The 57,241-nt window shown below is 69.8% G+C and carries 48 protein-coding genes, 1 tRNA gene, 3 pseudogenes and 1 riboswitch (1 of these 53 cut by a window edge); of the genes and pseudogenes, 25 read left to right on the top strand and 27 right to left on the bottom strand.

The genetic code is table 11. The features are described from left to right. A protein-coding gene (locus tag BLR46_RS15500; RefSeq protein ID WP_093247809.1) for an RHS repeat-associated core domain-containing protein crosses the window boundary here: on the top strand, positions 1–2,399 show its 3' portion. 433 nt of this gene lie to the left of the window's left edge; the window shows 2,399 of its 2,832 coding nt (coding positions 434–2,832); its start codon lies off the left edge, out of view; it ends in the stop codon at positions 2,397–2,399. Positions 2,400–2,826: 427 nt separating this feature from the next. On the opposite strand, the pseudogene BLR46_RS15335 reads toward BLR46_RS15500, so the two are convergent. Beyond that, positions 2,827–2,961 (bottom strand): annotated as a pseudogene (locus tag BLR46_RS15335) (helix-turn-helix domain-containing protein); the annotation flags it as partial. 31 nt (positions 2,962–2,992) lie between these two features. Here BLR46_RS15335 and BLR46_RS00250 point away from each other — a divergent pair. Further along, positions 2,993–3,955: pseudogene (locus tag BLR46_RS00250) on the top strand (IS30 family transposase); the annotation flags it as partial. Next, positions 3,891–4,253, top strand: a pseudogene (locus BLR46_RS00245) (integrase core domain-containing protein); the annotation flags it as partial. The pseudogenes BLR46_RS00250 and BLR46_RS00245, both read left to right, overlap by 65 nt. A gap of 385 nt (positions 4,254–4,638) precedes the next feature. On the opposite strand, the gene BLR46_RS00240 reads toward BLR46_RS00245, so the two are convergent. After that, on the bottom strand, positions 4,639–5,022 hold the full coding sequence (locus BLR46_RS00240; RefSeq protein WP_093247805.1) for a hypothetical protein: 384 nt from the start codon (positions 5,020–5,022) through the stop codon (positions 4,639–4,641). Positions 5,023–5,368: 346 nt separating this feature from the next. Between BLR46_RS00240 and BLR46_RS00235 the strand changes: the two genes are divergently transcribed. Continuing rightward, complete coding sequence (locus tag BLR46_RS00235; protein ID WP_093247803.1) at positions 5,369–6,916, top strand: FAD-dependent oxidoreductase; 1,548 nt, start codon at positions 5,369–5,371, stop codon at positions 6,914–6,916. 22 nt (positions 6,917–6,938) lie between these two features. Here BLR46_RS00235 and BLR46_RS00230 read toward each other — a convergent pair whose 3' ends face one another. After that, entirely contained in the window at positions 6,939–8,966 is a 2,028-nt protein-coding gene (locus tag BLR46_RS00230) for a spermine/spermidine synthase domain-containing protein (protein WP_093247801.1), read from the bottom strand. Between the two features lie 126 nt (positions 8,967–9,092). On the opposite strand from BLR46_RS00230, the gene BLR46_RS00225 reads away from it, so the two are divergent. The 4 genes from BLR46_RS00225 to BLR46_RS00210 all read left to right on the top strand — a co-directional run bounded on the left by BLR46_RS00225 (position 9,093) and on the right by BLR46_RS00210 (position 12,625). Continuing rightward, entirely contained in the window at positions 9,093–9,488 is a 396-nt protein-coding gene (locus tag BLR46_RS00225) for a hypothetical protein (protein ID WP_093247799.1), read from the top strand. A gap of 88 nt (positions 9,489–9,576) precedes the next feature. Further along, positions 9,577–10,029 (top strand): NanQ anomerase/TabA/YiaL family protein, encoded by a 453-nt coding sequence (locus BLR46_RS00220; protein ID WP_093247797.1) that lies wholly within the window; start codon positions 9,577–9,579, stop codon positions 10,027–10,029. A gap of 67 nt (positions 10,030–10,096) precedes the next feature. Beyond that, positions 10,097–11,617 carry a molybdopterin-dependent oxidoreductase gene (locus BLR46_RS00215; protein WP_093247795.1) on the top strand — a complete coding sequence of 507 codons (1,521 nt, stop codon included), beginning with the start codon at positions 10,097–10,099 and terminating at the stop codon, positions 11,615–11,617. Positions 11,618–11,692: 75 nt separating this feature from the next. Continuing rightward, a complete protein-coding gene (locus BLR46_RS00210) occupies positions 11,693–12,625 on the top strand; it encodes a serine/threonine-protein kinase (protein WP_093247793.1) in 933 nt (310 codons plus the stop codon). Here BLR46_RS00210 and BLR46_RS00205 read toward each other — a convergent pair. Further along, positions 12,622–12,894 carry a DUF2892 domain-containing protein gene (locus BLR46_RS00205; RefSeq protein ID WP_093247791.1) on the bottom strand — a complete coding sequence of 91 codons (273 nt, stop codon included), beginning with the start codon at positions 12,892–12,894 and terminating at the stop codon, positions 12,622–12,624. The genes BLR46_RS00210 and BLR46_RS00205 overlap by 4 nt on opposite strands. 366 nt (positions 12,895–13,260) lie before the next feature. Between BLR46_RS00205 and BLR46_RS00200 the strand changes: the two genes are divergently transcribed. The 4 genes from BLR46_RS00200 to BLR46_RS00185 all read left to right on the top strand — a co-directional run bounded on the left by BLR46_RS00200 (position 13,261) and on the right by BLR46_RS00185 (position 18,001). Then, positions 13,261–15,117, top strand: coding sequence for an ABC transporter transmembrane domain-containing protein (locus BLR46_RS00200; protein WP_093247789.1), 1,857 nt, complete (start codon positions 13,261–13,263; stop codon positions 15,115–15,117). After that, the gene (locus tag BLR46_RS00195) at positions 15,110–17,041 is read left to right on the top strand and encodes an ABC transporter ATP-binding protein (protein WP_093247787.1); all 1,932 of its coding nucleotides are present in this window, start codon (positions 15,110–15,112) and stop codon (positions 17,039–17,041) included. Before BLR46_RS00200 ends, BLR46_RS00195 begins: the two co-directional genes overlap by 8 nt. A 74-nt stretch (positions 17,042–17,115) precedes the next feature. Continuing rightward, the gene (locus tag BLR46_RS00190) at positions 17,116–17,727 is read left to right on the top strand and encodes a hypothetical protein (protein ID WP_143008145.1); all 612 of its coding nucleotides are present in this window, start codon (positions 17,116–17,118) and stop codon (positions 17,725–17,727) included. After that, the gene (locus BLR46_RS00185) at positions 17,702–18,001 is read left to right on the top strand and encodes a DUF1905 domain-containing protein (RefSeq protein WP_093247785.1); all 300 of its coding nucleotides are present in this window, start codon (positions 17,702–17,704) and stop codon (positions 17,999–18,001) included. The genes BLR46_RS00190 and BLR46_RS00185 overlap by 26 nt, the downstream gene beginning before the upstream one ends. A 165-nt stretch (positions 18,002–18,166) precedes the next feature. Here BLR46_RS00185 and BLR46_RS00180 read toward each other — a convergent pair whose 3' ends face one another. The 8 genes from BLR46_RS00180 to BLR46_RS00145 form a co-directional block, all read right to left on the bottom strand. Next, a complete protein-coding gene (locus BLR46_RS00180; RefSeq protein ID WP_143008144.1) occupies positions 18,167–21,409 on the bottom strand; it encodes an alpha-L-fucosidase in 3,243 nt (1,080 codons plus the stop codon). Between the two features lie 323 nt (positions 21,410–21,732). Further along, a complete protein-coding gene (locus BLR46_RS00175; protein WP_093247782.1) occupies positions 21,733–22,068 on the bottom strand; it encodes a TraR/DksA family transcriptional regulator in 336 nt (111 codons plus the stop codon). Between the two features lie 22 nt (positions 22,069–22,090). Then, positions 22,091–23,011, bottom strand: coding sequence for a sugar kinase (locus tag BLR46_RS00170; RefSeq protein WP_093247780.1), 921 nt, complete (start codon positions 23,009–23,011; stop codon positions 22,091–22,093). Then, positions 23,008–23,628, bottom strand: a complete 621-nt coding sequence (locus tag BLR46_RS00165) for a bifunctional 4-hydroxy-2-oxoglutarate aldolase/2-dehydro-3-deoxy-phosphogluconate aldolase (RefSeq protein ID WP_093247777.1) — start codon at positions 23,626–23,628, stop codon at positions 23,008–23,010. The genes BLR46_RS00170 and BLR46_RS00165 overlap by 4 nt, the downstream gene beginning before the upstream one ends. After that, positions 23,622–24,764 carry a galactonate dehydratase gene (gene dgoD / locus BLR46_RS00160; RefSeq protein ID WP_245701414.1) on the bottom strand — a complete coding sequence of 381 codons (1,143 nt, stop codon included), beginning with the start codon at positions 24,762–24,764 and terminating at the stop codon, positions 23,622–23,624. The genes BLR46_RS00165 and dgoD overlap by 7 nt, the downstream gene beginning before the upstream one ends. Beyond that, positions 24,764–25,579, bottom strand: coding sequence for a carbohydrate ABC transporter permease (locus tag BLR46_RS00155; RefSeq protein WP_093247772.1), 816 nt, complete (start codon positions 25,577–25,579; stop codon positions 24,764–24,766). The genes dgoD and BLR46_RS00155 overlap by 1 nt, the downstream gene beginning before the upstream one ends. A 1-nt stretch (position 25,580) precedes the next feature. Beyond that, on the bottom strand, positions 25,581–26,516 hold the full coding sequence (locus BLR46_RS00150) for a carbohydrate ABC transporter permease (RefSeq protein ID WP_218118266.1): 936 nt from the start codon (positions 26,514–26,516) through the stop codon (positions 25,581–25,583). Positions 26,517–26,580: 64 nt separating this feature from the next. Further along, entirely contained in the window at positions 26,581–27,867 is a 1,287-nt protein-coding gene (locus tag BLR46_RS00145) for an ABC transporter substrate-binding protein (protein WP_093247767.1), read from the bottom strand. 154 nt (positions 27,868–28,021) lie between these two features. Here BLR46_RS00145 and BLR46_RS00140 point away from each other — a divergent pair, with 154 nt between their 5' ends. Then, positions 28,022–28,795 (top strand): FadR/GntR family transcriptional regulator, encoded by a 774-nt coding sequence (locus BLR46_RS00140; RefSeq protein ID WP_093247765.1) that lies wholly within the window; start codon positions 28,022–28,024, stop codon positions 28,793–28,795. On the opposite strand, the gene ribH is transcribed toward BLR46_RS00140, so the two are convergent. From ribH to ribD, 4 genes are read right to left on the bottom strand one after another with little or no spacing between them, the layout of a single operon-like run. Beyond that, a complete protein-coding gene (gene ribH / locus BLR46_RS00135) occupies positions 28,767–29,246 on the bottom strand; it encodes a 6,7-dimethyl-8-ribityllumazine synthase (protein WP_093247760.1) in 480 nt (159 codons plus the stop codon). The two genes, BLR46_RS00140 and ribH, sit on opposite strands and share 29 nt — an antisense overlap. 1 nt (position 29,247) lies before the next feature. Then, a complete protein-coding gene (ribB, locus tag BLR46_RS00130) occupies positions 29,248–30,468 on the bottom strand; it encodes a 3,4-dihydroxy-2-butanone-4-phosphate synthase (RefSeq protein ID WP_093247757.1) in 1,221 nt (406 codons plus the stop codon). After that, positions 30,465–31,070, bottom strand: coding sequence for a riboflavin synthase (locus tag BLR46_RS00125; RefSeq protein WP_093247753.1), 606 nt, complete (start codon positions 31,068–31,070; stop codon positions 30,465–30,467). The genes ribB and BLR46_RS00125 overlap by 4 nt, the downstream gene beginning before the upstream one ends. A gap of 2 nt (positions 31,071–31,072) precedes the next feature. Continuing rightward, positions 31,073–32,110 (bottom strand): bifunctional diaminohydroxyphosphoribosylaminopyrimidine deaminase/5-amino-6-(5-phosphoribosylamino)uracil reductase RibD, encoded by a 1,038-nt coding sequence (gene ribD, locus BLR46_RS00120; protein WP_093247751.1) that lies wholly within the window; start codon positions 32,108–32,110, stop codon positions 31,073–31,075. A 121-nt stretch (positions 32,111–32,231) separates the two neighbouring features. Beyond that, a riboswitch (FMN riboswitch) is annotated at positions 32,232–32,357 on the bottom strand. 135 nt (positions 32,358–32,492) lie between these two features. Here ribD and BLR46_RS00115 point away from each other — a divergent pair. The 4 genes from BLR46_RS00115 to BLR46_RS00100 are packed head-to-tail and all read left to right on the top strand — an operon-like array spanning position 32,493 to position 38,093. Continuing rightward, complete coding sequence (locus tag BLR46_RS00115) at positions 32,493–34,466, top strand: glucosaminidase domain-containing protein (RefSeq protein ID WP_176761590.1); 1,974 nt, start codon at positions 32,493–32,495, stop codon at positions 34,464–34,466. Positions 34,467–34,503: 37 nt separating this feature from the next. Further along, positions 34,504–35,958 carry a serine/threonine-protein kinase gene (locus BLR46_RS00110; protein ID WP_176761589.1) on the top strand — a complete coding sequence of 485 codons (1,455 nt, stop codon included), beginning with the start codon at positions 34,504–34,506 and terminating at the stop codon, positions 35,956–35,958. A gap of 46 nt (positions 35,959–36,004) precedes the next feature. Next, positions 36,005–37,585: a serine/threonine-protein kinase gene (locus tag BLR46_RS00105; protein ID WP_093247742.1), complete on the top strand. Its 1,581-nt coding sequence runs from the start codon at positions 36,005–36,007 to the stop codon at positions 37,583–37,585. A 25-nt stretch (positions 37,586–37,610) separates the two neighbouring features. Continuing rightward, positions 37,611–38,093 (top strand): carboxymuconolactone decarboxylase family protein, encoded by a 483-nt coding sequence (locus BLR46_RS00100; protein ID WP_176761588.1) that lies wholly within the window; start codon positions 37,611–37,613, stop codon positions 38,091–38,093. Between the two features lie 18 nt (positions 38,094–38,111). On the opposite strand, the gene BLR46_RS00095 is transcribed toward BLR46_RS00100, so the two are convergent. Continuing rightward, positions 38,112–38,342: a DUF6457 domain-containing protein gene (locus BLR46_RS00095; RefSeq protein WP_093247736.1), complete on the bottom strand. Its 231-nt coding sequence runs from the start codon at positions 38,340–38,342 to the stop codon at positions 38,112–38,114. 72 nt (positions 38,343–38,414) lie between these two features. Here BLR46_RS00095 and BLR46_RS00090 point away from each other — a divergent pair, with 72 nt between their 5' ends. Beyond that, the gene (locus BLR46_RS00090; protein ID WP_093247734.1) at positions 38,415–38,975 is read left to right on the top strand and encodes a hypothetical protein; all 561 of its coding nucleotides are present in this window, start codon (positions 38,415–38,417) and stop codon (positions 38,973–38,975) included. A 6-nt stretch (positions 38,976–38,981) separates the two neighbouring features. On the opposite strand, the gene BLR46_RS00085 is transcribed toward BLR46_RS00090, so the two are convergent. Both BLR46_RS00085 and BLR46_RS15330 read right to left on the bottom strand, forming a co-directional pair. Continuing rightward, complete coding sequence (locus BLR46_RS00085) at positions 38,982–40,340, bottom strand: MFS transporter (protein ID WP_245701410.1); 1,359 nt, start codon at positions 40,338–40,340, stop codon at positions 38,982–38,984. A gap of 124 nt (positions 40,341–40,464) precedes the next feature. After that, a complete protein-coding gene (locus BLR46_RS15330) occupies positions 40,465–41,154 on the bottom strand; it encodes a potassium channel family protein (protein ID WP_245701408.1) in 690 nt (229 codons plus the stop codon). A 368-nt stretch (positions 41,155–41,522) separates the two neighbouring features. Here BLR46_RS15330 and BLR46_RS00075 point away from each other — a divergent pair, with 368 nt between their 5' ends. Beyond that, positions 41,523–42,152 carry a beta/alpha barrel domain-containing protein gene (locus BLR46_RS00075; protein WP_093247730.1) on the top strand — a complete coding sequence of 210 codons (630 nt, stop codon included), beginning with the start codon at positions 41,523–41,525 and terminating at the stop codon, positions 42,150–42,152. Here BLR46_RS00075 and BLR46_RS00070 read toward each other — a convergent pair. Then, entirely contained in the window at positions 42,129–43,052 is a 924-nt protein-coding gene (locus BLR46_RS00070) for a hypothetical protein (protein WP_143008143.1), read from the bottom strand. The genes BLR46_RS00075 and BLR46_RS00070 overlap by 24 nt on opposite strands. A 418-nt stretch (positions 43,053–43,470) precedes the next feature. Between BLR46_RS00070 and BLR46_RS00065 the strand changes: the two genes are divergently transcribed. From BLR46_RS00065 to BLR46_RS00050, 4 genes are all read left to right on the top strand, one after another. Then, positions 43,471–44,454, top strand: a complete 984-nt coding sequence (locus tag BLR46_RS00065) for a VldE C-terminal domain-containing protein (RefSeq protein ID WP_093247722.1) — start codon at positions 43,471–43,473, stop codon at positions 44,452–44,454. A gap of 80 nt (positions 44,455–44,534) precedes the next feature. Then, positions 44,535–46,208 (top strand): glucose-6-phosphate isomerase, encoded by a 1,674-nt coding sequence (gene pgi, locus BLR46_RS00060; protein ID WP_093247718.1) that lies wholly within the window; start codon positions 44,535–44,537, stop codon positions 46,206–46,208. Further along, the gene (locus BLR46_RS00055) at positions 46,201–46,821 is read left to right on the top strand and encodes a SanA/YdcF family protein (protein WP_093247715.1); all 621 of its coding nucleotides are present in this window, start codon (positions 46,201–46,203) and stop codon (positions 46,819–46,821) included. Before pgi ends, BLR46_RS00055 begins: the two co-directional genes overlap by 8 nt. Positions 46,822–46,896: 75 nt before the next feature. Further along, positions 46,897–47,460 (top strand): NADPH-dependent FMN reductase, encoded by a 564-nt coding sequence (locus tag BLR46_RS00050; protein ID WP_093247711.1) that lies wholly within the window; start codon positions 46,897–46,899, stop codon positions 47,458–47,460. 98 nt (positions 47,461–47,558) lie between these two features. On the opposite strand, the gene BLR46_RS00045 is transcribed toward BLR46_RS00050, so the two are convergent. Further along, positions 47,559–48,896 carry a UDP-glucose dehydrogenase family protein gene (locus BLR46_RS00045; protein ID WP_093247706.1) on the bottom strand — a complete coding sequence of 446 codons (1,338 nt, stop codon included), beginning with the start codon at positions 48,894–48,896 and terminating at the stop codon, positions 47,559–47,561. Between the two features lie 116 nt (positions 48,897–49,012). On the opposite strand from BLR46_RS00045, the gene argS reads away from it, so the two are divergent. After that, the gene (gene argS, locus BLR46_RS00040) at positions 49,013–50,647 is read left to right on the top strand and encodes an arginine--tRNA ligase (protein WP_093249445.1); all 1,635 of its coding nucleotides are present in this window, start codon (positions 49,013–49,015) and stop codon (positions 50,645–50,647) included. Between the two features lies 1 nt (position 50,648). Here the strand turns inward: argS and ppgK are convergent, their stop codons facing one another. Genes ppgK through BLR46_RS00020 form a run of 4 tightly spaced genes read right to left on the bottom strand, consistent with a single transcriptional unit; the run spans position 50,649 to position 56,176 of the window. After that, positions 50,649–51,416 (bottom strand): polyphosphate--glucose phosphotransferase, encoded by a 768-nt coding sequence (gene ppgK / locus BLR46_RS00035; protein ID WP_093247704.1) that lies wholly within the window; start codon positions 51,414–51,416, stop codon positions 50,649–50,651. Positions 51,417–51,426: 10 nt separating this feature from the next. Beyond that, on the bottom strand, positions 51,427–52,866 hold the full coding sequence (locus tag BLR46_RS00030; protein WP_093247702.1) for a PH domain-containing protein: 1,440 nt from the start codon (positions 52,864–52,866) through the stop codon (positions 51,427–51,429). A 2-nt stretch (positions 52,867–52,868) separates the two neighbouring features. Beyond that, complete coding sequence (locus BLR46_RS00025; protein ID WP_093247700.1) at positions 52,869–53,399, bottom strand: PH domain-containing protein; 531 nt, start codon at positions 53,397–53,399, stop codon at positions 52,869–52,871. A gap of 41 nt (positions 53,400–53,440) precedes the next feature. After that, positions 53,441–56,176: an FAD-binding and (Fe-S)-binding domain-containing protein gene (locus BLR46_RS00020; RefSeq protein WP_143008142.1), complete on the bottom strand. Its 2,736-nt coding sequence runs from the start codon at positions 56,174–56,176 to the stop codon at positions 53,441–53,443. 132 nt (positions 56,177–56,308) lie between these two features. On the opposite strand from BLR46_RS00020, the gene BLR46_RS00015 reads away from it, so the two are divergent. Continuing rightward, a tRNA-Gly gene (locus BLR46_RS00015) sits at positions 56,309–56,382 on the top strand. 52 nt (positions 56,383–56,434) lie between these two features. Here the strand turns inward: BLR46_RS00015 and BLR46_RS00010 are convergent. Beyond that, positions 56,435–56,632, bottom strand: coding sequence for a hypothetical protein (locus BLR46_RS00010; RefSeq protein ID WP_093247695.1), 198 nt, complete (start codon positions 56,630–56,632; stop codon positions 56,435–56,437). Between the two features lie 369 nt (positions 56,633–57,001). Beyond that, positions 57,002–57,241, bottom strand: a 240-nt coding sequence (locus tag BLR46_RS14955) for a hypothetical protein (RefSeq protein WP_218118264.1), incomplete at its 5' end; no start/stop codon positions are given.

The raw sequence follows: 57,241 nt of genomic DNA, 5'->3' as shown, positions 1-57,241 counted from the left end.
CCGGTTACGACAAGCTCGACACCGCGGATCCGAAGTCAGGTTGGGAGTTGCGGCTGTCGACCTCCACCACGCTGGACATGAACGGCAACGGCGCCCCGGACGCGGCCGACATCCGGCGGGAGACGCGCTATGACGCGCGAGGCAGGGTCATCGAGCAGCGCCAACCCGGCGCCGGATCGGCCAGCCCGGGTACCCGCCGCACCGTCTACTGGTCCGCCGGCACCAACGCCGCCGATGCCGCCTGCGGCGGCCAGCCCACCTTCGCGGGCTTTGTGTGCAGCGAAGGCCCCGCCAGCCAACCAGCAGGCACCACTTTGCCGGTCACGCGGCACTCCGACTACGCCTGGCACGGCGCCGCCACCACCAGCCGCGACACCTCCGGCACCGTCATTCGAGAAACTAAGACCAACTTCGACGCCAAGGCCCGGCCCGTCACCGTCACCACCACCCTCACCGGGCTGGTCGGTAGCGATCCGGTGCCGACGGTGACGACCAGCTACGACGACACCACCGGCATGGTGATCGGCACGTCCTCGAGCGCGGGCAGCATCTCCATGACCTTCGACTCCTGGGGCAGGCAGCTCGCCTACGCCACCACCAGCGGCGGCGTCACCCACACCACCAGCAACACCTACAACGCGATCGGTGACCTCGTCACCGTCACCACACCGAAATCCACCACCAGCTACACCTACGACGGCACCGACGCCAACGGAGTCACCGAGTACCGGGGCCTGCTGACCAAGGTCGCGACCGTGATCGGTGGCCAAACCTGGACCGCGTCGGCCGCGTACGACGCCCAAGGCCAACTCGTACTCGAACAGCTCCCGGGGCAGATGCAGCGGCAGCACCTCTACGACCTCACCGGGGAACTCGTCTCGCAGTCCTACCACGGCCCCGTCGCGGGCGGCGGCATCGGACCCTGGCTCGGGTGGAGCATCGAAGCCAACGCCTCCGGACAGATCGTGCGGGAATGGAACCCTGAAGGCGGCGCCGCCACCACCGGCGAACTCGACGGGACCACCGCCGTCCGCGCCGACCTCACCTACGGCTACGACCCCGCCGGCCGACTCACCACCGTCACCGACCAACAACTCAGCGCTGAGGCGTCGTGCGCGCTGCGTACCTACGGCTTCGACGCGCGCGGGAACCGCACCCAGCAAGGCACCGCCACTGGCACCGCCTGTCCCACCAGCCCGGCCACCACGATCCGCCGGGCCTACGACGCCGCCGACCGCCCCACGACCGGCGGCAACGGACAAGGCAGCTACGCCTACGACCCGCTCGGCCGCCAGCTGACCATCCCCGCCGCCGATGCCCCCAACCCAGCTGCTGGGGACCTCACCTTGCGGTACTACGCCGACGACAGCGCGCACAGCATCACCCAAGCCGGCACCACCCTCAGCTACACCCTCGACACCGCCGGACGGCGCACCAAGCGAACCACCACCACGAGCGGGGGCACCACCGGGATCCTCACCAACCACTACACCGACGCTTCCGACAATCCCGGCTGGGTCACTAACCTCCACGGCGCCAATGCGGCCACGACTGTGTACGGCGATCTCATCGCTGGCGACCTCACCCTGGCCGCGGTCAGCGACGACACCGGCCAGAAATGGGCCGAACTCGCCCTCACCACCCCCCGCGGAGACGTCGCCGCCACCATCACCCTCCCCACCCCCACCAGCCCCGCCACCGGCCTCGACCACTACACCCGCTACACCGAATACGGCCAACCCACCACCCCACCACCCACCACACCCACCGGCACCGCCGGCAACGGCTACGGCTGGCTCGGCACCAAACAACGCACAGCCACCACGACCGGCATCCTCCTCATGGGCGCCCGCCTCTACAACCCCACCACCGGGACATTCACCAGCCTCGATCCCATCCACGGCGGCAACGACACCCCCTACACATACCCCAACGACCCCATCAACAAACAAGACACCACCGGCAAATGGTGGGACACCTTGAAAACCGGATTAGGCGTGGCGTCTCTTTTTGGATGCGGGGCCTGTGCAGCTGTTGCCCTCACAATGTCAGCTGTAGATATAGTGAGGGCCGCCAGCAAACGTGATTGGAAAAATGCGGCGTTGAGCGTCCTTGATTTTGTACCATTTGGCGTCGGCAGGATCGGCGCAACAGTGGTAAAGTCGTCGTTGAAGGCAAAGAAGGCTGCACACAGACCAGCTTTCCGAGCTATGTCAAAGGCAGAGCGGAGTAAGGCGCAGAGCCCAAGCCGGATGGCTAGCGATTGGCGCAAGCGAGGCGTAAGAGCTGCCCGTAAATGGGGGCGTCGTCTTGATTATGTCGTGACTGGAATCGGGATCGCCGCGTATTCGCATAAGCACTTGACCAGTAGCACGCTGCCGACTCAAAAGAAGCGCTAATGATTTCTGTTTGCTACTTTTTCGCGGTGTTCCTCATGAATGTCATAACGAAGGAATCGGCCCTCTCTATTGCTCAGCTGCGCACGGGTCTCGCGGACGACGACGCAGTGGAGGTGGCCGCCAATGGAGCGCGGATATGGATGGTACCCTCGGCCGTGGTAGCCCTCTTTGCGTCAGTACTCCCCCCCTCTTACTGGCTTCTATATGAGATATTGTACGCAATCTTGATATTGTCAGTTAGCGCGCTCGCATATTGCCATGCGAAGTGGGGCCTAGTGAAGTTCGGCAAGCTCCAGGGGGCGGTAACCTGGGCGGACGAATTGCTGGTGCTCCTGCTAGCGGCTGTGATCTGGATGGTTGCGCGACGTCTTTGGGGAGTTTCCGCCTGAAGATCGTGATACTAGGCCGTGGATCCCGTTGGGTGGCGGTTGCGGCGTAGCTCGCGGCTAATCGTCGAGGGTGATCGGCCGAGGGCATGGGCGATCGCGGTCGGTCCGAGGCCGCGGCTGGCGAGGTCGGCGATCTGTACTCGTTCTTCCTCGGACAGGAAAGGCGGTGAGATCGCCCGGACGGCGAGAGGTTCCAGTGGTGGCAAGACCGCAAAGATGGTCGCCACCCCACGGCTGCGTGACTACGTGGCTGACCGGCTCGCCGGTAAGGTCACCCGCGCCGATGGAACCGTCGTAGAGGGCCCCGGAACGCCGGCATGGAAGGGATTGAACAAGCCGCACCGGCAAGACAGGCGCTGGGCCACGGGATGGAGCCCCGAGCAGATCAGCAACCGTCTGAAGCTGGACTTCCCCGATGATGAGTCCATGCGCATCAGCCACGAGGCGATCTACCAGTCGTTGTTCATCGAGGGCCGCGGCGCGCTCAAGCGTGAACTCGTGGCCTGCCTGCGTACCGGTCGAGCGCTGCGCCAGCCCCGCGAGCGGTCCCGCAACAAACCCCACGGGCATGTCACCGCCGATGTCGTGATCAGCCAACGCCCCTCCGAGGCCGATGACCGGGCCATTCCCGGGCATTGGGAAGGTGACCTGATCATCGGGACGGGCCGCTCAGCGATCGGCACCCTGGTCGAACGCCACAGCCGCGCTACGATCCTGATCCACCTGCCCCGCCTCGACGGCTGGGGCGAAGCACCACCGGTCAAGAACGGGCCCGCCCTGGGGGGCTACGGAGCCGTCGCGATGAACACGGCCATCGCAACCTCGATCACCGCGCTGCCGCAACAGCTACGCAAGACGATCACCTGGGACCGCGGCAAGGAACTCTCCGCCCACGCCGCGTTCGCCCTCGAGACCGGCACCAAGGTGTTCTTCGCCGATCCTCACTCGCCCTGGCAGCGGCCCACCAACGAGAACACCAACGGGCTGCTGCGGCAGTACTTCCCCAAGGGCACCGACCTGTCACGCTGGAGTGCCACCGACCTCGAAGCCGTCGCCCACACCCTCAACAACCGGCCCCGCAAAGTCTTGGGCTGGATGACCCCGGCCGAGGTCTTCACCGAGCAGCTACGCTCGCTCCAACAGCCTGGTGTTGCAACGACCGGTTGAACCTGCCCAATTCCGATCCAGGAAGTTCCTCCGCGCGTTGGCTCGTCATGGCCTCGTCGGGTCGATGGGCAGGGTCGGTGCGGCCGGCGACAACGCGGCGATGGAGTCCTTCTTCAGCCTGTTGCAGAAGAACGTCCTCAACCGTCGTTCCTGGACCGCTCGCGAACAGTTGCGGATCGCGATCGTGACCTGGATCGAACGCACCTACCACCGCCGCCGCCGACGAGTCGGTCTCGGCCGCTTGACCCCCATCGAATACGAGACCATCATGAACCCACCAGCCGCGCAGGCTGCGTGACTAGGAACTGTCACCAATCCGTGCAGCAGACCCCACCCCACAGCAAGCATTATCAGCGGTGTCATGGGCGGAAATGTGGCCGCGACCACGCGGGCTGGGAGAAACACGCCCAAGACGATGAGGCCCACAACCCCGGGCCCCCACACCCCCGCCGCCGTCGCTGGGACCCATGCCTTCGTCACAGGCCGATGAGGTGCTTTCGACGCTCCGAGCCGTGGCCAGGGGGCACAACATGGGCAGAAAAGGGCATCGGCCCCCTTCAGCAAGTAGTCAGAGGTTATTCCAGAGTGGTTCAACTCCTCTCTCGCGCACAAATCGGAACCCCTGGCCGACCAGCAGAAATGCCGGTCAGCCAGGGGTTCGTGCTATATCGCTACGCGGTGGCTCAGGGGAGGGTGGTGTCTGTGCCCCTGTTGTAGTAGTCGCCGTAGTAGCTGCCCAAGGTGTCCCGGTATGTCGGGTCGTTGCGCGTTGTGTCGTCGAACTCCGGAGAGTTCTTGATCTGCTCCTTGGTGACCGAGACGTACACGCTCTCGTCGGCGTCGTCGATCCTGTCGATGACGCCCGCCGGGAGGATCACCTTCCGGCCGAAGATCCACGGGCCGGTGTCGACGACGATCTGGGCGCTGCCCACCTCGTCGTTGGCCTCGTCGACCTTGCCGATGTCGCCGTCCGTCGCGTGGACCTTGTAGCCCACCAGACCGGTTGCGGTTCGATCGCGGTTCACGGATTCGCGGTAGTTCCAGGGATCCCAGTTGGCCGTGCTCATATGTCTTGTCTCCTTCTGTAGCCGATGCTGCATCGGTTCGGTATGAACGGTTGTGGGCGGCGTGACGACGTCGCCTCGTGGACCCGCGGGCGGCTCGAGGCCGCGCATCCGACGTGTCTTGTGCTCGCTCCGATCGTGGCCGTTGATACTCCCTTCTGCCTCGGCACCCGGACCGGAGGGACAACCGTCAGCCTCTACGGCGGACAGACTTCCATCCTAAGTAGACGTGGCTCACCGCGGCCCCGGCATCGGCCCCGCGGTCGGGGAACGAGGTTTCGCTCCGCGGTTGGAGCGGATCGCCTACCGTTGATGCACCCGCACGAAGGCGTGAAGGAAGGGGTATGCCATGAGCCCGTTGACGGCTGGGAATTCCTACTGGATGGAGTCGGTGGCCCCGACGCCACATCCCGAGCTCACCGAGGACCTCGACGTGGACGTCTGCATCGTCGGGGGAGGCATCACAGGACTGCTGTGCGCGTTCGAACTGTCGGAGGCGGGGCAGCGGGTGGCCGTCCTCGAGCGGCGTCGGGTGGCCTCGTCGGTCACCGGCCACTCGACGGCGAAACTCACCTCCCAGCACGGTATGCGCTACCTGCGGCTCACGCGGGAGCGGGGCGCCGACGTCGCCCGGGCGTACGGGCGGGCCAACCAGGAAGCCTTGCGGCGCATCCAGCGGATCGCTTCGGAGCTCGGGGTCGACGACGCGGTGCAGGCCCGCGACGCCTACGTCTACGGCACCGACCCCGACAGCGTCGACGCGCTCCGCGCCGAGGCCGAGGCGGCCGCCGACGCGGGGTTGCCGGCCAGCTTCACCACGGACGTCCCCGTACCGTTCCCGACGGTGGGTGCCGTGCGGTTCGCGGACCAGGCACAGCTGCATCCCCGACGGCTGCTCGTGCCGCTGGCCGATGCGCTCGCCGCCCGCGGCGTGCGCATCTTCGAGTCCAGCCGGGCGAAGAGCATCGGCCGCGACGACCGCTGGACCGTCACCAGCGAGAAGGGGAGCGTGCGGTCCGACAGCGTCGTGGTCGCCGCCCTGACTCCCACCGCCGGCGCGGGGGACGAGTTGTGGGAACGGCTCTACTGCCACCAGGGCTTCGCCGTCGCACTGCCCCTGCGCGACGGTGCGTCGGCGCCGGGTGGCGTCCTCATCTCGTACGAACGCCCGATGCGTTCCCTGCGGACCATCGAGCGCCCGGAGGGAACGATGTTGCAGGTGGGCGGCGCCGCGTACGTCGAGGACCCCAACACCGGTGCCGAACCCTACGACGACCTCGAGGCCTGGGCGCGCGAGCACTTCGACGTGGGGGCAGCCCAGTACCGGTGGACCACACAGGACGACTCGACCTCCGACGGCGTTCCGCTGATCGGTGCCCTCGACGACGGCCTCTACATCGCCACTGGTTTCGGGGGTTGGGGACTCACCACGGCCGGGGTCGCCGCCGCCATCGTCCGGGACCTCATCGCCGGGGGAGGAACGTCCGACGATTACCGCTGGGTCTTCGATCCCGGACGAACACTCGCCCCGGTCGACAGCGCACTCATCTCCGCCCGCACCAGCAGCGGCACCGACCGCGACGCCAACGACATCGTACGGGCGCTGAAGGCCGGGGAAGCGGCTGTCGTGCGTAGCGGGGGCGAGCAGCTTGCGGTGCATCGTGGCGAGGACGGTGAGCTGCAGGTCGTCTCGGCGGTCTGCACGCACGCCGGCTGCATCGTGCTGTGGGACCACGCGCAGTCCGAATGGGGATGCCCGTGCCACGGGTCACGGTTCGCGCCAGACGGCGCCGTGGTGCACGGTCCCGCGGAAGCACCGCTGCAGGATCTTCGCCATCTCCTCGCCGGCGAGGGGACCGACGAGCGGAGTGCTGCGGGCCAGGACTCCGGGTCGTAGGCGAACTGCCTGAGTTCCCGCGTCATGCCGCGACGATGTGCCCGTTGCGGCGCGGCGCCAGCGCGAAGGCGAGCAGGTACAGGACCAGCACCAAGAGGAGGAGGTTGTCGTAACCCGTCAGCAGGGCGGCGTACTCGAGGCAGCCGCCGACGAGCGCCCCTAGGAGGTTGAGCCCGAAGGCGGACCGCGAGTTGTCCGCGGCCGCGAAGCGCTTCGCGAAGGCCACGTTGGCGAGGAAGATCGGCGCGAACGCCAGCGCGATGGCCACGACGACGCGCAGCGGTCCCGGCAGCGAGAGCAGCCACTCGGGGCTGACCAGATAGGCCAGCACGAGTGAGGCAACGATGCCGCCGAACAGCCACTGGATCGGTGGGGTGCGCCATCGTCGGGTGGTCTCCACCGCCAGCAGGACGACGAGCAAGACGCCGCCGAACACGAGCGCGTTGACGAACCACGTGGTCCCGAACAGGAGCGCGAAGGTGGCGATGTAGCGCGTCTGGAGCAGCATGAAGGCCACGCCCATCAGAAACAGGTCGGCGTAGGGCCGCATCGTGCGGAACGGGCCACCGAGGCTGCGGACCGTGATGGCCGAGAGCAGGATGATGCCCGCCAGCGTCCACAGGTAGACGGCGGGGATCCCGTCGCCCCGGTAGTAGAGGAAAGGGGCGTCGTCGGTGGGCGGCGCGATCCGGTCCGCGGGCAGGACGTGGTTGTCGGAGGCGCATCGCTGGTGGGCCGGGTCCTTCGCGATGGTGACGACGGCCTGCGCGCCGCCCAGAAGGTCGACGCAGGGCGCGTGCCCGAACGCGTTCTGCGCGATCCCGCCGAGCCGGTCGATCAGCCAGGACTCGCGGTAGAAGTTGTACATGGAGAACACGCCGTCGTCGGTGAGCCTCGCCCGCGCGGAGGCCAGTGCCTCCTCGGTGAACAGGAACGACTCCAGCCGGATCTGGGAGGCGCCGCTCACGAGCGCGAGGGAGTCGGGCAGCGCGAAGAGGATGAGGTCGTACTGCTTGTCGGTCGACTCCAGGAAGGCGCGGCCGTCGTCGATCGTCCGGCGCACGCGCGGGTCGGCGTACGGCTGGTCCGGGTGGAGCTCGGCGCCGATCTCCATGATCCGCGGGTCGATGTCCACCGCGTCCACGCTGGCGGCGCCCTTCGAAAGTGCCACGGCGACGTCGGACCCGGAGCCGGCGCCGATGATCAGCACGTGCTCGGGCGCCTCTGCGGTCATCCGCTCGTACGGGGTGCGGTACAGGTCCTCGGCCTCGGTCAGCTTGAAGTCGGCCGACCCCATGACCTGGTGCGGGATGCCGTTGACGGAGATCAGGTAGAGCAGGCCCCCGTCGTCGGACCGGCCTACCTCCGAGCCCTCGACCTTGTAGTACGGCGACCACGAGACCCCCGGTGCCAGGCTCTCCGCCAGGAGGGTGCCGACGATGACCAGGCCCGCGATCCCGGCCACCACCCGGTGCCACCCCCAGGCCAGCACCACGAGCGGTACGGCGACGAGGAACCCCCACACCACCGAGGGCGCCCGAGAGAACGACAGCACCGTGAACACCGCGATCCCCGTGAGCGATCCGATGAGGTCCCAGCGGTAGGCGTTGAGGTTCTCGAGCTCCGCGAAGCAGCGGCCGACGACCTCCGCCGGCCCGGCGAGGATGGCGGCCACCAGCAGGAAGATCACCGGGAGCGCCAACCAGGCGGGCGGTCCTGCCGTGTCGAGCGACGTGAAGTAGATGACCCCCGAGCCGCCACGGTCGATCGTGACCGGGAACCTCCAGACCATGAACACGAGCAGCGCCAGCAGCACGGGGGTCAGGGGGATGACGGACCAGGGCTTGCGGGCGATGAGGAACCCAGCGCCGATGCCGAGGAACGAGCCCAGCAGCACGAAGTTCGAGAAGTAGGACAGGTGCACGACGTTCGAGCCCAGCCAGCGGATCAGCGCCAGCTCGAGGAACAGCATGAGGGAACTGCCGAGGACCAGTCGGCCTATGGACGCCTTCTGCGTCGGCATCGTGCGGGTACTGCTCTTCAGGCTCATCGCTTCACCCCTCGCGCTCTCGGCAACGAGGCAGCGCATTCCCCACAGTATGTTTCGGCAAGCGGTCACCTCGGCCGAATCCGCTGCACGAGGGCGTGGCCCAGCGACCGCGCATACGCTGGAGGCATGCTCGATCTGTCGCTCGCCCTCGCCCTCCGTGACGCCGGCCTGCAGTGGACGCCCACGGCCGGGGACCGGTTCGTGGTCGCCTCCGCCGAGCTCGTCGACGAGGTGTTCCACATCGCCGACATGGTGATCGAAGTCCGCAGGCTCGAGACCGGCACCATCTTCGCCTTCAACGGCACCACCGAATGGGCGCTCGACTCCGTCGCCCAGGAACGCACCGTCTGGCTGCCCGACGAGGGCCAGCTGCGCCACGCGCTGGGCTCGGCCTTCCGCAGCCTGCGCCGGGAGGACGGGTACGTCGTGACGCTGGACGACGGCCGCGAGTTTCGCGACCGCGACCCGGAGAACGCCTACGCCCTCGCGCTGCGGGCGCTGCTCGAGTCGCCCGCCCGCTGAGGGCCACAACGATCGCCCGGGCTGCGCGAAACTCGCCGCCCGGGAGCCGGCGTCGCTAGATTTCCGGTGAACCACTGAGGAAGAGCCCATGATCTACGACACGATCGACAACCGCCACCGCTACGCAGGACACCCGGGGATCGCGGAGGCCCTCGACACGCTCGCCGCGCTGGACGCATCGGCACTGCCCGCAGAGCCCGTCCAGCTCGCCGACGGGGCCGGGCACGTCGGTTTCTCGAAGCACGAGACCCGGAACCCCGCCGACGTCCGCTTCGAGGCGCACCGCGTGTTCGCCGACATCCACGCGGTCCTCGAGGGCGAGGAGCGGCTCGAGGTCGCGGCCGTCGCCTCCCTCGACGAGGCGACCGACTACGACGAGGCTGACGACGTGTCGTTCCACGGCGGTGCCACCGACGTCACGCTGACGCTGCGCCCCGGCTGGTTCGCCGTCGTGTTCCCCGGGGAAGCCCACCGCCCCGGCCTCTGGATCGACGGCCCCCGCACGGTGACCAAGGCCGTCGCCAAGGTGCGCGCCTCCTGATCCCTTCTCCGGGTCGACGGGAGCGCCGGCCGCTGGAATATCGCCGCGCCGCGACGCATGCTGGAGTATGCGCAACGCACTGTGGCCACTGTCGGGGGTGCTCGCGGCCCTCGTCGGGGCGGCCGCGGGGCACGCCGCGGCGCACCTGCTGAACCCCGCCGCGTCCCCTGTGGTCGCCGTCGGGGCGGTGGTCATCGACGCCACGCCCGCCCCGGTCAAGGAATGGGCGACGAGCACCCTCGGCACCGCCGACAAGGCGGTCCTGGTCGCTGGTGTCATCCTCTTCGTGGCGCTGTTCGGGGCGCTCGCCGGTTGGCTGGCGCCCCGACGACGCAGTCTCGCCATCGGACTGGTGGCGGTGCTCGGGGTCATCTCCGGCGCGGCCGCGCTCTCGCGCCCGGAAGCTGGCCCGCTCGACGTCCTCCCCGCGCTCGTCGCGACGGTGCTGGGGCGCTGCCTGCTGTTCGCCTTCCCCGGCTGGGTGCTGGGCGGCGATTCCCGGGCGGACGACCTCGCCCGGCTCGCCAATCCTCAGGCCCGGCGCCGGTTCCTGATCGGCGGGGCGGGGCTCGCGGCGGCCGGGGGAGCGCTGGCGCTGCTCGGCGACCGCTCCCTCACCGGCCTGGGCGGCACCGCCTCGAACGCGGTGCGGCTGCCCGTGCCCGACGAGCAACTCCCGCCCCTGCCGGCCGGCCTCGAGGGCCGCTTCCAGGGGATCTCGCCGCTGCGCACCCCGACCGCCGACTTCTACCGCATCGACATCGCGCTCGCCGCCCCCCGCGTCGACCTCGCGGGCTGGACGCTTCGGATCGACGGGCTCGTCGACCGGCCCTACTCCATCACCTTCGACGAGTTGCTCGCCATGCCCATGATCGAGCGCGACATCACGCTGACCTGCGTCTCCAACCCCGTCGGCGGCGACCTCTGCGGCTCCACCCGCTGGCTCGGGGTCCGTGTCGACGAGCTGCTGCGGCGCGCCGGCCCGCAGCAGGGTGCCGACATGGTGCTCAGTTCCGCCCCCGACGGGTTCAGCGCCAGCACGCCGCTGGAGGTGCTGCTCGACGGCAGGGACGCGATGATCGCCGTCGCCATGGATGGCGAGCCGCTCACCCGGATCCACGGGGCCCCCGCCCGGCTCCTCACCCCCGGCCTGTACGGCTACGTGGGGGCGACGAAATGGCTCACCCGGCTGGAGGTCACCTCCTTCGCGAAGTCGACGGCGTACTGGACGGACCGGGGTTGGTCGCCCCGCGGGCCGGTGAAGACCGCGTGCCGCATCGACACGCCCCGGACCAGCGCCGCGGCGGGGGAGACCCACATCGCGGGCGTCGCCTGGGCCACGCATCGCGGCATCGCCAAGGTGGAGGTGAGCGTCGACGACGGCCCCTGGCAGGAGGCCGAGCTGGGTCCCGACGTGGGCGTCGACTACTGGCGCCAGTGGGTGCTCCCGTGGCGCGCCGAGCGGGGGCAGCACCGGCTCGTCGCCCGCGCCACCGACGGGGAGGGAGCGGTGCAGTCGTCCGAGATCCGCGACGTCGTCCCGGACGGCGCGGAGGGCTACCACGTTGTGAATGTCCTAGTGGCGTAGCGTTTGCTCGACTTGGGTGGCCCCGTGTTGCCGGGCCGCGAGATGTCATGGTAAAAACCCCGCGAGAAAAGGGTTATGCTTGCATCTGATCACCCCCCTCCCGTGGGTGAGTCGGAGGTTTGGGTGGAACGACTAAGGCCGGGGTTCATTTTCTCGGAACGCTATCGGCTGATCGGTCACGTCGCGTCCGGCGGCATGGGACAGGTTTGGGAAGCTCTCGACGACGTGCTGCAGCGGCGCGTCGCGCTGAAGATCATGCACCTCCACATCCAGGAGGACGCGGCGCTGATCGAGCGGTTCAAGGACGAGGCGCGGTTTGCCGCCCAACTCACGCACCCGAACATCGTCACGATCCACGACTTCCTCGAGTTCGAGGGCCTGTCCTATCTCGTCATGGAGATGGTCGACGGCCTGACACTGGCTGACTTGCTCAGCCGCGGCCCCCTCGCCGTCGGCCAGGTGCGGACGCTGCTGTACGAGCTCGCGTCCGCGCTCGCCGTCGCCCACGAGGCAGGCGTCATCCACCGCGACATCAAGCCGGCCAACGTCTTGGTCTCCGAGACCGGCGCCAAGCTGACCGACTTCGGCATCGCCCGCTCCATTAGCGGCCACTCGCACACGCTGACGGGGCAGGTGCTCGGCACCGCCAACTACCTCAGCCCCGAGCACGCGCTCGGCCAACTGCTGGGTCCCGCGTCGGACGTCTACGGCCTGGGCGTCCTCGCGCACGAGATGCTGACGGGGGAGAAGCCCTTCGACCGGGCCACCCCCATCGCCACCGCGCTCGCCCACGTGCAGGACCCGCCGCCGCCGCTGCCCGAGGGCACGCCGGCCGACCTTGCGTCGCTCATCTCCAGCTGCCTCGCCAAGGACCCCGAGGCCCGCCCGTCGGCCGCCCTGCTCGTCAAGATGCTCGAGGCGCCCGCCGTGGAGGAAGACGTCCCGCTCGACGAAGAGGACCCCGAGGCGACGGCGCTGATGGCCGTCCCCCGCCGCGCGATCCTCTAGGGTTTACCAGCACGCACCCCGTCGCCGCGGCACTCACGGCCGCGCAGCGGTCCGCCCAACGCCGCGCTGACGTAGCAGACGTCGAACGCGCCCGCAGTGAACGGCAGCAGGCCCCAGAGCAACGACATCTTCCCGCCCGGCCGTCGTCGCGCAACGAAACCGGCGACGAGGAACCCCACCCCCGCCGTCGCGCGGAAGATCCGGCCCGACGGACTGTTGATCCATCGGCCGAACGAGGAACGGTTGAAGGACTCCGCCATCGCGCTCATGCGCGCATCGTAGGCACGATGCGAAGGCGCAGGCAATGGTCGCCGATGCTCCGCTCACCGGTCCCAGGGCAGCCGGCGGCGGATGCTTCGGTCACGGCCGGGACGCTGTTTCGCTCCACGCCGAACACCGTAAGTGCCCATTCAGTCGCCATGTGTTGACATCCCCGGTCCGGGCTCCATAGTGTTTGCCTGTCGTCGATCTGAAGGAGGTGCGCGCAGATGTTGATCAATGTCGCCGCTCCCGGTCGGCCGCGCGCGCTCGTCGCCTGACCGGAACAGCGCCGGGCCTCGCCCACCTCGACGCCCATCGCGTCCCTCCCTCGACAACATCTCGCGTCACTTGACGCCGTCCTCCAGGACTTCTCCATGCATGTGCAGCCCCGCGGGCGCTACGACTTCCCGCCCGCCATCCCCGCCGACTCGCGCCCGGACGTGCGCTCGCCCAGCCGTTTCCTCTTCTGGCTGATCCGCTCCTACGGCTGGGTGATGCCGGCGATGACCCTCGGCGCCGCGTCGTGGATGATTCCCGCCGCACGGACGCCCTGGCTGTTGGGCCGGGCCATCGACGCCGGCGTCGCCCGCGCCGACGTGCCGGCCGCGCTCGGCTGGGTGGGACTCCTGCTCCTCGTCATCGCCATCGGCGTCGGCGGCGGGATCCTGTTCCACACCTTCGCGGTCCGCATGTGGCTGCTCGGCAAGTACGGCCTCCAGCGCCGCGTGTCGCACCGCGCCGTCCGGCTCGGTCACGTCCTCAACCGACGGGTCCCCACCGGCGAGGTGATCAGCGTCTCGTCGTCGGACACCGACCAGTTCGGTGCGACGCTCGAGTCGTTCGGGCACGCGATCGCGGCGGCGTTCAGCTTCGTCCTGGCGTCGGTGCTCATGCTGAGCACCTCGCCGACGCTCGGCGCGGTGGTGCTCGTCGCCACGCCCCTGCTGCTCCTCGGCTCGATGCCGGTCCTTCGCCCGCTCACTCGGGCGCAGGCCGCGGAGCGCTCCGAGAGCTCGTCGCTCACGTCGCTCGCGACCGACATCGCCACGGGGCTGCGCATCCTGCGCGGCGTCGGCGGCGAGCGCACGTTCGCCGGCAACTACGAACGCCAGCCCCAGAAGGTCCGCGCGCTGGGCATCCGGCTCGGCACGTGGCAGGCGGTCGTCGAGGCGATCAGCATCCTGCTGTCCGGGCTGCTGCTCGTCGCGCTCGTGTACCTGGGTTCGCTGCGGCTCCTCGAGGGGACGCTCAGCATCGGCGAGCTGATCAGCTTCTTCGGCTACGCCGTATTCCTCACCTCCCCGATGCAGACGTTCTTCGAGTTCGCGCAGAAGTGGGTGCAGGGCCTGGTCGCCGCCCAGAAGACCATCGCGCTGCTCGGGACGGACGTCCCGTGGGCCGACGGTGGGCGGCCGCTCGGCCCCGCGCCCGTGCTCCACGACGAGGCGTCCGGCGTGACGGTGCGTCCCGGCCGGATGCTCGGCATCGTGAGCGCCGACCCCGACGACTCTGCCCAGCTCGCCGACCGTCTCGGCCGGTACCTGCCGCAGGAGTCGCCCGACCCGGTCGACGACGCGGAGCTGACCGGCCGCAGGCGCAAGCTGGCGCGTCGTGAACGTCTCGAGGAGCGTGCCCGGCGCGCCCGGGAGGACGCAGAACGTGCCGGTAGGCCCTGGGGTGTCACCGCCGACGGCGTCGACTACTCGAAGCTCGACATGGCCTCGCTGCGGCGCACCATCGTCGTGTCCCACACGGACGCGATGCTGTTCTCCGGCACGCTCCAGACCGCGGTCGACCCGTGGGGCACCCACGCCCGCCAGGACGCGGAGCGCGCGCTCATCGTCGCCTCCGCGGAGGACATCTACGAATCGCTGCCGGGCGGCTGGCAGGGGCGGATCGACGAGAAGGGCCGCGGCCTGTCCGGCGGCCAGCGGCAGCGGCTCGTCCTCGCACGGGCGCTGCTCCGCGATCCCGAGGTGCTGGTCCTCGTCGAGCCGACCTCCGCCGTCGACGCGCACACCGAGGCGCGGATCGCAGCGCGGCTGGCCGACCACCGCCAGGGCCGGACCACCGTCGTCGTGACCGCGTCGCCGCTGCTGCTGCGTCGCTGCGACGAGATCGCCCTCCTCGTCGACGGGCGGGAGATCGCCCGCGGCACCCATGACCAACTCCACGACCACCCCGAGTTCCGCCGCATCGTCGCGCGGGGGATGGAGGACTCCGATGCTTGAACCAGTGCTGTCCCGCACGTCCGCCGCGACGTGGCGCTCCGGCCCCGCCGCCTCGCGTCTGCCGGAGGGGCTCGACGTGCCCCGGGGCGCCGGCCTCCGTCGGCGTGCCGCGGCGTTCCGGGAGCGTCACCGCATCCGGACCGAGGTCGCGCGCCAGACGTACGCCGAGGCCCGGGAGCCGAAGTGCGGGTTCCCCGTGGCCTCGTCGGCGCAGGCCGTCGGCTTCCTCGGCGAGCTCCTGCACGGCAGGCGCCGGGTGCTGCTGGGGCTCGCGATCGCGATGAACCTCGCGGCTGCCGGCGCCGGCCTCGTCGCTCCCTTCCTGCTCGGCCGGCTCGTCGACCGGGTCACCGGCGGCCAGCTGGAGCGCAGCGGGCTGACGACGACCGTCGCCGTCATCGCGGGGGTCATCGTCGCGCAGGCGCTGCTCACGTTCGCCGCGCGGCGCTCGTCGGCGGTGCTCGGCTACGACCTGCTGGCTGCGGCCCGCGAGGAGGTCGTGCGGATCGTGTTGCGGCTCCCGCTCGGGCACGTCGAGGCGTCGGGATCCGGCGACCTCCTGACCCGCATCACCTCGGACGTCGGCAAGATGGCCGTCGCCGCACGCTGGGCGTTCCCGAACCTCATCGTGTCGGTGGTGCTCATCGGCGCGACGCTCGTGGCGATGGTGGTCAACTCGTGGCAGCTGACCCTGCCCATGCTCGGGACCGCGCTGGTGATGTGGCTGGGCGGGCGCTACTACCTGTCGCGGGCGACGGCCGGCTACATCATGGAGTCGCGCTCGTACTCGATCATCAACTCCACCACCACCGAGACCGTGGAGGGGGCCCGCACCGTCGAGGCGCTCGGCCTGGGCGACCTGCGCAACGCGCAGATCGACGAGGACACCGAGCTGTCGGGGCAGGCGGAGCGCTACACGATGACGCTGCGCAACTTCCTGTTCTCGATGGTGGACTCCTCGTTCCAGCTGCCACTCGTGGGGGTGGTGCTGCTCGGGGTGTGGGGGCACGCCGAGGGCTGGGCGACGATCGGCCAGATCACCACCGCCGCTTTGTACATCTCGCAACTGCAGGGGCCGCTCGACCGCGTCATCGCGGTGCTCGACCACCTGCAGCTCGGCATCGTCTCGACGGCGCGCCTGATCGGCGTCGCGCAGCTCGACGACGACCGCACTCCCGGCGAGGCCGTCCCCACGGGGGTCAAGCTCACGGGCAAGGACCTCAGGTTCGGCTACCGGCCGGACACCGACGTGCTGCACGGCGTCGACGTCGACCTGAGGCCGGGGGAGCGGCTGGCGATCGTCGGTCCCTCGGGCTCCGGGAAGTCGACGCTCGGCCGCCTCGTCGCGGGCATCAACCGGCCGCGCACGGGGCAGGTGACCGTGGGCGACGTCGACGTGATGGACCTGCCGCTCGACCGCCTCCGCACCGAGGTGGCGCTCGTCACGCAGGAGCACCACGTGTTCGTCGGCACCGTCCGCGACAACGTCGTGCTCGCCCGCGAGACCACGGCCTCCGACGAGGAGGTCGAGCGGGCGCTGCGGGCGGTCGATGCGTGGGACTGGGTGTCGCGGCTGCCCGGCGGCCTGGACGCGGAGTTGGGGCACGGCAAGGTGAGCCTCTCGCCGGGCCAGGCGCAGCAGGTGGCGCTCGCCCGCCTGATCATCGCCGACCCCCACACGCTGGTGCTCGACGAGGCCACGTCGCTCATCGACCCGGCGTCGGCGCGGCACCTCGAGGGTTCGCTCGCGGCGCTGCTCGAGGGGCGGGCCGTGGTCGCCATCGCGCATCGGCTCCACACGGCGCACGACGCGGACCGCATCGCGGTGGTCGACTCGGGGCGGATCGTCGAGATCGGCTCACACCAGGAGCTCCTCGAACTCGACGGGCAGTACGCCGACCTCTGGCGGACCTGGCGCGACTGAGCGTTCAGGCCCGCCGGGCCCTGCCCCGTGTGATCATTGCGCCCATGGGGGAACAGCGCAATGGTTTACCGGGAGTGGCGGCAGCGTCCGCGGTGGTCGGGGGTCTCGTCTGGATACCGGTGCGGTTGGGGGTGAGCGTCGCTTACTCGACGCCCTTCCTGGAGCTCGACTACGTGACGTGGAACAAGCTCATGGCCTTGCCGCTGGTGCTGATGATGGCGGCGACGCTCGGGTTGGTTCCGCGCCGCTCCACGCGCGGCGCGCGGCTCAGCGCCGCCGTCGTGCTGCTCGGACTCGTCGGCATGTTGGCGGGCGTCGTGATCGAGTTCTTCGTCGCCGGCGGGCTCAGCGGCGACCGTGACGGTGCCATGCTCGGCTGGGGCACGTACCTGATCGGGCTCGCGGTGCACGTCGTCGGGCTCCTCGCGCTCGGGATCGTGCTGCGGCGGGCGGTCGTGGGCTGGCTGAGTCTGCTCGTGGCGGTGCTGCACCTGCTCTGGCTCCCGGCCGGGATGGTGCAGGATGCGGCGCTGCTCGTCGCCGACCAGGTGGCCATCGGGCTGGCTTGGGTGGGGATTGGCCTCGCGCTCTGGTTCCAGGGACGGGCTCGGTTTGACGATCCCGCGGAGACGAATCCCGAGACGAGCGTCGGAGACGGTGATGGCGCAGTTCGAGTTCACGGCTGAGGTGTGGGTCGCGCCCGCGGACGACGCGTGGCGGTTCGTCACCGTGCCGGCGGAGGTCGCCGATGACATCCGGATGATGGCCGGTCCCCGGCGCGGCTTCGGGTCCGTGCGGGTCGAGGTCACCGTGGGTCGCACCACCTGGCGCACGTCCGTCTTCCCGGACTCGCGCAAGGACTCGTACATTCTGCCGGTCAAGAAGGCGGTGCGCGACGCCGAGGGAATCCACGACGGCGACACCGTCACGGTGAAGCTGCGGCTCGTGGACGTCGAGTGACTTTGATTCAAGAAACTTCACTTGCTTGACATCGGCGCGGCAGTTCTACGCTCAGCCCGAGGGGCCGGCGGTCAAGCAAGTGAAGTTTCTTGAATTCTCGGTTCCGGATGAATGAGGGAGGGGGGCGGTGCCGAATGGACACCGATCCCCCTCCCCGTCAGCCAATCAACGGTTCTTCTTTGGGGCTGCAGCGCCCCGCACCTCCCATCCCTGGTCCGAGTAGTTGGCGAAACGCTCGGTGAGCGGACGTCCGCCCACGGTGGGCGCGTCGCTCCCGCCCCAGACCAGCACGTTGACCGGGTCGTCGGCCGTGCCGTAACCCCAGAACGTGAGGTCGGCGTCGGCGCAGTCGACTCCCGCTCGGAAGTGGAGGTTGGCGCCCGTCGCCAGTTCCGTCTTGCGGAACTGCTCCAAGCTGTTGAACGGACGCTCGCTCGTGCCGTCGCCCGCCTTCGTGGTGGAGCAGTCGACGAAGATGTCCGTCGGCTTGCCGGGGTCGGCTTCGAGCTGGCCCCAGAGCTTCACGTCGGAGATCGTGTACCCGTCCCGGGCGTCAGTGACGGTGATCCGCCAAGTCTGCGCCGTCACCGGTTCGTTGAGCACCACGATGCGCTGCGCGCCGATCACGCCGGACGACGCCACCTCCGTCCACTCGTCGTAGACGAGCGCCTCGACCTTGAATTTCTTCACCGTCTGCCCGGCGTCGAGGATGTCCTCGGAGATACCGACCCTGGCCACCGTCTCCGGAGCGGAGAGCGTGATCTCGATGGGTGTGAACTCGCCGGCTTCGAAGGCATGCCCGTCGCGGGTGTTGCCGTTGGTCACCGTGTCCTCGGACTCACCGCCGATGCGGGTGTCCGCGCCCAACGCGTGGTCGAGCGTGAAGGCCTTTCGGCGTTCCGCTGCGAACCCGTCGATCGAGTCGACGGACGAAGGGGCGAACTGCCCCGAGGTCGTCGGCGGCACGTTCAGCAGCATCACGGAGTTGCGTCCTACGGTGCGCTCGTAGTGGCCGAGCAGTTGCTGAGGCGTCTTGGGGACGTCCCAGGGATGCGCGAACCAGCCGCCGGTGATCTTCATGTCCGCCTCCGCCGGCCACCAGTGCAGCGAGTTGGCCGAGCCGCTTCTCACCGCATCGATGACCTGCTGGTCGGAGCCGAAGTTCTGGTTGAACGGGCCGCCCGGCTGGACGGCACCGATCTTGCCGGGGCCGTTGTCGACGATCGGCAGCGGCGACCACTCGTTAACCCGCGCCTCGCCGTGCTCGTTGCCGATCCAACGGACGTCGCGGCCCCCGACTGCGATGTTCGCACCGGGCTGCAGGTTGGCGATGAGGTCGTAGTACGCGTCGTAGTCGAAGACCTCGGTCGCGCCCGTGTTGCCGGCGGCGCCGTCGAACCAGACCTCGGAGACCTCGCCGTACTGGGTGAGCACCTCGTAGAGGGTGTTCAGGAAGAAGGAACCGTAGTCGGTCGCCTCATAGGTGAATCGGGGCAGGTCCAGCCCGGCCCGGTCATCCCCCTCCACGAGGGTGGGAATGGTGCGCTCCGAGCGCGGTGAGCCGTTCCCGTAGATGCCTTGGATTTCGGCATGCGAGTCCGCGGGGGACAGGTAGAAGCCCACCTTCATCCCGTACTTGCGGGCGGCGTCGGCGAACTCCTTGGCGATGTCTCCCTGACCGTCCTTCCACGGCGAGCTCGCGATCGAGTAGTCGGAGTAGCGCGTCGGCCAGAGCATGAAGCCGTCGTGGTGCTTGAGGGTGAGGATGGCGGTGCGGTAGCCGGCATCGCGGAGTTGACGGATCCATTCCTCGGGGTCGAGGTCCCCGGTGGGGTCGACGCGGGCGGGATCCTCGGTGCCGTGGCCCCATTCCTGGTTGTAGAAGGTGTTGACGCCGAAGTGGATGAAGGCGGTCAGGCCCTCCTCCTGCCAGTTCGCCTGCTTCGCGGTGGGGCGCACCATGGATGCCTTCTTGATGATGTTCGCGCTGCAGTCGGAGGTGGAGACGGACTGGTAGTTCGCGGGCTCGAGGTCCTCGAGTGGCTCGCAGACCTCGACCGGGATCAAGGTCTGCAGGGTGAATGCTGTGTCGACGAAGCCGTCGTCCAGCAGCGCGAAGCGCGACGCGCCGAGGGATCCGACGAAGCCGCGCTGCAGTCCGCCGGGGTTGACGTCGTTGCCGAAGCCGACCTGGCCCTCGGCGCCGCCCGACTGTCGCACGTAGACGTCGCCGTCCAGCGCAGGCAGTTCCACGCCGTCGAGCCAGACGATCATTCGGCCACCGGGCGCCTCCGGGTCTGGCTCCCAGGCGACGGAGAGGACGTGCTCGCGTCCGGCGGCGGGGATGCCGGCCGTGCCGTTCACGTCGGTCCAGCCGGTGCCGTCGACGGGCGTGCCGGAGTAGCCGTAGCGGAGGAGGCCGTCCTGGTAGCGGACGAAGAAGTTCCCGCCGACGGACAGGATGGTGCCGAGCGGAGCCTGCTGGGACGCGGGCGTGAAGGTCGTCTCCACCACGAAACCCTGGTCCCCGATCCATGTGGAGGCCAGCGGGTTCGGATCGCCCGTGTACACCACGGCGTCGGCACCGCCGCCCAGGGCGAGGGTGCCGCCCGAGACAGTGGCGTTGCCACGTCGGACGGCGGTGCCCTCACTGATGTCCCCAGCGGTGGGGGAGTAGCGCTCGCCCAGCGTCCCGTCCCACGATGTCTGGAAGTGGGTGGTGGCGCCGGTGGCCGGCTGGTACTCGAACACACCGGGGCCGCTGGCCCCGTCGGTGCCGGCGACGCGGAGCGCGGAGATGGTGCCGCGGAAGCCTCGCGTGGTGGCCGCGGGGTGGACGTCGTTGCCGAAACCGAAGCTGGATTCGAGCCCCGAGCTGAGGCGCGCGGACGCCGGAGCCTCGACGGGCGGCAGGATGCGGCCGTCGAGCATCGCCTCGAGGTCGACCGAACCGTCCGCCTGCGCGATGTAGTGCACGGAGAAGACGTGCTCCTGAGCGGGTGCCGGCGCGGGGACGCTCTGGCGGAACTTGGTCCAGGAGCCCGTCGCGTTGGTGTCGAAGCCGTAGTTCAGCTCGCCGCCCTCGTAGCGCACGGTGAAGTTGCCGCCGGCGGAGATGATCGGGGCCATGCTCGTCTGCGTTCCCGAAGCGGGGACGAAGACGGCCTCAGCGAGGAAGCTCTGCGTGATCAACCCGCCGCTGCTGCCGAGCGACAGGTTAGCCGCGTCGAATCGCAGCCCCTCGCTGCCGCCGTCGAGGACGACGCCCTGGCCAGGGACCTGGTCCTCGGTGCCGACGACGCGGCGCAGCACGCCGCGCATCTGTTCGCCCTCGGTGGTGGTGTAGGAGGTGTTGCTGACGAGCGATCCGCCGAACCGGACGTTGAGGTCGTCGCCGTCGGCTGCCATCGCGGTAGGTATCGAGTAGAAGGCGGCTGCGAGTAAACTCCCTGCAGCGGCCGTGGCCAGTAGTTTGGACGTTTTGGACTTGGTTACTGCCATCTGTGTACTCCAGTGTTCGAACAGGTGGGTGCCGTCCAAACTAAATTGTTAGCGCTAACATCGCAAGGGTTTCTCCAAAACGGGCAGAAATTGCTCAACCAGTGGCGCTGCAGAGCGCTGAAATCAAGAAACTTCACTTGCTTGACAGCGGCGCGTCGGATTCATGCTCAGCCGGAGGGGGCCGCCACCAAGCAAGTGAAGTTTCTTGAATTTCGGGGGCTTGACGCCAGTCAGCCCGCGTGCTGCACGCACGTCGCCGCCCACGGCCGGAACTCCAGCCGCGCGGCGGGAATCGGCTCGCCGCAGACGACGCAGCGGCCGAAGGTGCCGGCCCTCAGCCGCGTCTGTGCCGCTTCGACCTCGTTGAGCGTGCGCTGCAGCGACTCGGCCGCGGAGGTGTCCTCCATCTGCTGGATCGCTTGGATGGTGCCGTCGCCGATGCGCTTGCCGAACCCGATGGTGGCGTCGGCGTCGACGACCTTGGTCAGCTCGGCGATGCGCGCGCGAAGGTCCGCTGCCTTGGCCTTGAGTTCGGCGGCCACTTCCTCCAGGTCGATGTCATCCATCGAGGCATTGTCCCAGTTGGGGTCACCGAGCGGTGGGATCCGCTGCCCGCAGGAGCGTCAGCTCGTCACGGGACGGGTAACCCTGCCAGTCGCCGACGTGCCCCACGGCGAAGGCGCCGACGGTGTTGCCGCGGCCCAGGCACTCGCCGAGCGGCAGCCCGTCGAGCAGCCCCGACAGGAAGCCGGCGCAGAAGCCGTCGCCCGCCCCGACGGGGTCGACCACCGTCACCCGGTGCCCGGTTGCGGTGACGTGCTCGTCGCGTGACCACGCCTCGGCGCCGTCGGCGCCCCGCTTCGCCACGACGACCGATGCCGTCTCGAGCAGCGACTCGGGGGAGTCGCCCAACAGCTCCAACTCCTCCTCACCGCCGATCACGATGTCGGCCAGGCCACCCAGCTCGCGCAGCCCGAGCCGGGCCTCCTCCGCCGACCACAGCAGTCGGCGATGGTTCACGTCGAGGCTCACGAGGCCGCTGGCGTCCCGAACACGACGCGCCGCCTCGAGGCAGGCGTCGGCGGCCGAGGCCGACAGGGCCGGGGTGATGCCTGTCAGGTGCAGGATCCGGGGGCTGCCGAGGCCTCCGAGATCGTCGGCGCTCAGCGCCGACGCCGCGCTCCCGGCGCGCCGGTACTCCACCACCGCGCGGTCGGCGGTGCGCTGGGCCAGGGTCATGAGCCCGGTGGGACGGCCGGCGTCCCGGGCGACGTGCACGTCAACGCCCTCGCCGCGCAGCGCCGCCACGATCGCGTCGCCCCACGGGTCCGCGCCCAGCCGCGAGATCCAACGCACCCGGTGGCCCAGCCTTGCGAGCCCGATCGCCACGTTCGACTCCGCGCCGGCGGGCGTCGCCTCCAGGGCGGCCGGGAAGCGGATCGGAGCCGTGGTGCGGAGGCTGACCATCGTCTCGCCGAGCGTCACGACGTCGAAGTCGTGCTCGCTCATCGCACCGCGGCCAGGAACGCGCGGGCCCGCCGACGGAGGTCGTCGAGGCTGCCGCCCCGCACCGCGTCGCCGACGAGCGGCCCGCCCACGCCGACGGCGACCGCCCCGGCGGCGAAGTAGTCACCGGCCCCGAGGACGTCGACTCCGCCCACGGGGACGAACGGGATCTTCGGGAACGGGTCCCGGAGTGCCTTCAGGTACGACGGCCCCCCGGCGGAGGCGGGGAACAGCTTGACGGCGCTCGCTCCGGCTTGGTGGGCGGCCCACGCCTCGCTGGGGGAGTAGGCGCCGGCGAGCACGGGCACACCGGCCTCCACCGCCGCGTTGATCGCGACGGTGACCGCCGGCGTGACGATGAACTGCGCACCCGCGGCGATCACCTCGTGCACCTGCGGCGCCTCCAGGACGGTACCGGCGCCGACGAGCGCCCCGGCCGGGGCGTCGGCGGCGAGCTCAGCGATGACCGACTCGGCGCCGGGCGTCGTCAGCGGCACCTCGACGAGGCGCACGCCCTCCTCGAGCAGCACGCGGCAGGTGATGGTGACGTGTTCGGGGTCGACACCGCGGACGATGGCGACGAGCCGGTACGCCCTCAACCGGTCCAGGAAGCTCACCATTCCGCAAAGCTCCCGTCCCGGTGGCGCCAGATCGGCCCGCGCCACGGCTTCCAGTCCAGCGCGGCCGCGCGGACGGCCTGCTCGTCGATCTCGATACCGAGGCCGGGGCCGGTGAGGCGGTTGATGTGGCCGTCGTGGATGTCGAACACGGAGGTGTCGACTAGGTAGTCCAGCACGTCGGCCCCCTGGTTGTAGTGGATGCCGAAGCTGCCCTCCTGGATCGCGTGGTTGATCGTGCAGAAACCGACCTGCAGGCAGGCGGCCAGCGCGATCGGGCCCAGGGGGCAATGAGGGGCCAGCAGCGCGCCGAACGCCTCCGCCAGCGACGCGATCTTGCGCACCTCGGTGATGCCGCCGGCGTGCGCGAGGTCGGGCTGGACGATCCCGACGCCGCCCTGCAACACCGGCAGGAACTCGCGTCGCTCGAACAGCCGCTCGCCCGTGGCGATGGGGACGCTGGTGTTGTTGACGATCCGGGTGATGAGCGGCGAGTCCTCGGGGACGAGCGGCTCCTCGATGAACATCGGCCGCAGCGGTTCCAGCAGGTGGGCCAGGCGCAGCGCGTTGGGGTAGGACACGCGGCCGTGGAAGTCGACGGCGACGTCGCGCTCGTCGCCGAGCACCTCCTTCGCCGTGGCGACCCGCTCGAGCACCCCGTCGAGTTCGCGGGGGCTGGCGAGCGGCGTCATCGCGCCCGATGCGTTCATCTTCACCGCGGTGAAGCCCTGCTCGAGGCGGGCCCCCACCTGCTCCGCCACGTCGGCCGGGTCGTCGCCGCCCACCCAGCAGTACACGCGGATCCGGTCCCGCACCGCGCCGCCGAGCAGCTCGTGGATCGGGCGGCCGGTGCGCTTGCCGAGGATGTCCCACAGGGCCATGTCGATGCCGGCGACCGCCGACGACAGGATGCTGCCGCCCCGGTAGAACGAGCCCTTGGTGAGCACCTGCCAGTGGTCCTCGATGCGGTCGGCCGGCTTGCCGATCAGCAATTCAGCCATCTCGTTCACAGCCGTGGCGACGGTGTCCGACCGGCCCTCGCAAGTGGCCTCGCCCCAGCCGACCACCCCGTCGGTGGTCTCGATCCGCACCAGCAGCCAGCGGGGGGCGACGAGGAACGTCTCGACGCGCGCGATCATCAGCCCTTCACCGCCCCAGCGGTGAGGCCGGACACGACGTAGCGCTGCGCGAACAGCGCGATCAGCATGATCGGCAACGTGACGACGGTGGAGGCGGCCATCAGACCGCCCCAGTCGATGGAGGCGTAGCCGATGAAGTCGAAGATCGCGACGGGGAGTGTCTTGGTCCCGGCGTCGGAGAGCACGAGTGCGAACATGAAGTTGTTCCAGGAGAAGATGAAACTCAGGATCGCGGCGGTGGCGAGCCCCGGCACCGACAGCGGCAGCGTGACCTTCAGGAACGCCCCGATCGGGGTGAGCCCGTCCACCTGGGCGGCCTCCTCGAGGTCGATCGGGAGCCCGTCGAAGAAGCCCATCATGATGTAGACGATGAGCGGCAGGGCGACGAACATGTGCGAGAGGATCAGCACCGAGTAGCCGCCCACCAGGCGCAGGTTGCTGAAGATGTAGTACCACGGCACGAGCAGCGAGACGCCCGGGATGATGCGCGCCATCAGCACCACCAGCGCGCTGCGGCGCATGACGAAGCGGCTCATGGAGTAGGCCGCGGGGACACCGATGACGAGCGAGATCGCCGTCGACATGAACGCCACGAAGAAGCTGTTCCAGATGTAGTCGACGTAGTCGGAGCGCGCGAGGACGTTGCGGTAGTTCTCCAGAGACGGGTCGAAATTGAAGGCGTTGGCGACGTCGAAGATCTGCACGTTGTTCTTCAGGCTGGACAACACCATCCAGAAGATCGGCATGAGCATCACGACGATGAGCACCGCGATCGCGACGATTCGGAAGATCCGGTAACCGGGGGAGGTACGCATGTCACTTCACCTTGTTTCCACGCACGAGGAGGAACAGCGCGAGCAGGATCAGCCCGAAGAACAGGATGAGCACCGCGGAGGCGATTCCGTAGTTGTTGTAGTCGAAGCTGAGGCCGTAGGCGTAGACGTTGAGGGTCTCCACCTCGTTGAACGACCCGCCGCCGCGGCCCTTCGTCGCGTACAGGATGTCGAACGTCTTGAGGGCGTCGATGCCGCGCAGCAGCGTGGCGACGACGACGCTCGGCCAGAGGATCGGGAGCGTGACGTGCCAGAAGCGCTGCCAGGCGCTGGCCCCGTCGATGGAGGCGGCCTCGTCCATCTCCTCGGGGATGGAGGTGAGACCGGCGAGCAGGATGAGCGCCACCATGGGCGTCCACTGCCAGATGTCGATGATCATCGTCGTCGGCAGGGCGGTGTTCTCGCCCGCGAGCCAGGGCTGCGCCGGGATGCCCATGCGGACGAGGAGGTAGTTCACGATGCCGATGTTGGGCTCGAAGATGAGGCGCCACATCATGCCGACGGCCACGGGGGTGGCGACGAGCGGCATCAGCACCGCGATGCGGACGAAGCCTTGGCCGCGGAAGTTCTTGCGCAACAGGAGGGCGATGACCATGCCGAGCACCAGTTGGGCGACGAGCGTGCCGCCCGTGAAGAACAGGGTGCGGCCCACCGCGGGCCAGAACCGGGCGGTGTCCGCGAAGACGCTCGCGTAGTTGTCGAATCCGATGAACTCCTTCTCCGCGCGCACGGAACCCTTGGCGTTCGTCAGGCTGAGGTACAGGGTCCAGCCGAGCGGGAAGAGGATCATCGCCGCGGTGAAGATCATCGCGGGGGCGGCGAGGACCCATTTGCGGTTGTGGTTGGCCCAGCGCGAGACAGAGGACTGCGGGCGTGTGGTGTGCGGCACGGTCCGGGGGGTTGCGGTCGCCGTTGACATGGACACCTCCTACGGGTTGGAGGGGCGGGCGGAGCGCTTGGGCCCCGCCCGCCCGATGGGGCTGTTACTCGCTGTCGAGGAACTGCTGGAACGCCTCCTGCGCGGTCTGGGCCGACTCGGCGACGTCCTTGCCCGTGATGCCGTCGACGATCGGCTGACCGACGATCTCTCGGGCCTCGGCGACGCGGGTCACTAGCGGCCGGTCATGGCCGACGCCGTTCTCCGCGGAGCCCTTGCTGGCCTCGACGAGGTCGGCCGGGTCGTTCTTGGTCGACTCGGCGTTCTCCCAGACGGAGTTGCGGGCGCTCGGGTTGCCGGCCTGCTGCAGCGCCAGCGCCTGCTCCTGGCTCGTGGCCCACTCGATGAACTTCCAGGCGTTGTCCTTGTTCTGCGAGCCCTCGTTGATGCCCAGAGCCCACGACGGGATGTTGTAGGAACGACGGCCGGCGGGGCCCTCCGGGAACGGGGCGAAGCCGACGTTCTCCGCGACCTTCGACTTCTCGGGGTCGGTGGCGTTGCGGTAGAGCGAGTCCGCCTCGGTCAGGAATGCGGCCTGGCCTTGCTGGAAGATCGCCATCGAGTCCGGCCACCCCATGTCGGTGGACACGTTCTCGGGCCCGGCCTCGCGGATCAGACTGGAGTACATGTCGTAGGCCGCGATGGCCTCGTCGGAGCCGACCGCCGCCTGCCCGTCGACCTCGAAGTCGCCGCCGTAGGAGAACAGGTAGCTGGAGAACTGGGTCACCGCGGCGGTGCGCGCGGTGCGGGCGACGAAGCCCGCGGTACCCGGGTTGTCCTGCTTGATCTTGAGGGCCATTTCCTTGAGCTCATCGAGCGTCTGCGGGGGCGCGTCGTAGCCGGACTTCTCGAGGAGGTCCTTGCGGTAGTAGAGCACCTCGCGCTCGGTGATGATCGGGACGCCGACGACGGTGTCCTCGTGGGTCGTTGCCGACTTGGGGCCCTCCTGGAAGTCGCTCCAGTCCCAGTCGGCGTTGGACTCGACACGCTCGGTGAGGTCCGCCATCCAGCCGTTGGTGGCGAACAGCTTCCCCTCCTGGAGGGGGCGGTACATCATCACGTCGAGGTCCTCGGACCCGGCGTTGAGCTTCACGTTGTACTGGTCGCTGAGCTGGTCCTCGCCGAGCTGGGTGATCTCGACGGTGAGGCCGGTCTCCTCCTCGAACTGGGGGATCGCCTCCTTGATGGTGTCGGTCCAGACGTGGTTGGCGAGCGTCACGCGGATGGTGTCGCTGCCGCTGCTGTCGCCCTCGCCCTCGTCGCCGCCGCACGCGGCCAGGAAGAGCGACGTCGTGAGCGCGAGTGCGATGGCCGCACCCTTGGGGTGTTTCATGGTTCCTCCGATTGAGGTCGTCCCAAATCCATCGTTGGAATGGGCTGCGGGCTACTTCGCCCGCGTGTAGTTGTGGCCAAAAGAATAAATCAGACTTATTATGGTCGTCAATAGGCGGTTCGAAGTTCGGATCGGACCAGGAAAGTCAAACACGATGAGCAGCGCAACCACCCCGCGTCAGGCGGGCGCGACACTGAAACAGCAACTCGTCGACGACCTCGGCGCCATGATCGTCTCCGGCGACATCGAGCCCGGCACCGTGCTCCAACTCGAGGCGGAAGCGGCCCGCTGGGGGGTCTCGCTGTCCGTGGTCCGGGAAGCGGTCAGCGTGCTCGCATCGCTGTGTCTCGTCGAATCGAGGCGCCGGCTGGGCACGACGGTCCGCCCACGCTCGGACTGGAGCCACACCAGTCCGGAGATCATCGCGTGGAAACTCCGAGACCCGGCGCAGCGGGCGGACCAGTTCCGGTGGCTCGTGGAACTCCGGCAGGCGCTCGAGCCTTCCGCGGCCTGGCTGGCCGCCGGACACCGGAGCGACGAGGCCGCGGCCCGTCTGCTCGTGCTCGCGCAACTGCTCGACGACAGCGCCCACCACAGCGACCTGCCGGGGTTCCTCGAGGCCGACACGGAGTTCCACGAGCTGGTGTTCGAGCAGTCCGGCAACCCGCTCTTCTCCGGCATGGCCCAGCAGATGGACGTGGTGCTCTCCGCGCGGCACCACTTCGGGCTGATGCCCCCCACTCCCGACCTCGTCGCCGTACGTTTCCACGAGCAGATGGCCGCGGCGATCGCGCAGCGCAACCCCGACGAGGCTCGCGCCGCGAGCGCGAGGATCGTCGAGCATGCGTCGAGGGAGTTCCTGGAGGACGTGATCCGCCGAAGCCCGGCCGGGGAGAAGGTCACGCGAAGCGGCCCAGCGCCGTCCTGAGCGCGGCCGCGGTCGCGACAGCGGCAGTGGCGGCCTCGTGGCCCTTGTCCTCGGAGGACCCCGGGAGGCCTGCGCGGTCGAGGGCCTGCTCATCGGAGTCGCAGGTGAGGACGCCGAAGCCGATCGGGACGCCGGTCCGCACGCTGACGTCGGTGATTCCCTGGGTCGCACCCGCGCACACGTACTCGAAGTGGGGCGTGCCGCCGCGGACCACCACGCCGAGTGCCACGAGCCCGTCGTAGTGGGGTGCGAGGACGCTGCACGCCACCGGCAGCTCCATGGTGCCCGGCACCCGGACGAGGTCGACGTCGCTCACGTCCGACTCCGCGAGGGCGCGCTGCGCGCCGTCGATGAGGCCGTCCATGACTCGCGTGTGCCAAGAGGCGGCGACGATCCCGACGCGCATGCCGGCGCCGTGGGCGGTGATGGTGGGGCTGCCGTGTCCGGCCATGTCAGTGCTCCTTCAAGCTGATGAGGGTGGTGTGCCCGAGTCGGTCGCGCTTGGCGCGCAGGTAGGGGAGGCTTGCGGGCCTCGGGGGAGTGAACGATGCCTCCACGGCCACGACGTCGATCCCGGTGGCGACCAGACCGGCGATCTTGGCGGGATTGTTGGTGAGCAGCCGGACGCGGTCGAGGCCGCACGCGTGGAGGATCGCGGCGGCTGCTCCGTACTCGCGGTCATCCACGGGCAGCCCGAGCCGGAGTTGCGCGTCGACGGTGTCGAGGCCCTCGTCCTGCAGGTGGTAGGCGCGCAGCTTCGCGGGAAGTCCGACGCCCCGGCCCTCGTGCCCACGCAGGTAGACCACTGCGCCGGGCTCGTCGGCCAGTCGGGCCATGGCTTGGGCGAGCTGGGGTCCGCAGTCGCAGCGCTCCGACCCGAACGCCTCGCCGGTCACGCACTCGGAATGGAGGCGCACCAGGGGCGGGACGCCCGAGGTTCCGCGGCCGCGAGGGCTGACGAGCAGGACATGGTCGGCACCGGTGACCAGGTCGAGGTAGCTGATCGCCTCGAACGTCCCGTGCCGGGTGGGGAGAGTGGTCCGGGCCACCTCGACCACGCGGTCGTGCAGGCGCCGCCAGTCGGCGAGCGCGCCGATCGTGATCACCGGCAGCCCGTGCGCCGCACCGAGCCGCGCCACCTCCGCGGTACGCATCATCGTCCCGTCGTCGTGCACGAGCTCGGCGATGGCCCCGACGGGGGCCAGCCCGGCCAGCCGGCAGAGGTCGACGGCCGCCTCCGTGTGCCCGGCCCGCTCCAGCACGCCGCCGTCGCGGGCCCGCAGCGGCAGGACGTGTCCCGGCCGGATCAGGTCGGTCGCCGTGGTGCGCGCGTCCGCGAGCAGGCGGAGCGTCCGCGCACGGTCCGCGGCGCTGATGCCAGTGCTGATTCCGGTGGCTGCGTCGACGGAGACGGTGTACGCCGTGCGCAGCGGGTCGGCGTTGTCGCGCACCATCAGCGGCAGCTCCAACCGGTCGGCGAGCGCGGCGGTGACCGGCGCGCAGACGTAGCCAGAGCTGTGGCGGATCGTCCAGGCCAGCCACTCGTCGGTGAGGGTCTCGGCCGCCAGCACGACGTCGCCCTCGTTCTCGCGCTCCTCGTCATCCAGCACGAGCACCGGGAGGCCGACGCGTAGCGCCTCCAGCGCTTCCGGGATGGTCGCGAAGCCGGTCACGACCGCACCTCGCAGAGGTGGGCGAGCATGCGCTCCACGTACTTGGCCAGCACGTCGACCTCGAGGTTGACCATGTCCCCGACGCCCTTCGCGCCCAGGGTCGTAAGTGCCAGCGTCGTGGGGATCAACGACACCGAGAACGTGTCCGGCCCGGCGGCGGTGACGGTGAGGGACACCCCGTCGACGGTGATGGACCCCTTCTCGACGACATAGCGCGCCAGCTCGGTGGGTAGCTCGAACGTCACGGTCTCCCAGCGGTCGCCCTCCTCGCGGCGCAGGATGCGGGCGGTGCCGTCGACGTGGCCCTGCACGACGTGCCCGCCGAAGCGGGCGGTGGCGGCCATGGCGCGCTCGAGGTTGACACTGGAGCCCTCGCGGAGCGCGGCGAGACTGGTCCGCCGGAGGGTTTCCGCCATGAGGTCGACGGTGAAGGTGGCCTCGTCGTGCGCGGTGACGGTGAGGCACACCCCGTTGACGGCGATGCTCGCACCCACCACCGCGTCGCTCACGACGAGGGGCCCCCGGACCCGGAGGACGGCGGACTGGGCGCCGGCCTGGATGGATTCGACGGTGCCGAGTTCTTCGACGATTCCGGTGAACATGGTCAGTGGGTCTCCTGCTTCTGGTGGTTGGGGACAGCGATGATGCGGACGTCCTCGCCGACGAGGCTCACGGACGTCGGGTGGAGGCGTACGGCGCCGCCGATCGTGTGGATGCCCAGGCTCCCGACGGCCGCCCGGCCGGCGCCGAGCAGCGCGGGCGCCACGTAGGCGACCACCTCGTCGACCAGACCGTTGGCCAGGAGGCTGGCGGCCAGCGTCGGCCCGCCCTCCAGCAACGCGTGGTGGATTCCGTCTTCCGCGAGCTGGCGCAGGGCGCGCCCGACGTCGCGGTGTGGGAACACGCGTGTGGGGGCCTCGCCCGAGAAGAGGTTCGCCGAGGGCGGCAGCGGAGTCCGCCCGATCACGACGCGCAGCGGCGGACGCGGCAGCGGAGCGTCGAGCCCGCGAACGGTGAGACCCGGGTCGTCCGTGAGCGCCGTCCCGGTGCCGACGATGATCGCGCCGCACCTCGCCCGCAGGCGGTGGACGTCGTTGCGGGCCTCTTCGCCGGTGATCCATTGCGAGGTGCCGTCCTCGGCGGCGGACCGGCCGTCGAGGGTGGCGGCGAACTTCCAGGTCACGAAAGGACGGCCCGTCCGGATCCGATGGGCCCACGTGCGGTTGACGGCCAGTGCCTCGGCCTTGAGGAGACCGGAGTCCACCTGCACCCCCGCCGCCCCTAACCGGGCGGCACCTCCCGAGGCCGCCGGGTTCGGGTCGCCCGTCGCGAAGACGACGCGGGCGACGCCTGCGTCGAGGAGCGCGTCCGTGCAGGGGCCGGTCCGGCCCTCGTGGGCGCAGGGCTCGAGTGTCACGTACGCCGTCCCGCCCCGGGCCCGATGACCCGCGTTCCGCAGCGCCTCGACTTCCGCGTGCGGGCTCCCGGCCCCGCGGTGGAATCCTTCCCCCGCCACCTCGCCGCGGCTGTCGAGCACGACGGCGCCGACGCGGGGGTTCGGGTCGGCCTCCGGGCCGCTCGCCGCCAGTTCGAGGGCGCGCCGCATGTGCCCGAGGTCGACCTGGGTACGGTGGTCCACCATCCCGGTCCTGCCCTTCGCTCGCTGCCGATGCGGGCTCCGGGGACGGGAAATGCAGGCGCCTCCGGGGACCCAACGGGTCGCCGGCATGCGCCGCAGGGGCGCGCCGATGTGGCTCGCCTCGCCGTGTTGCCTCCCATCCGGACTTTCACCGTCGGTCCTGGAATTCCACCAGGTCAACCGGGCGCCGAAGCGCTCGGGTCGCGGACTCTCACCGCCGGCTCGGAATTACACCGACCCCGGAACACGTGGTCCCCACTATTGCACGGACCTTCGTCGATGCCCAACAGCTCGGGGGCTCAACGACCGCTTGAGGTTCGCCGGAAATGATTGGCTTCTGGCCGGACCAACATATTGAATGGGCTCCATGCGAATGTGGCGAAGCGTGCGTAGTGTCCTGTTGGCCGTCGTCCTGGGGTTCGTCGCCTTCGCGGCGCCGCAGCCGGCGTCGGCGTTGACGGCGGCCGATTTCATCGCGAAGACCCACCAGTGGGCCCAGGCGGAGGAGCGCACCTACGGCGTTCCCGCCTCGGTGTCGATCGCCCAGTCCATGCTCGAGTCTGGCATGGGAGAGTCCGAGCTAGCCAAGAACGCCAACGCTTGGTTCGGCATCAAGTGCAGCTCGACGGAGAGCCCGCACCAGAACGGGTGCTACTCGATCAGCACCTGGGAGGTCGACGCCAACGGCAACCGCTACACCACGACCGCCAAGTTCCGGAAGTACGACACCGCCGAGAAGTCGTTCATCGACCACGGCTACTTCCTCAGCCGGCTCTCCCGGTACGCCAAGGCGTTCGACTACACCGACAACCCGGACCGCTTCATCTTCGAAGTGCACATGGGGGGCTACGCGACCGACCCGCTGTACGCCAACAAGGTCATCAACCTGATGGCGCGCCACAACCTCTACCAGTACAACGTGACGCCGCCGGCGACCGGTCCAATGGAACTGGTGATCCGTCCAGCGACGAAGGCCAACGTCGGTGCCACGGCTGCGGTCACGGGTCTCCTCAGCCCCGGGGGTGCCGGACAGATCGTACGCACCGAGGCGATGACCCCATCGGGCTGGAGCCCCAGCCAGCAGGTGCAGGCCGGTCCGCGCGGCATCTTCTCCATCCCACTGACGTACGGCCAGGACACTGTCGGGCTGCATCGTTTCCGTGTGAAGTCCTCCACCATCGACACCACCTACACGTCACCGGAGTTCACCATCGAGCGGCTCGGCACGGTGAAGGCCAACGCGGTCGAGGACGTGTACGTCGGCGAGACGGCCCGGCTCCGGGGCACCGCCGCCGGCTACGCGGGCCGCACGGTGAAGGCGCAGGTCCTCGTCAGCGGCACTTGGCGCGACCACAGCAGCGTCGCCGTCGCCTCCGACGGCAGCTTCGACCTGGCGCTCACCTACGGCCAGTCGTCCGCGGGCACCACCACGTACCGGGCGACCCTCACCACCCCTTGGGGTACGACGCTCACGTCCAGCAACGTCACCTCGAAGCGCATCCAGCTGGTGAGCGTGGCCGCCTACTCCGCCGGCACCAAGGCGGTCGGCCACGACACCTACACGTGGGGCACGGCCACCGGCGCCCCGAACTCCGAGGTCTGGACCGAGGTGCGGATCGGTGAGAGCTGGTCGCGTTCGCAGACCGGCACCACCGACGGCAACGGCCGCTTCTCGCTGCCCCTGACGTACGGCAAGACCACCCCCGGGACGTACACCTGGCGGGTCGGCGTCCGCTCGTCGCTCGGGGTCTACCACTCGGACTCGTTCACCCTCACCCGCGTTCCCGAGCCGACGGTGACCGCCGCCTCCGCCGGGTCCAAGCCCGTCGGCCAGGACACCTACACGTGGGGCACCGCCACCGGCGCGCCCAACTCGCCGGTCTGGACCGAGGTCATGCTCTCCGGCGGCTGGTCGCGCTCGCAGGTGGGCACCACCGACGCCGAGGGCAGGTTCACGCTCGCGCTGACCTACGGCGCCCGCACCCCGGGCGAGTACCAGTGGCGGGTCGTCGTGGGCGGCTCCCTCGGCACCTTCCCCTCCGAGCCGTTCACGCTGGTCAGGACCGAGGCCCCGGTGACGGTGAGCGCCGCGTCGGCCGGCGTGAAGCCGGTGGGCCAGACCACCTACACGTGGGGCACGGCGTCCGGCGCACCCAATTCACAGGTTTGGACGGAGGTCCTGCTGGACTCCGGCTGGTCGCGCTCCCAGATCAGCACCACCGACGCCGACGGCCGCTTCACCATCCCTCTGACCTATGGCAGCAACCAGGTGGGCACCCACCGCTGGCGCGTCGCCGTCGCCACCGCCGACGGCACCTTCCGCTCCAACGAGTTCACGCTGCAGCGCGTCAGGGGCTGACCCGGCGCCGCCCGCTTACGTGGGTAGTGTCTCCGGCATGGACCATCCGACGACTCCGCTGCCGGAGGCTCGCCTGCTCGCCGGCCGCTACCGGCTGGCCGAGCAGATCGGGCGCGGCGGCATGTCGACCGTCTTCCGCGCCGTCGACGAACTGCTCGACCGCGAAGTGGCCGTGAAGATCCTCGACCCCGCCAGCCCGGTCAAGGACCCCGCGGCAGCGGAGCGATTCCGGCGTGAGGCCCGCGCGACGGCCTCGCTCAGCCACGACCACATCGTCACGGTGTTCGACACCGGGATCGACGAGGGCCACGCGTTCCTGGTGATGGAGCTGTTGCCGCACGGCACCCTGGCCGGCGAGTTGGCCCGTCGCGGACCCCTGCCGGTGGACGAGGTGCGGGAGATCGGCGCACAGGTCGCCTCGGCGCTGCAGGCGGCGCACGCCGCGGGATTGGTGCACAGGGACATCAAGCCGGGCAACATCGCCCGCGCCGACGACGGCCGCATCAAGGTCCTCGACTTCGGCATCACGCGTCTCCTCGACGAGGCCCACGACGAGGCCGGCCCCCTCACCTCCCCGGACAGCATCCTCGGGACCCCGCAGTACTTGTCGCCGGAACAGGCCCGTGGCGACGCCGGGGACGCCCGCAGCGACCTGTACGCGCTGGGCTGCGTCCTCTTCACTCTGCTCGTAGGGCACCCGCCGTACCAGGGCGACTCCAATCTCGCGACGCTCGCGATGCACACCTCCGCGCCGGTGCCCGACCTCGCCGCGCTGCGGCCCGACGCCCCCGCCCCGCTGGTGGCGCTCGTGACCGCACTGCTGTCCAAGGACCCGGAAGAGCGACCGGCGCCCGCCGGCCTCGTCGCGTCCCGCCTCGAGCGCCCCGCCTCGGACGCCCCGACGCAGGTCCTGGGGCCCGCGCCCAGAACCGACACGCCACCCACGGCCGTGATGGACGTGCCCGCCCCGGAAGGTCCGGGGCGGCGTCCGGCCGCGGCGTGGATCCTGGCTGCTGTGGCAGTGGCGGCCCTCGGTGTCGGCGCCTTCAGCCTGCTGTCCGACGACGACCCGGTGGCGGGGCCGGACCCCACGAGCGCACCCACGGTCGCCGCCCTGACCGAGGAGTCTCCCGCCGCCGGCAGTCCGACGGTGCCGCAGCCGCCGCCGGCTGAGCGGGAGGAGGAGCCCCCGGCCGAGTCGGCTTCGGAGGATGGCGACGCGTCGGATCCTGCGGTGGCCGCGGACGTCCTGTCGGACGCGGTCAAGGACGCCGCCAAGGCGGAACAGCTCTCCAAGGAGGACCGGCGGCGGATCGACGAGGGCCTGCGGGAGCTCCGGCGGGCGCTCAAGGACGACGACGAGCAGGGCGCCTCGGACGCGCTCTCCGCCATCGACCAGGCGCTCAGCGACTCGGGTCGGAAGGGCGACTTCGAGGAGCCCTTCGACGAGCTGAAGGACGCCGTCGACGACTGGAAGTCGGCCTTCGACTGACCCCACGCACCGAGGCCGGATCCGGTCGGCGGGTAGGGTTGTGGTCATGGATGAGCCCGTGCAGCCAACCGCCGGGGTTCGCACTCTGGCCAATCGATACCGCCTGATCGAGCAGATCGGGCGCGGGGGGATGGCCACCGTCTACCGCGCGGTGGACGAACTCCTCCAGCGCGAGGTCGCCGTCAAGATCCTCGACCTCACCACGCCGACCGGTGACCCGGCCGCCGAGGAACGGTTCCGCCTAGAGGCCCGGACGACGGCCGCGCTGCAGCACGACAACATCGTCACCGTCTTCGACACCGGCTTCGACGACGAGCACGCCTACCTCGTCATGGAGCTGCTCCCCGGACAGACCCTCGCCCAGGAGGTCAAGACCGGCGGCCCATTGCCCGTCGACGACGTGCGCGACATCGGCGCCCAAGTCGCCGCCGCGCTCGCGGCCGCGCACCAGCACGGCATCATCCACCGCGACATCAAGCCCGGCAACATCGCCCGCGCCGAGGACGGCCGCATCAAGGTCCTCGACTTCGGCATCACCCGCCTCGTCGACGAGGCGCAGGACACGATGAACCCCCTGACGACGCCGGAGACCGTCATCGGGACCGCCCACTACCTCTCGCCCGAGCAGGCTGCCGGCCGACCCGCCGACGAGCGCAGCGACCTGTACGCCCTGGGCTGCGTCCTGTTCACGCTCCTCGCAGGCCGCGCGCCCTACCACGGCGACAGCCCCGTCGTCACCGTGATGCAGCACGCCACCGCCCCCGTCCCCGACGTCCGCGACGCGCGGCCGGACGTCCCACCCGGGCTCGCCGCCATCATCGCGGCGCTGATGGCGAAGGACCCGGCGGAGCGACCGGCGTCCGCGGCGGTCGTCGCCTCGATGCTGTCGGGCGACGGCGACCCGGACGCAGCGACCGCGCTGCTGCCGCTCACCGCGTCGGCGGCACCACGTCGCGCCCAACAGACCGACTCCCGGTCAGGCGTCCTCTGGGTGCTCCTCGCGCTCGTGCTGCTGGCGGGCGGCGTAGGGGCCTACGCGGCGTTCATGGATGACGGCTCCACCCCCGTCGCCGCCGACGACAGTGTCGCCCCGACGGTGGACTCCACCGTCGAGTCGGCCTCGCCGAGCCCCACGACGTCGCCCGCGGAACCGATCGCCCAGACCCCGAGCCCCCGCGCCGAGCCGACGACGTCGGCACCCGCCACCACGCAGGCGCCGCCCCCGGACACTCGGCCGCCGGCGACGTCCCGTCCGCCAGCGACCACCAGCGCGCCCCCGGCCGAGCCGACCACCACCCAGGCGCCCCCGCCCGAGGAGACCACCCAGCAGCCGCCCACGGCGGTGACGCCCGACGCCGGGCCCGTCCACTCCGCCTCAGCGGCGCTCTCGAACGCGGTGCGGCAGGCGTTCCAGGCCGACACGATCAGCAACGACGACCGGAAGCAGGTCGACGCGGCGCTCCGCGATCTCGCGGCGGCGCTCCGGGCGCAGGACGGCGAGCAGGCCACGGCGGCGCTCTCCGCGGTGGGGCAGGCGATCGCCGACACCGGTCGCGGGGGCGACTTCGGCGCGCTGTACGGTGACCTGCAGGATGCCGTCGACCAGTGGAGGACGGCGCTGTACTGACCCGAGCCCCGAAGAGGACCCCCCAATGAACGACCGGATCCACCTGCGCAAGAACATGGCCGCCACCTCACGCGCGCAGTACGCCGTGACCGACACGATCATCGCCCGCGCGGAGGAATTGGGTGTCTCGCGCGCGGTGCTGGAACTCGCGTTCGTCCACGTCAGCCAACTGAACGGCTGCGCGTACTGCGTGAACGTCCACGTCGGACTCGGTGAGAAGGCCTACCGGACGGATGGCCTCGACGACGCCACGATCTCGCGGAAGTTCGCGCTCGCCCCCGGCTGGCGCGACGCGGGGGCCGCCTACACCGAGCTCGAGCAGGCGGCGCTCGAAGTCGCCGAGTACGTCACGCTCGTCGCCGAGCGGCGGATACCCGACGACGCGTACGAGCGCCTGCGCGAGCTGTTGGGCGACGACGTGCTGTCGCTGTTCCTGATGGGCTGCATCAACATGAACGTCTTCAACCGCATCCACCTGCTGTCGGGCACGCCGGTCGGCCAGCCCTGAGGCCGGCCATGGACCGGATCAGGCGACGGACTCGATCTTCGCCTTCAGGTCGTCGACGTCGCCCTTGCCGGAACCGACGGCCAGGCCGAGGATGAACGTCGCGACGGGTGCCATCGGGCGCTCGCCCTCGCGCGCCACGCGGGCGGCGAGCTCCAGCGCGATGTCCTCGTCGATCAGGTCGGGTTCGATGCCCACTGCCTGGCATGCGCGCTCGATGAAGGGGCGCCAACCACTACGGTCCTCGGTCATTGCAGTCTCCTCGTCGGTGTTCTCCGACCACCCTAACGTCCGCCTCTCCGGACCCGTCGATAGGCTTCGGTTATGACGCTTCCCGATGCCAACACCATGTCGACGATGGCCCGTTACGCCCGGCACCGGGCGCAGCTGTGGGGGCTCATGGGCACGCTGGTGGGGCCAGCCACCGACGACCTCGTGGCGCGCGCGACGGACGGCAGGTTGGGCCGGGAGGTCGCCGACGCGAGCCATTTCGTCGGCGACACGAACCCGTTCACCGACGTCATCCCCAGCCGCCGCGACGTGTTCGAGCGCCGGCGCAGCGTCGACGCCGATGCGGAGCGCGCCGCACTTCGGGAGGACCTCGCCGGGGCCCACGACCCAACGCTCGCCGGCGTCTTCGACGCGGCCGGGGACAGGTGCGCCGAGGAGGCCGCGGCGTGGGAGGACGGCGACGCGGAGGCGGCGAAGGCGGCACGCATGGCGCAGTTCGAGTCACTGCGAGGAGAGCTCGGGCGCCTCACCGACTGGTGCGTCGATCTCCACCGACGCGCCACGACCGAGCCCGCACGGATGGTGGCGCGCCTCGTCGCCGCGCACCTCTCGCTGGAGAGCGGCGTCGACGTGAAGTCGCGGCTGAAGGCCTGAGCCGGGTCAGTATTCCGCGAGCGCCTTGCCCTTGTTCTCGGGCAGGAACCAGGCCGCCACCATGGCGAGCAGGAACATGGCGCCGAAGACGGCGAACAGGACACCTAGGCCGGCGACGACGATGATGGGCACCAGGATCGGTGCCAGCATGGCGGCGACCCGGCCGAACGCCGTGGCCGCTCCGGCACCGGAGGCGCGGCCGGTCGTCGGGTAGACCTCGGGCGTGATGGCGTAGAGGGCGCCCCACGCGCCGAGGTTGAAGAAGCTCAGCAGGGAGCCGAAGAGCATCGCCACCCCGTACTGCCAGCTGTCCGAACCAGGCGCGATCGCCTCAGCGATGGCCGGGGCGAAGCCGAAGCAGACGGCGGAGAGCGCCGAGCCGCCGAGGAACGACACCAGGGTCGCCCGGCGCCCCCACACCTCGATGAGGATCGCGGCGACGAGGTAGCCCGGCAGCTGCGCGAGCGTCATCAGCAGGGTGAATTCGAAGCTCTTCACGAGGGTGAGCCCGCCCTCGTGGAGGAGGGTGGGGATCCAGATGAAGGCGCCGTAGTAGGAGAAGTTGACGCCGAACCAGGTGAGCCACAGCGCGATCGTCCGCCGGCGGAACCGCGGCCCGAACAGCTCGCCCATCGTCGTCTTCGCGGCCTTGGAGTGCTCGGTGTCCACGGGCTCGTCCGGCGGGGTGATCCCGGCCGTGCGCTCCAGCTCGGCGACGATGTTCTCCGCCTCCGCGTGGCGACCCTTGCTCTCGAGGAACCGCACCGACTCCGGCAGCCCCAGCCGGATCACGATCGACCACACCGCCGGGATCGCGCCGAGCGCGAGGGCCCAGCGCCAGCCGTTCTCGAGCGGCACCAGGAAGTAGCCGACGACGGCGGCCGCCAGCCAGCCGACCGCCCAGAACGACTCCAGTGCCACGACCACGCGACCGCGGATCCGTTTCGGCGCGAACTCGCTGACCAGCGTCGACGCGACGGGCAGCTCGCCGCCGAGCCCGAGGCCGACGATGAAGCGCAGCGCGATCAGCATCACCAGCCCGGTCGAGAGCGCCGAGAGCCCGGTGGCGACGCCGTAGACGAGCAGGGTGAGGGCGAACACCTGACGGCGGCCGATGCGGTCGGCGAGCAGGCCGCCCACCGAGGCGCCCACCGCCATGCCGATGAAGCCGACGGAGACCAGCGCGGACTGCTCCACCCGGCCCAGGTTCCACTCGCTGATGAGCGCGGCCATGATGAACGAGATGAGGCCGACGTCCATCGCGTCGAGCGCCCAACCGACGCCGGAGCCGAACAGCAGCTTGTTGTGCTTGCGGGTGTACGGAAGGCGGTCGAGGCGTTCGGTACGGGTCAGGGTTTTCTCCACGAAAGCCGATTCTAATTGCCGGGGACCCCGTCGCGCTGGGGTGACCAGCGCCGCACCCTCAGCGATGCTCCGCTGGAACGGCAGGATCTGGTCATGGTGGTGATCCTCGGGTGTTCTTTGAAGGTCAGGCCCGGGGAGTGCGCCGTTGGTCGGCGGCGTAGGCGTCGAGGATCTCCTTCGTGTCGTCGCCGCTCTCCACGAAGCCGTGGAGCGTCCGGGCCAGGTGCTCCACCGACTGCGTAAGGGCGGTGCCGGCGACCGACCTGTCCCCGCGGCAAGTTGCTGCCGCATCCCCGAGCGTCAGGACGTAGGGCAGTTGACGCGCGAGGGACATCGCGGGGTCATCCTCGCGGAAGTAGTAGCTCTCTGAATGCTGCGTGAGGTCCACCGTCGTCGTGTTGATCTCCCTCGCCAACTCCATGAGGACCTGGTCAGCGAAGTCCGCACCCTCTTCGTCCAGCCGCTCGGCATACCCGCTCTCGGCCAATGCGTTGAGGTGCAGCGCCAGGGCACGCCTGCGCGCGACCGGCGGGAACACCTGCGTGAACCAGGTCAAGGACACCGTCAATAGGGCGAAGCCGGTGAGCGCCTGGAGTGGCGCGAACGCCCGCAGCCACGGATCGGTGGGCACGACGTCGCCGAAACCGAGCGTCGCGAGGCTGACCAACGAGATGTAGAGGGCCTCGGCGGCCGGGAAGTACCGGGTCGGCTCGATGCCCGGGGAGTAGGAGAAGCCGTGGGGCACGTGGGGGAGATACACCAGGGCCCAACCCACGGCCTGCAACAGGACCCAGGCGATGACGGCAGAGACCATCCCCGCGGGTCCTGCCGCGGAGCCGAGGCGATGTCCCGACCGTCGGGACAGTCCCCAAAGCCAGGACATCAGTGCATTGCTCACTGCACCGCTGCCACGAGGGTGCAGGAGGCTGTGAAACATGTCGCGCAACCCGATCACGATCAGCGCAATCCCCGCGATCGTCCATACGACGGCCATCCCGGCCTCCTCCCGCGCGCCGGTGACGCGTCCCGGCCTCGCGCAACGTTACCGTCCGTCAGGCCTCGATCGCCGTGATCGGGGGAGCCGACCGCGGATCTTCGCCCACGGACGCGGGTCGGCGCTCGAAGACGTGCGAGGGATCGACGCGTGAACCGGAGGCGACGTCGGTCCGGCAGAATGTCCCCATGACCGTCCCCTCTGGAATCGTGACCTGCCTGCCCGCCGCCGACATCGACGACCTGGTCGGGGTGGTGGAAGTGCTGGTCCAGGAGCAGTTGCCGGTGTTCGCCGCCCCGGTGGATTCCCTGCGGGAGTTGGGGCAGGTGTTCGGACCCCGCGCGGTGTTCGGTGCCTGGCAGGTGGCCGACCGGGAGGGATTGGAGGCGGCCCACGGTGCCGGCGCCGAGTTCGTCCTCGCCGACGTCGTCGACAGGGAGCTGGCGTGGTACGCCGATAGTGAGGGACTCACCGTGTTCGGTTCGGCGACGACGCACCTCGAGGTGCGCGCCGTGCTGGAGCTCGGGCTGACCGGTGCACTGCTGTGGCCCGCGGACATCGTCGGGCACGTGATGGCCGGGCACCTCGCCCGCGTCGGGCTCGCGGAGCGGGTGATCCCCATGGGCGGCGTCGGGGCGTTCGCGGCCGGAGAGTGGATGAAGCACGGGTCCCCGGCGGCGTGCGTCGACGCGACCCTGCTGGGCGATGCGGTGGACGGTGGCGACCTCGGCCAGCTGCGCGACCGCTGCGCGTCGTTCAGGAAGGCGGCCCAGCGGGCGGTGGAGCACCGGGGATCAGTAGCCGCGGCGTCCTCGTGAGCCGACCAGCGCGTCGTCGTCCTCGAAAAATTCGAACTCCGCGTCCGGATCCGGCCCGCCAGGCACGTTGATGCGGCGCAGCGCGCTCAGCCCCACCATCGACGCGATGATCGTCACCGTGGCGCCGACGACGAACACGGCGCCGACCACCCAGCCTGTCATCAGGGACGGATCTTCGCTTTCGGCCTCTACGGTGGGGGCGCTGGTCACCTCGGTGATGATGCTCTCCGCGGTGGCCACCTCCGAGGCGGCGGGTGACGGTTCGGGGCTGGGCGACGGGCTCGGCGTCGGGCTTGCGGTCTCGAGGACGCGGACTGCGAGCTTCACCGACGCCTTCGCAGACGGGAAGCCCTCCGCGCCGGGGAACCGCACCGTGAGTTCCATGGGCTCCCGCTGCGCCGAGGGCACCGCGTAGTAGGTGGTGAAGCGGCCGTCGGCCCCCGTGAGGGTGAAGGAGTCGGGCACCTCGCCGCCCGGGTCGAGCACGTCGATGCCGGCGCCGACGAGTGGCTGGCCGTCGCCCGTGAGCAGCAGCCCACTGAGCGTCACGACAGAGCCGTTGCGCGGGGCGGTGTCGTCGGCCTCCGCGGTGAGCGTGGGGGGCGCCACCGGCTTCGGGGAGGGCGCGGGGGCCGGGGCAGGAGCGGGCGCGCCGGAGGGTTGTTGCGGCGCCGGTTCGGGTGCCGACGCGGGAGGTGGGTTGCCGGTGGTTGCCCCGGAGCCGAGGGCCAATGTGACGCTCGCCTGGGCGGGGGAGTCGGGGCCGTCGCCGGCGAACCTGACCCACAACTGGCGGTTGCCGCTGCGCAGGTCCGACGGGATCGCGAACTCCATGGCGAACTGGCCGTTGCCGCGCGTGACGGCATCGGCGACCGGCCGGTCGTCGATGAATGCGGTCACCGGAGCCTGCTTGATAGCGCGACCCTGCTCATCACCGAGCGCGCCGGCAACCGTGACCACCATGTCACGAGTCAGCTCGACGCGAATCTCCAACTGCGTCTGGCCTGCCGAGGCATGACCCGCGAACAGTGCGAGGCAGGCGACGGCGATGCTGAGCGCCCAGCCCAAGCTGCGCGCGTATCGAGGCTTCGTGATGTCGGAACTCCCTTTCGTGACCGACCTCGTGAGGCTCCCCACCGAAAAACTACAGAGGCACTGTACCCCGTGGCGTCGATTTGATTTGGGATTCCCGATCCTTAATACTTACTGAAAGTTTCTCAGGATAGGAGCCCGCGTGAACCCACGACGCGCTATCGAAGAGGTCGAGAGCATCGACCGGCCGGCAATGGCGTCGGTACACTCGCCTAGGCGGACGCGTGTGCTGCTCGCCTTGTCCGCCGTGCTGGTGGTGGCGGCCCTCGTGGCGTCGTTCATCACCGCGCCCATGATCGACCGTGCCCAGGACCGCACCGACCCGACCATGACCGTCCCCTCCGAGCACGTGCAGGCGGCGCGGGAGGATTCGGCGAGCCGGGCGGACCTGCGCCCCGCGCTGCGCCCGCTGTCCGAGGCTTCCGTTTCGCCGAGCCCCTCGCCGACGCCCAGCGCGTCCCCGTCGCCGAGTGCCTCCCCGAGTGCCACGCCGTCGCCGACCCCGTCCCCTGAACCCTCGCCGACCTCGGCCGCCCCGTCGCCGAAGCCCGTCGAGACGCCGCCCCTCGGTGAGGTCGTGGGGGAGATGTGGACCACGAACCCGGTGAACGTGCGTACGGGCCCCGGCACGACGTTCGGCGTCGTCACCTCGCTGGCTGCCGGCCGCGGGGTGACCGTCACGAACGTCGTCGTTGACGACCGCTGGCAGCAGGCCCGCATCGGCGAGCGAGTCGGGTTCATCTCCAACAAGTACCTGGACGACGAGGAGCCCGCTCCCGAGCCGAGGCGCGAATCCGCTGAGACTTCTCAGGCTTCTCAGGAATCGCGCGAGTCCGACGCCTCCGGCGTGTCGACGGAGTCCTGCGCGGCGGCCGCGAGCGTCGAGTCGGGACTCACCGACCGCACCGTGAACGCGCTGCGCGCCATCTGCAACGAGTTCCCGAACATCAGCAGCTACGGCGGCTACCGGTCCGGCGGCGGCTCCTACCACTCATCCGGCCAGGCCATCGACGCCATGATCTCCGGCGAGGCCGGCTGGGAGGTGGCGCGCTGGGTGCGCGACAACGCCTCGCGCCTGGGCGTCATCGAGGTGATCTACGCGCAGAAGATCTGGACCGCGCAACGCGCCTCCGAGGGCTGGCGCTCCATGTCGGACCGCGGGTCGGCGAGCGCCAACCACTACGACCACGTGCACGTCTCGGTGGGCTGACCCCCTCCACCGATTCCGCCCCGGGGGCGTTCGCGACCAGCGGACGCCCCCGGCGGCATCGCAGGCCTAGGCTTGGGCTCATGACGAAGCCAGTTGATGCCACCTCCACCGCCGCCTGGACCGCGCTGGCCCAGCTCAAGCAGGACCTCCGGCCCGATCTCCGTGCATGGTTCGACGAGGACGTGAGCCGCGCCGCGGACCTGACGTTCGACGTCGCCGACCTCCGCGTGGACCTCTCCAAGAACCTGGTCACCCGTGAGGTGATCGCCGCGCTGCTGCGCCTCGCCGAAGAGGTGAAGCTGCCCGAGCGTCGCGACGCCATGTTCTCCGGTCAGCACATCAACGTCACCGAGGACCGCGCCGTGCTGCACACCGCGCTCCGCCTGCCACGCGACGCGAAGCTCGAGGTCGACGGCCAGGACGTCGTCGCCGACGTCCACGAGGTCCTCGACCGGATGGGCGCCTTCGTGGACAAGGTCCGCTCGGGCGAGTGGGTCGGGGTGACCGGCAAGCGCATCGAGACCGTCGTCAACATCGGTATCGGCGGTTCCGACCTCGGCCCGGTCATGGTCTACGAGGCCCTGATCCCGTACAAGCAGGACGGCCTCACCGCGCGGTTCGTCTCCAACATCGACCCCTCCGACGTCTACGAGAAGACCGCGGACCTCGACCCCGAGACGACGCTGTTCATCGTCGCGTCCAAGACCTTCACCACGCTGGAGACCCTCACCAACGCCCGCCTCGCGCGGACCTGGCTGCTGGACGGGCTAGTGGCACGGGGCGCCGTAGCGGATGACGACGAGGCGCGGCAGGCAGCGGTCGCCAAGCACTTCGTCGCCGTCTCCACCGCGCTGGACAAGGTCGCCGACTTCGGCATCGACCCCGCCAACGCGTTCGGCTTCTGGGACTGGGTGGGCGGTCGGTACTCCGTCGACTCGGCCGTCGGCCTCTCCGTCGCCATCGCGATCGGGATGGACGGGTTCCGCGACTTCCTCGCCGGCTTCCACGCCGTCGACGAGCACTTCCGCACCACCGCGTCCGAACGCAACGTGCCGCTGCTGATGGGCCTGCTCAACGTCTGGTACGTCAACTTCTTCGACGCCCACTCGCACGCGGTGCTGCCGTACGCCCAGTACCTCCACCGCTTCCCGGCCTACCTGCAGCAGCTCACGATGGAGTCCAACGGCAAGTCGGTGCGCTGGGACGGCACGCCGGTCACCACCGACACCGGCGAGATCTTCTGGGGCGAGCCGGGCACGAACGGCCAGCACGCGTTCTACCAGCTGATCCACCAGGGCACCCGCGTGATCCCGGCCGACTTCATCGCCGTGGCCAACCCCGCCCGCCCGCTGAAGGACGGCGACGAGGACGTCCACGCGCTGTTCCTCGCCAACTTCTTCGCGCAGACCGCCGCGCTGGCCTTCGGCAAGACCGAGGAGGAGGTGCGGGCCGAGGGGACGGCCGAGGACATCGTCCCTGCCCGCGTCTTCGCCGGCAACAAGCCGACGACGTCGATCCTCGCGCCCGCACTCACCCCGTCCGTCGTGGGGCAGCTGATTGCGCTCTACGAGCACATCACGTTCGTGCAGGGCGTGGTCTGGGGCATCGACTCGTTCGACCAGTGGGGCGTCGAGCTCGGCAAGAAGCTGGCCTTGGAGATCGCGCCGGCCGTGAACGGCGACGAAGAGGCGCTGGCGAAGCAGGACCCCTCCACGCAGATGCTCCTGAAGTGGTACCTGGGGCAGCGTGCCTGACCGGATCCGGAGAATCGTCGGGCTGGCGCTCGCCGGCTTGGCGCTGCCCGTGATGCTGGCCGCCATCCACGTGGTGGTCGCGTCCTGGGAGCGGGTGTACGACCTCGGCGAGGTGCCCGCGCACCCCACGGCCATGGTGCTGGGGGCGCGTGTGCACCCGTCGGGACCGTCGGCGTTCGTCGCCGCCAGGCTGGACCTCGCCGTCGCGCTGTACGAGCGGGGCGAGATCGAGACGATCATCGTCACCGGCGACGGGAGCCCGGCGTCATACGACCAGCCTCGGGTCATGCGGGAGTACCTCGTGGAGCACGGCGTGCCGGACGACGCCGTCGTCGAGGATCCGGGCGGCCTGGACACCTACGACTCCTGCGTACGCGCCCGGGACGTCTACGGCGCCGACGCCGTCACCGTCCTGTCGCAGGACTACCACGTGCGGCGGGCGGTCACCATCTGCCGCACGGTCGGTGTGGACGCGGTGGCCGTGGGGGACACGACCATGCGCTACCGCTACCCGCTGAACTGGGTGGCCGGCTCGGTGCGCGAGCTGTTCGCCAACCTCAAGATGGAGTGGGACCTCTTCACGCAGCGCGTACCCCCGTACGACGGGGAGTGAGTTTGCATCGGTGAGACTTCGGCGGCTACTGTTGTCCTAACGGTTGAAAGTTAAACTACTTAGGAGTCAGCCCGCATGGCCATCAAGCTCATCGTCACCAGCACCCGCCCCCGTCGCAACGGGGTCGACATCGCCGCGGCCGTCGCGCCGCTCATCGCGCAGGGCGCCGGCTGCGACGTCGAGATCGTCGACCTCCGCGAGGTCGCGCTGCCGTTCCTCGACGAGCCCGAGATGCCCGCGATGGGCAAGTACACCGAGCCCAGCACCCAGGCCTGGTCCGAGGTTGTGAAGCCGGCCGACGCCGTCGTCTTCCTGACGCCCGAGTACAACGGCGGCTACACCGCCGCGGCGAAGAACGCGATCGACACCCTGTTCCACGAGTGGGACGGCAAGGTTGCCGCCGTCGTCGGCTACGGCTGGGGCGGCGCAGGTCGCGCCGTGCCGCAGCTCGAGACGATCATGGGCAACGTCAAGATGAACGTCCTCGAGGGCCCGGTCCTCATGTCCTTCGGTGAGCACATGACCGACGAGGGCCTGAGCGTCGAGCCGATGGTCGCCGGCTACGGGGCCGAGCTCACGGCGCTCGGCAAGCGCATCAACCAGGCGATCGAGCTGCGTCCGGAGATGCAGGCCGCCTGATCGCGGAAGCCCCCGCTAACGACACCAGCGTTCGCACTGAGTACCTGCGCTGCAAGGCAGGTACACGGTGCGAACGCTGGTCGCATTTCAGGGGGCGGTCACCAGATGGACTCGCTGCGCCCCATCCCGTAGTAGTTCCAGCCGGCGTCGCGCCACCGCTTCGGGTCCAGCACGTTGCGCCCGTCGATGATGTTCGGGGTCCCCACCTTGCCGATGAGGACCGCTGGGTCGAGCTCGACGAACTCCTTCCAAGGGGTCAGGATCATCACGAGGTCGGCGCCGGCGACCGCCTCGTCCACCGTCTCCGGCACGGTCAGGTCCGGCCTGCGCTCGCGCAGCTCGGGCCCCGCGGCGGGGTCGACGACGGCGAGCTCGGCACCGCGCGCCCACAGCCGGGTGGCGATGTCGAGCGCGGGGGAGTCGCGCAGGTCGTCGGTGTCGGGCTTGAAGGTGATGCCCAGGACGGCGATCTTCTTGCCCACCAACCGGTCCTTGAGGGCGTTCTCGGCGAGCTCGACGGCGAGGTCGCGGCGGCGCAGGTTGATGGTGTCCACCTCGCGCAGGAACGTGAGCGCCTGGTCCACGCCTAGTTCGCCGGCGCGCGCCATGAAGGCGCGGATGTCCTTCGGGAGGCAGCCGCCGCCGAACCCGATCCCTGCCTGCAGGAACTTCGGCCCGATGCGGTCGTCGTAGCCGATCGCCTCGGCGAGCCGGGTGACGTCACCGCCCGTGGCGTCGCAGAGTTCGGCCATCGCGTTGATGAACGAGATCTTCGTGGCGAGGAACGAGTTCGCAGCCACCTTCACGAGCTCCGCGGTCGGGTAGTTGGAGACGACGAGCGGCGTCCCCTCCGCGAGGGGTGTGGCATAGCACTCGTCGAGCATGGCCTTCGCGGTCTCGCCGCGTTCCCGGTCCTCGGGCAGGCCGTAGACGATCCGGTCGGGGTGCAGCGTGTCCTTCACGGCGTAGCCCTCGCGCAGGAACTCCGGGTTCCAGGCGAGGATGAGGTCCTTGCCGGAGCCGTCGAGCCGCCCGGCGAGCCGCTGGGCGGTGCCGACGGGGACGGTGGACTTCCCCGAGACGAGGACGGGCCCGTCCGTGGTCACGGCGTGCTCGATGATCGTCTCGATCGCGGAGTCGACGTAGCGCATGTCGGCGCCCAGGTGGCCCTGGCGCTGCGGGGTGCCGACCCCAATGAAGTGGATCTGTGCGTCCGCGATCTCCCTGGCGTCGGTGGTGAAGCGGAGCCGGCCGGAGCCGACGTGCTTCTCCAGCAGTTGCGGCAGCCCGGCCTCGTGGAAGGGTGCGATCCCTCGCGCCAGCTTCTCGATCTTGGCCTCGTCGACGTCCAGCCCCACGACGTCGTGGCCCAGTTCGGCCATGCAGGCGGCGTGCACGGCGCCGAGGTAGCCACATCCGATCACAGATACTCGCATGGGGGTAAACATATCGAGCCCCGGGTGAGAGTTGCGCGAGACGCGGATGAGGGCGGTCTCATCTGGCGACGGCCGCGGTGCGCGGGCCTTGGCGCAAAGATGGAAGAATGGAGCCCATGCAATCCTTGCCCGCTGCTCTCGACGCGCGCCTCCGTGCCCTCACCGGCATCGACCCGGAGATGCGCCCCGCCACCAAGCCCCAGTTCGGCCACTTCCAGTCGAATGTGGCGCTGCGCCTGGCGAAGGAGGCGGGCAAGCCGCCGCGCGAGGTGGCGGCGGACATCGTCGCGCGGCTCGACGTGGACGACATCTGCGAGCCGCTCGAGATCGCCGGTCCCGGCTTCATCAACTTCCGCATCAAGCCGGAGGTGCTCGCCGACGCGGCCACCGCGGTCCTCGAGGATCCGCACAGCGGGCTGGTCGTCACGGAGTACCCGCAGCGGATCGTCATCGACTACTCGGCGCCCAACGTCGCCAAGCAGATGCACGTAGGGCACCTCCGCACGACGATCATCGGCGACTGCTTCAACCGCGTCCTCTCGGCCCTTGGCCACACCGTCATCCCGCAGAACCACATCGGCGACTGGGGCACGCAGTTCGGCATGCTGATCGAGCAGGTCCTCTTCGAGGGCATCGACGCGGGCACGCTCACCCTCGACGAGGCCGACGCCCTCTACAAGCGGGCCGCGGCCCACTTCCGCGAGGACGAGGAGTTCGCGGCCAAGGCGCGGGCGCGCGTCAGCCGGTTCCAGGGCGGCGACGAGGAGTCGCTGCGGATCTGGCAGCAGCTCGTCGACATCTCGAAGCCGGCGTTCAACGAGGCCTACCGGCGCCTCAACGTGCTCCTCACCGATGAGGACCTCGCCGGCGAGTCGACCTACAACGACGACCTGCCGGTCCTCGTGAAGGAGCTCGAGGACTCCGGCGTCGCGGTCGTCGACGACGGTGCGCTGTGCGTGTTCGTCGACGGCTTCGAGGCGCCGCTCATCGTGCGGAAGTCCGACGGCGGCTACGGCTACGCGACGACGGACCTCGCCGCCATCCGCCGCCGCGTCGGCGAGCTCGACGCCGACCGCCTCATCTACGTCACCGACGCCCGCCAGGCCGGTCACTTCGCGCAGGTCTTCGCCGCGGCACGCAAGGCCGGGTTCCTGCCCGACCACGTGGTGGCCGAGCATGTCGGCTACGGCATGGTGCTGGGCCAGGACGGGAAGCCGTTCAAGACGCGCGACGGATCGGCCGCGACGCTCACGTCGCTGCTCGACGCGGCGGAGGAGCAGGCGGCGCCGAACATCGCGCTGGCGGCCATCAAGTACGCCGACCTCTCCAGCGGCCTGCAGAAGGACTACGTCTTCAACGCCGAGCGCATGGTGCAGACCACCGGCGACACCGGCCCCTACCTGCAGTACGCCCACGCCCGCGTGAACCAGATCCTCCGCAGGGCCGACGCCGAGGGCATCGGCTACGGCGCGGTGCTGGTGCTGGAGGAGCCGGCCGAGCAGCAGCTCGCGCTCCTGCTCACGCGCTTCGGCGAGGTGGTCGACGACGTGGCGCAGAACCTGCAGCCGCACAAGCTGTGCAACTACCTGTACGAGCTCGCCGGGGCGTTCTCGACCTTCTACGAGGCCTGCCCGGTCATGAAGTCCGAGGGCGACGTTCGCGCCTCCCGGCTCGCCCTCATCGCGGCCACGAAGAACGTGATCGCGAAGGGCCTCTACCTGCTCGGGATCGACGCGCCAGAGCGCATGTAGGTCAGTGCGCCTCGGGGTGCAGGAGCGCGTCCTGCGCCGCGAGCGCGGCACCGATGATGCCGGCCTTGTTGCGCAGCTGCGCGGGCACCATCGGGGTGCGCAGGTCCAGCAGCGGGCCGAACTTGTCCCAGTCGGACGAGACGCCGCCGCCCACGACGAACAGGTCCGGGGAGAACAGCATCTCGAGGTGCGAGTAGTAGCGCTGCAGTCGCTCGGACCACTTCTTGTAGCTGAGGCCCTCGCGGTCCTTCACCGACGAGGCGGCGCGCGTCTCGGCGTCGTGGCCGTCGATCTCGAGGTGGCCGAGTTCGGTGTTGGGGATCAGCACGCCGCGGTAGACGATGGCGGAGCCGATGCCGGTGCCGAGGGTCGTGACGAGCACCAGGCCGGGGTGGTCGTTGGCTGCGCCGAACTTCACCTCGGCGAGGCCGGCGGCGTCCGCGTCGTTGACCAAGGTGGCATTGCGGCCGAGGATCTCGGTGAAGAGCGCGTCCGCGTTGATGCCCACCCAGTCCTGGTGCAGGTTGGCCATGAAGGTGATGGTCCCGTGGACGACGGGCCCGGGGATCGCGATGCCGACGTTGGCGTCACCGGCGACCGGCGCGAAGTGGTCGATGATCGTCTTGACCACGGCGGCGACGTTCTCGGGCGTCGACTTCGCAGGCGTCGGGATGCGGAGGCGGTCGGCGATGAGTGTGCCGGTGGTGAGGTCGACGGGGGCGCCCTTGATGCCCGACCCGCCGATGTCGATCCCGAGGAAGATGGTCATGGGGAAAACACTAGCGTGCAGCGGGCGGGACGGTTGGTGGGGCCCAGGTGGGATCGACGGGGGCCGGCTCGGCGGCGAACGGCTCGGCCGAGCGGTCACGTCGGGCGGCCGCGGAGCGGGCGAGTTGCTCCTCGAAGAGGCGACGCGCTTCCACGGTGTCGAGGTGGTACGCCTGCACCCTCACCGGCCCGTCAATGGTGTGGGCGTCGACGCGGCCCAGCCGGAGCCAGCGCTGCAGCGGTCCCTGCGCGAGGCCGAGGCCCTGCACCCGCGCATGGGGGACAATCGCGATCGAGTGGTCGAGGAGGCGATGCCGGGTGGCGAGCACGTCGTCGCTGACGGCGTACTCGTGGCGGGCGAACCAGGAGAGCCTTCGCCCGCGCGGTGACTGGGGCTGCCAGACGAGGGCGGCGGGGTCCACCTGCGGCCACACCAGCGACAGCACGTAGCGGGCCTCGTCCCACTTGCCGAAGGGGACGAGCACGTCGATGTTGTCGGATTCCTCGCCGAGGGCGTTGTTGCCGAGGACGGTGAGCCGCACGGTGTACAGGCCGGCCCAGCGCATGAGCAGCGACTGCTCGAGCTTCACCGCCTGCACGCGGTCGGGGCGCAGGGTCATCTGCACCCGGGTGAGCGCGCCACGCTGGATGTGCAGGCCCTGCGGGACGCGCGTGACGGTGAAGTCCCAGTTTGTGAGGAGGCTCTTCGGCACCTGCCAGAAGATGCCGAGCAGCGCGAGGATCGCGAACACCGGCAGCGACCGGGTCATCACCACCACCAGCACGAGGATGCCGACACCGACGCCGATGCCGAAGAGGCCGAGCTTCAGGAAGCTGCCCAGGAGGATGTGCGCGGGGGCCGCCCGGTATGCCAGGAGTCGCTGGGGCGGCGGGGCGCCGTTGGCTCCCATGGGGACCGCCCCGGGTGCCGGAGCCGTGGCGGACATGGACTGGTCCATCCGCTCGAGCAGGTAGTCGCGCAGGGACTCGGCGCGCTCGTTGGCGAGGAAGCGCAGCGTCTGGGGCCCCTGGCCGCCGACGTCGATCCGCACCTCCGCAAGCCCGAGGATCCGGGCGGCGAGCGGCCGGTGGAGGTCCACCGACTGCACCTTCGTGAAGTCGATGCGCGTGGTCGTCGACGAGAGCAGGCGCCGCTCGATGCGGAACTCGTGGTCGACGATGAAGGTGGTGGTACGCCACTGGATGAGGCCGACGACGAACCCCACCACGGCGATGGCGGCCAGGCCGGCGAACACGAACCAGCCGACGCCGCCCATGTCGTCGGCCGACACGTTGCCCTCGATCACCTCACGGCCGCCGAAGAAGACGACGGCGACGACGGCGAGCCAGGCGTTGGCCAGGCCGGTCAGGGGGCTGGGGCGTTCCACCCTGCGCAGCTCGCGCGCGGGCGTGGTGGGCGGCGGGAAGGCCGCGAGTGCGTCGTCGGTCACTGTCAGATCCCGGCCTGGAGGTGCTTGCCCCGGTTGATGAAGCGGTCGCGGACCGCTTCTGCGTCGGCGCGGTCGAGGCCCGGGATCGCGACGGCGCCCGTCGACGAGGCGGTCACCATCTGGACGGTGGCGAGGCCGAAGAGGCGGTCGATGGGTCCGGCCTGGACCTCGACGAGCTGCATGCGGCCGTAGGGGACGCAAGTGAGCTGCCGGAAGAGCAGGCCGTGGGTGATGTAGACGTCCTCGTCGCGCTCGGCGTAGCCCCAGCGGCGGAAGGCGAAGGGCGCACGGATGGCGCGCCACGCCAGCCACAGCAGGGAGATGACGGCGGCGGCGACGAGGAGCGGGCTGCGCCACTCCCAGCCCGTCGGCAGCGTGAACCAGAGCGCCGCCATGAGGATGGCGATGAGGATCGGCCACCAGATGAAGATGCTGATCAGCTTCACGGTGAGGTACTTCGGGCTGAGCCGCTCCCACCGCTCGACCGGGGGTTCGAACAGCGAATCGACGGTGGCGGGCGCGGTTTCCGACATGCCCGCAGTGTACTGAGGCGACCCGAGGGTGGCCACGCCGCTCAGCGGGAGGCGGCGGCCAGGGCCTCGAGGATGTGGATGAACGGCTCCTTCGTGACGCCTCGGAGCGCCACCTCGCAGGAGCGCGACGTGGAGACGTAGGCGTCGAAGTCGCGTTCCGCGATCTCGGTGACGGCCATCCGGGTGGCCGCGCGTGGCAGCTCGGGGTGCAGCAGGCCGGTGTCGCCGTAGGCGCCGCAGCACGACCAGGCGGCGGGGGAGACGACCTCGTCGGCGATGGCGGCGGCGATCGCGTAAAGGGCGTCCTCGTCGCCGAGGCGCTTGGTGGAGCAGGTGGGATAGACGAGGATCGACCCGAGCCGCCGGCGGATGTCGAGCTCGGGAAGGATCTTCTCGGCGACGAACTGCACCACGTCGACGGTGTCGAGGCGGAGGTCGTCCCAGGTGGCGATCATCTCGCGCATGCTGGAGGCGCACGCGGACGAGTCGATGACGAGCTGGGTGCCGGCCGAGGGGGCGAGTGCCTTCTTCACCTTGGCGGACATGGTGTCGTAGCCGTCGGTGAGACCGCGGGTGCGCCAGGGGATGCCGCAGCAGAGCGTCGAGGCGTTGAGGAGGGTGACGGGCACGCCGGCGCGGGTGCAGAGCTCGTTGAAGGCGGCGAAGACGCCCTGGCCCTCGGAGCCCAGGAGGGTCTGCTGGCAGCCCGGGAAGTAGGCGGCGACCGGGTTCTTCGCGGCCCGCTCGCGACGGGGACGCCGGCTGAGCCCCGAACCCCGGGGGAGGTCGTCGGAGTAGCCCCAGACCTGGTCGCTGCCGAGGCGGTCGCGCCCGAGGTTGGTGACGAACTTCGCGACGGGCCTGAACTGCTTGGCCGCGGTCATCGCCGTCGACCCGAGGCGCGTGGCGGCGCCCCAGTTGCGCGCGGCGCGGTCCCACACGCGCTTCTCGCGGTCCGTTGCGGACAGCTGCCGCTGCTGTCGGACGAGTTCCCCGGTGTCAATGCCGAGGGGACAGGCGAGGCCGCACATTCCCGCGGTCGAGCAGGTGTCGACGGCGGCGTACTGGTAGTTCTCGTAGACGGTGTCGAGGAGGGTCTCGTCGTCCTTGCGGACTGCGAGCTCGCGGCGGAGGACGATGCGGTTTCGCGGCGAGAGGGTGAGGTCGCTCGATGGACAGACGTTCTCGCAGAGGCCGCACTCGACGCACTTGTCGACCGCCGCCTCCACCGTCGGCATCAGCTTGAGGTTGGTGACGTGGGCGTTGGGATCCTCGTTGAAGAGGACGCCGGGGGAGAGGATCCCGGCCGGGTCGAAGAGGTGCTTGATCTCGCGCATCACGTCAAACAGTTCCGGACCGTACTGGCGCTGCAGGAACGGGGCCATGACCCGACCCGTGCCGTGCTGGGCCTTGAGGATGCCGCCCTGGTCGAGGATCAGCCGGACGAACGACTGGGTGAACTTCCGGAACCGGCGGAGCCCCTCCTCGGACTCGAAGCTCTCCGTCAGCATGAAGTGGAGCGTGCAGTCGGTGAGGTGGCCGGTGATGGCGGAGCGCTCGTACTTGTAGCGGTCGAAGAGGGCGTTGAGCTTGTGGATGGTGTCGACGACCTTGTCGCGCGGGATGCTGAAGTCCTCCATGAGGAGCGTCGTGCCGGGGGCGCGCTCCATCGACATGCGCGTGAAGATGCCGTGGTGGATGCGCCACTGCTGGTCGAGGCCGACCTCGGGGGAGACGGGGTGGACCTCCGGGAAGGTGGCGAGCAGTGGGGCCGCGATGGCTTCGCGGTCCTCGAGTTCCTCCGGGGTCTCGGCGCGGATCTCGAGCAGGAGGGCGGTCTGGTCGGCCAGGTCCAGGGCCGCGAGTGCCGGGTGGGCGTTGGGGATCTCCTGCATCACGCGGATCGCGTCCACGTCGAAGAGCTCGATGACCTCGAAGCCCTGCGCCGCCAACTCGGCCGAAGCGGCGACCGCGTCCTCGAGGCGAGGGAAGACAGCGAGTCGGGCGCTGCGGTGCGCGCGCAGCGGGACGGTGCGCATCGTGACCTCGGCGATGAACGCGAGGGTGCCCTCGCTGCCCACCATGAGCTGGCGCACGATGTCGGAGGGTCGGGAGAAATCGGTGAGGGCGCGCAGGTGGTAGCCCATCGCGTTGCGCATCGACCAGAGGCGGGTGATCTCGTCGAGGGATTCGACCTCGTCCCGGAGTCGGCGACGGAGGATCGCGAGGCCGCCGGCCAGGGTCGGCTCCTCCCAGGTGAGGGTGACGTCCGCGTCGGGGTCAGCCGTATCGACGACGCGGCCGCTCGGCAGCACGATCACCAGGGAGTCGAGGGTGTGGAACGGGTTGACCGCGATGCCACCGGCCTTGCCCGTCGCGTTCGTGGCGACGACGCCGCCGATGGTGGCGGTCTGGGCGCTCGCGGGGTCGGGCCCGAGGCGGCGGCCGTACTTTCGCAGCTTCGCGTTGATTTGCGCGACGCTCGCGCCCGCGCCCGCGCGGACCCGCATCCCGTCGTCCAGCACCTCGACGTGACGGAAGCGGCGCCGGACGTCGACCAGCATGTCGTCCGTCACCGCCTGACCGCTCAGACTCGTGCCGCCACCGCGGAGCGTCAGGTGGCGACGATTCGCCGTCGCCTCCCGGAACAGGGCACGGATGTCCGCCGTGCTGGACGCGACGATGACCTCGCGCGGGATCTGGAGGAAGCGTGAAGCGTCGTGGGAGAGCGCAAGGCGCGTCAACGCGTCCGCACTCCGCTGCATCCCACCGGTCACGTGGCGAAGCCTACCTTGGTCGCGACGGGGTGGTCGTGGGAGGCGCGAGGTGGATGGGTCGGGCCCAGGGCGCGGGTGTGGTGAGCAGTTCGCGAGAGTGCTGCTAGCATTACGGATCGAAGTTCACTTCACGCGGGCGTAGCTCAATGGTAGAGCGCCAGCTTCCCAAGCTGGACACGCGGGTTCGATTCCCGTCGCCCGCTCCAAGCAAGGCAAAGGCCTCCGACCAAGCACTGGTCGGAGGCCTTCGTCTTTCTCCTACTCGGCCGAGACCTCAATCTCTGTGTCGGGATCGAGCCCCCTCAGCGAGTAGTGCCCGATGTGTAGCGTCACGCAATCCGGCTGCATCACGACGAGAGACAGGCCCCCGTTGGCGGTTCTGCCCTCGTGCTGCCTCACGAATACATACTTGCCGACGTCGCTGTGGTTGAGCTCACTCACCTTCTTGGTGATCAACGGTCCTCCTCAACTGTGTCTGAGCTCGCATCATGGCAGACAAGGTGCCCCGCCCACAGGCGTTTTCACGTTTCAATGACATCGTTTGCCACGCTCAGATGATCTGGCACCGCTGGGATCGCCGATCCAGAGATACGCGACCTCGAACCCAAGGAAGGACTGGATGACTACAGCAACATCGGCGCGATCGCCACATCGGGGCGCTGTGGAACGGAAGCAAAATGCTTGGGCTGTTCAACGAGGCGAGATCGAGGGATGCAAGCCAAGGAACAGCCTTGTCGCGGTCTACAGCCACGTGGCGCCTTAGAGAAGCGGCGCGACGCTACCACAACTCACGAACACGCAGACTGGCTTACCCAGAGACGACCTCTATGCTGCAGCGTTGGTGAGGGTGTGTTGGGCGATGGCCCAGGCGATGAGTTCGGGCTGGAGCGGTTGGTCCGTGGTGGGATCGCTGGGCGGCGGATCCTCCCAGGGATCCGGCTCATGTTCGATGCTCCATGGCGAGGGCCGCGGTGGTGGGGTGCCGATTCTGGTGGTGCCGGTGGCGGTGACGAGGTATTCGTAGCCGGCGGGGGAGCGCCAGTGGAACACGCCGGGTTCGGGTTG

This window comes from Tessaracoccus oleiagri (assembly GCF_900103275.1).
GTDB lineage: Bacteria > Actinomycetota > Actinomycetes > Propionibacteriales > Propionibacteriaceae > Arachnia > Arachnia oleiagri.
The sequence above is the reverse complement of the archived record's forward strand: the minus strand, read 5'-3'. Positions and strand labels throughout refer to the sequence as shown.

Bases quoted from the DNA above. Each gene is read 5' to 3' on its own strand.
- BLR46_RS00200 (WP_093247789.1), top strand. From the start codon at position 13,261: ATGCATGTGCAGCCCCGCGGGCGCTACGACTTCCCGCCCGCCATCCCC.
- ribD (WP_093247751.1), bottom strand. From the start codon at position 32,110: ATGGTGGACCACCGTACCCAGGTCGACCTCGGGCACATGCGGCGCGCC.
- ribH (WP_093247760.1), bottom strand. From the start codon at position 29,246: ATGGCCGGACACGGCAGCCCCACCATCACCGCCCACGGCGCCGGCATG.
- BLR46_RS00210 (WP_093247793.1), top strand. From the start codon at position 11,693: ATGCTTGCATCTGATCACCCCCCTCCCGTGGGTGAGTCGGAGGTTTGG.
- BLR46_RS00185 (WP_093247785.1), top strand. From the start codon at position 17,702: ATGGCGCAGTTCGAGTTCACGGCTGAGGTGTGGGTCGCGCCCGCGGAC.
- BLR46_RS00110 (WP_176761589.1), top strand. From the start codon at position 34,504: ATGGACCATCCGACGACTCCGCTGCCGGAGGCTCGCCTGCTCGCCGGC.
- BLR46_RS00195 (WP_093247787.1), top strand. From the start codon at position 15,110: ATGCTTGAACCAGTGCTGTCCCGCACGTCCGCCGCGACGTGGCGCTCC.
- BLR46_RS00145 (WP_093247767.1), bottom strand. From the start codon at position 27,867: ATGAAACACCCCAAGGGTGCGGCCATCGCACTCGCGCTCACGACGTCG.
- BLR46_RS00155 (WP_093247772.1), bottom strand. From the start codon at position 25,579: ATGCGTACCTCCCCCGGTTACCGGATCTTCCGAATCGTCGCGATCGCG.
- BLR46_RS00105 (WP_093247742.1), top strand. From the start codon at position 36,005: ATGGATGAGCCCGTGCAGCCAACCGCCGGGGTTCGCACTCTGGCCAAT.
- BLR46_RS00090 (WP_093247734.1), top strand. From the start codon at position 38,415: ATGACGCTTCCCGATGCCAACACCATGTCGACGATGGCCCGTTACGCC.
- BLR46_RS00180 (WP_143008144.1), bottom strand. From the start codon at position 21,409: ATGGCAGCCGACGGCGACGACCTCAACGTCCGGTTCGGCGGATCGCTC.
- BLR46_RS00175 (WP_093247782.1), bottom strand. From the start codon at position 22,068: ATGGATGACATCGACCTGGAGGAAGTGGCCGCCGAACTCAAGGCCAAG.
- BLR46_RS00075 (WP_093247730.1), top strand. From the start codon at position 41,523: ATGACCGTCCCCTCTGGAATCGTGACCTGCCTGCCCGCCGCCGACATC.
- BLR46_RS00150 (WP_218118266.1), bottom strand. From the start codon at position 26,516: ATGTCAACGGCGACCGCAACCCCCCGGACCGTGCCGCACACCACACGC.
- BLR46_RS00235 (WP_093247803.1), top strand. From the start codon at position 5,369: ATGAGCCCGTTGACGGCTGGGAATTCCTACTGGATGGAGTCGGTGGCC.
- pgi (WP_093247718.1), top strand. From the start codon at position 44,535: ATGACGAAGCCAGTTGATGCCACCTCCACCGCCGCCTGGACCGCGCTG.
- BLR46_RS00025 (WP_093247700.1), bottom strand. From the start codon at position 53,399: ATGTCGGAAACCGCGCCCGCCACCGTCGATTCGCTGTTCGAACCCCCG.
- argS (WP_093249445.1), top strand. From the start codon at position 49,013: ATGCAATCCTTGCCCGCTGCTCTCGACGCGCGCCTCCGTGCCCTCACC.
- BLR46_RS00170 (WP_093247780.1), bottom strand. From the start codon at position 23,011: ATGAGCGAGCACGACTTCGACGTCGTGACGCTCGGCGAGACGATGGTC.
- BLR46_RS00215 (WP_093247795.1), top strand. From the start codon at position 10,097: ATGCGCAACGCACTGTGGCCACTGTCGGGGGTGCTCGCGGCCCTCGTC.
- BLR46_RS00050 (WP_093247711.1), top strand. From the start codon at position 46,897: ATGGCCATCAAGCTCATCGTCACCAGCACCCGCCCCCGTCGCAACGGG.
- BLR46_RS00205 (WP_093247791.1), bottom strand. From the start codon at position 12,894: ATGAGCGCGATGGCGGAGTCCTTCAACCGTTCCTCGTTCGGCCGATGG.
- dgoD (WP_245701414.1), bottom strand. From the start codon at position 24,764: ATGATCGCGCGCGTCGAGACGTTCCTCGTCGCCCCCCGCTGGCTGCTG.
- BLR46_RS15330 (WP_245701408.1), bottom strand. From the start codon at position 41,154: ATGGTCTCTGCCGTCATCGCCTGGGTCCTGTTGCAGGCCGTGGGTTGG.
- BLR46_RS00095 (WP_093247736.1), bottom strand. From the start codon at position 38,342: ATGACCGAGGACCGTAGTGGTTGGCGCCCCTTCATCGAGCGCGCATGC.
- BLR46_RS00045 (WP_093247706.1), bottom strand. From the start codon at position 48,896: ATGCGAGTATCTGTGATCGGATGTGGCTACCTCGGCGCCGTGCACGCC.
- BLR46_RS00220 (WP_093247797.1), top strand. From the start codon at position 9,577: ATGATCTACGACACGATCGACAACCGCCACCGCTACGCAGGACACCCG.
- BLR46_RS00140 (WP_093247765.1), top strand. From the start codon at position 28,022: ATGAGCAGCGCAACCACCCCGCGTCAGGCGGGCGCGACACTGAAACAG.
- BLR46_RS00165 (WP_093247777.1), bottom strand. From the start codon at position 23,628: ATGGTGAGCTTCCTGGACCGGTTGAGGGCGTACCGGCTCGTCGCCATC.
- BLR46_RS00100 (WP_176761588.1), top strand. From the start codon at position 37,611: ATGAACGACCGGATCCACCTGCGCAAGAACATGGCCGCCACCTCACGC.
- BLR46_RS00230 (WP_093247801.1), bottom strand. From the start codon at position 8,966: ATGAGCCTGAAGAGCAGTACCCGCACGATGCCGACGCAGAAGGCGTCC.
- BLR46_RS00125 (WP_093247753.1), bottom strand. From the start codon at position 31,070: ATGTTCACCGGAATCGTCGAAGAACTCGGCACCGTCGAATCCATCCAG.
- BLR46_RS00225 (WP_093247799.1), top strand. From the start codon at position 9,093: ATGCTCGATCTGTCGCTCGCCCTCGCCCTCCGTGACGCCGGCCTGCAG.
- ppgK (WP_093247704.1), bottom strand. From the start codon at position 51,416: ATGACCATCTTCCTCGGGATCGACATCGGCGGGTCGGGCATCAAGGGC.
- BLR46_RS00240 (WP_093247805.1), bottom strand. From the start codon at position 5,022: ATGAGCACGGCCAACTGGGATCCCTGGAACTACCGCGAATCCGTGAAC.